Source organism: Streptomyces sp. NPDC054887 (genome assembly GCF_053610585.1).
Genome location: NZ_JBSGYQ010000032.1, coordinates 1 through 55,859, shown reverse-complemented (window position 1 = coordinate 55,859; position 55,859 = coordinate 1). Strand labels below are relative to the sequence as shown.

At 73.6% G+C, this 55,859-nt stretch carries 51 protein-coding genes and 2 pseudogenes (1 of these 53 running past the window's edge); 29 read left to right on the top strand and 24 right to left on the bottom strand.

Annotation, left to right across the window (positions count from 1 at the left end):
* Together ACWGH0_RS19345 and ACWGH0_RS19340 are read right to left on the bottom strand one after the other, a co-directional pair.
* Window positions 1-197 carry the 5' end (the start) of an HAD-IA family hydrolase gene (locus ACWGH0_RS19345; protein ID WP_453405378.1) on the bottom strand. It extends 469 nt beyond the left edge of the window, so 197 of the gene's 666 nt are visible here — the first part of the coding sequence; the start codon lies at window positions 195-197; its stop codon lies off the left edge, out of view.
* Between the two features lie 125 nt (window positions 198-322).
* The gene (locus ACWGH0_RS19340) at window positions 323-1,165 is read right to left on the bottom strand and encodes a peptidoglycan-binding domain-containing protein (protein ID WP_453405377.1); all 843 of its coding nucleotides are present in this window, start codon (window positions 1,163-1,165) and stop codon (window positions 323-325) included.
* Between the two features lie 269 nt (window positions 1,166-1,434).
* Here ACWGH0_RS19340 and ACWGH0_RS19335 point away from each other — a divergent pair, with 269 nt between their 5' ends.
* Complete coding sequence (locus ACWGH0_RS19335; RefSeq protein ID WP_453405376.1) at window positions 1,435-3,498, top strand: DHA2 family efflux MFS transporter permease subunit; 2,064 nt, start codon at window positions 1,435-1,437, stop codon at window positions 3,496-3,498.
* Between the two features lie 45 nt (window positions 3,499-3,543).
* Here ACWGH0_RS19335 and ACWGH0_RS19330 read toward each other — a convergent pair whose 3' ends face one another.
* Window positions 3,544-4,020, bottom strand: coding sequence for a GNAT family N-acetyltransferase (locus ACWGH0_RS19330; protein ID WP_453405375.1), 477 nt, complete (start codon window positions 4,018-4,020; stop codon window positions 3,544-3,546).
* Window positions 4,021-4,119: 99 nt separating this feature from the next.
* Between ACWGH0_RS19330 and ACWGH0_RS19325 the strand changes: the two genes are divergently transcribed.
* Together ACWGH0_RS19325 and ACWGH0_RS19320 are read left to right on the top strand one after the other, a co-directional pair.
* Window positions 4,120-4,761 carry a hypothetical protein gene (locus ACWGH0_RS19325; RefSeq protein WP_453405374.1) on the top strand — a complete coding sequence of 214 codons (642 nt, stop codon included), beginning with the start codon at window positions 4,120-4,122 and terminating at the stop codon, window positions 4,759-4,761.
* Window positions 4,758-5,333 carry a hypothetical protein gene (locus ACWGH0_RS19320; protein WP_453405373.1) on the top strand — a complete coding sequence of 192 codons (576 nt, stop codon included), beginning with the start codon at window positions 4,758-4,760 and terminating at the stop codon, window positions 5,331-5,333. The genes ACWGH0_RS19325 and ACWGH0_RS19320 overlap by 4 nt, the downstream gene beginning before the upstream one ends.
* 28 nt (window positions 5,334-5,361) lie before the next feature.
* Here the strand turns inward: ACWGH0_RS19320 and ACWGH0_RS19315 are convergent, their stop codons facing one another.
* Window positions 5,362-5,697 (bottom strand): antibiotic biosynthesis monooxygenase family protein, encoded by a 336-nt coding sequence (locus ACWGH0_RS19315; protein WP_452803643.1) that lies wholly within the window; start codon window positions 5,695-5,697, stop codon window positions 5,362-5,364.
* 244 nt (window positions 5,698-5,941) lie between these two features.
* Between ACWGH0_RS19315 and ACWGH0_RS19310 the strand changes: the two genes are divergently transcribed.
* The 6 genes from ACWGH0_RS19310 to ACWGH0_RS19285 all read left to right on the top strand — a co-directional run bounded on the left by ACWGH0_RS19310 (window position 5,942) and on the right by ACWGH0_RS19285 (window position 12,766).
* Window positions 5,942-7,966, top strand: coding sequence for a bifunctional glycosyltransferase 87/phosphatase PAP2 family protein (locus ACWGH0_RS19310; protein WP_453405372.1), 2,025 nt, complete (start codon window positions 5,942-5,944; stop codon window positions 7,964-7,966).
* A 240-nt stretch (window positions 7,967-8,206) separates the two neighbouring features.
* Window positions 8,207-9,994: an ATP-binding protein gene (locus ACWGH0_RS19305; RefSeq protein WP_453405371.1), complete on the top strand. Its 1,788-nt coding sequence runs from the start codon at window positions 8,207-8,209 to the stop codon at window positions 9,992-9,994.
* A 121-nt stretch (window positions 9,995-10,115) separates the two neighbouring features.
* Entirely contained in the window at window positions 10,116-10,535 is a 420-nt protein-coding gene (locus ACWGH0_RS19300) for a roadblock/LC7 domain-containing protein (RefSeq protein WP_453405407.1), read from the top strand.
* A complete protein-coding gene (locus tag ACWGH0_RS19295) occupies window positions 10,532-10,894 on the top strand; it encodes a DUF742 domain-containing protein (protein ID WP_453405370.1) in 363 nt (120 codons plus the stop codon). The genes ACWGH0_RS19300 and ACWGH0_RS19295 overlap by 4 nt, the downstream gene beginning before the upstream one ends.
* Window positions 10,875-11,501, top strand: a complete 627-nt coding sequence (locus tag ACWGH0_RS19290; protein ID WP_453405369.1) for a GTP-binding protein — start codon at window positions 10,875-10,877, stop codon at window positions 11,499-11,501. Before ACWGH0_RS19295 ends, ACWGH0_RS19290 begins: the two co-directional genes overlap by 20 nt.
* The gene (locus ACWGH0_RS19285; protein ID WP_453405368.1) at window positions 11,498-12,766 is read left to right on the top strand and encodes a cytochrome P450; all 1,269 of its coding nucleotides are present in this window, start codon (window positions 11,498-11,500) and stop codon (window positions 12,764-12,766) included. The genes ACWGH0_RS19290 and ACWGH0_RS19285 overlap by 4 nt, the downstream gene beginning before the upstream one ends.
* Window positions 12,767-12,834: 68 nt before the next feature.
* Here the strand turns inward: ACWGH0_RS19285 and ACWGH0_RS19280 are convergent, their stop codons facing one another.
* A complete protein-coding gene (locus ACWGH0_RS19280) occupies window positions 12,835-14,058 on the bottom strand; it encodes a cytochrome P450 (RefSeq protein WP_453405367.1) in 1,224 nt (407 codons plus the stop codon).
* A 174-nt stretch (window positions 14,059-14,232) separates the two neighbouring features.
* Window positions 14,233-15,477: a cytochrome P450 gene (locus tag ACWGH0_RS19275; RefSeq protein ID WP_453405406.1), complete on the bottom strand. Its 1,245-nt coding sequence runs from the start codon at window positions 15,475-15,477 to the stop codon at window positions 14,233-14,235.
* 235 nt (window positions 15,478-15,712) lie between these two features.
* On the opposite strand from ACWGH0_RS19275, the gene ACWGH0_RS19270 reads away from it, so the two are divergent.
* From ACWGH0_RS19270 to ACWGH0_RS19260, 3 genes are all read left to right on the top strand, one after another.
* The gene (locus tag ACWGH0_RS19270) at window positions 15,713-16,882 is read left to right on the top strand and encodes a steroid 3-ketoacyl-CoA thiolase (protein ID WP_453405366.1); all 1,170 of its coding nucleotides are present in this window, start codon (window positions 15,713-15,715) and stop codon (window positions 16,880-16,882) included.
* 131 nt (window positions 16,883-17,013) lie between these two features.
* Entirely contained in the window at window positions 17,014-18,330 is a 1,317-nt protein-coding gene (locus ACWGH0_RS19265) for a tyrosinase family protein (RefSeq protein ID WP_453405365.1), read from the top strand.
* A 1-nt stretch (window position 18,331) separates the two neighbouring features.
* Window positions 18,332-18,883 carry a hypothetical protein gene (locus ACWGH0_RS19260; protein ID WP_453405364.1) on the top strand — a complete coding sequence of 184 codons (552 nt, stop codon included), beginning with the start codon at window positions 18,332-18,334 and terminating at the stop codon, window positions 18,881-18,883.
* A 69-nt stretch (window positions 18,884-18,952) separates the two neighbouring features.
* Here ACWGH0_RS19260 and ACWGH0_RS19255 read toward each other — a convergent pair whose 3' ends face one another.
* The 7 genes from ACWGH0_RS19255 to ACWGH0_RS19225 all read right to left on the bottom strand — a co-directional run bounded on the left by ACWGH0_RS19255 (window position 18,953) and on the right by ACWGH0_RS19225 (window position 26,812).
* Window positions 18,953-19,360, bottom strand: coding sequence for an aggregation-promoting factor C-terminal-like domain-containing protein (locus ACWGH0_RS19255; RefSeq protein WP_453405363.1), 408 nt, complete (start codon window positions 19,358-19,360; stop codon window positions 18,953-18,955).
* Between the two features lie 274 nt (window positions 19,361-19,634).
* Window positions 19,635-20,462 (bottom strand): ECF transporter S component, encoded by an 828-nt coding sequence (locus ACWGH0_RS19250; RefSeq protein WP_453405362.1) that lies wholly within the window; start codon window positions 20,460-20,462, stop codon window positions 19,635-19,637.
* Window positions 20,459-22,420 carry an ABC transporter ATP-binding protein gene (locus ACWGH0_RS19245; protein ID WP_453405361.1) on the bottom strand — a complete coding sequence of 654 codons (1,962 nt, stop codon included), beginning with the start codon at window positions 22,418-22,420 and terminating at the stop codon, window positions 20,459-20,461. Before ACWGH0_RS19245 ends, ACWGH0_RS19250 begins: the two co-directional genes overlap by 4 nt.
* A complete protein-coding gene (locus ACWGH0_RS19240; protein WP_453405360.1) occupies window positions 22,417-23,541 on the bottom strand; it encodes an energy-coupling factor transporter transmembrane protein EcfT in 1,125 nt (374 codons plus the stop codon). Before ACWGH0_RS19240 ends, ACWGH0_RS19245 begins: the two co-directional genes overlap by 4 nt.
* Window positions 23,538-24,245, bottom strand: coding sequence for an SCO2322 family protein (locus ACWGH0_RS19235; RefSeq protein ID WP_453405359.1), 708 nt, complete (start codon window positions 24,243-24,245; stop codon window positions 23,538-23,540). Before ACWGH0_RS19235 ends, ACWGH0_RS19240 begins: the two co-directional genes overlap by 4 nt.
* Window positions 24,242-25,495 carry a prenyltransferase/squalene oxidase repeat-containing protein gene (locus ACWGH0_RS19230; RefSeq protein WP_453405358.1) on the bottom strand — a complete coding sequence of 418 codons (1,254 nt, stop codon included), beginning with the start codon at window positions 25,493-25,495 and terminating at the stop codon, window positions 24,242-24,244. The genes ACWGH0_RS19235 and ACWGH0_RS19230 overlap by 4 nt, the downstream gene beginning before the upstream one ends.
* A gap of 279 nt (window positions 25,496-25,774) precedes the next feature.
* Complete coding sequence (locus ACWGH0_RS19225; protein WP_453405357.1) at window positions 25,775-26,812, bottom strand: MBL fold metallo-hydrolase; 1,038 nt, start codon at window positions 26,810-26,812, stop codon at window positions 25,775-25,777.
* A 185-nt stretch (window positions 26,813-26,997) separates the two neighbouring features.
* On the opposite strand from ACWGH0_RS19225, the gene ACWGH0_RS19220 reads away from it, so the two are divergent.
* The 6 genes from ACWGH0_RS19220 to ACWGH0_RS19195 all read left to right on the top strand — a co-directional run bounded on the left by ACWGH0_RS19220 (window position 26,998) and on the right by ACWGH0_RS19195 (window position 35,382).
* On the top strand, window positions 26,998-28,464 hold the full coding sequence (locus ACWGH0_RS19220; protein ID WP_453405356.1) for an aldehyde dehydrogenase: 1,467 nt from the start codon (window positions 26,998-27,000) through the stop codon (window positions 28,462-28,464).
* Window positions 28,461-28,697, top strand: coding sequence for a ferredoxin (locus ACWGH0_RS19215; RefSeq protein ID WP_453405355.1), 237 nt, complete (start codon window positions 28,461-28,463; stop codon window positions 28,695-28,697). Before ACWGH0_RS19220 ends, ACWGH0_RS19215 begins: the two co-directional genes overlap by 4 nt.
* Before the next feature lie 168 nt (window positions 28,698-28,865).
* Complete coding sequence (gene lanKC, locus ACWGH0_RS19210) at window positions 28,866-31,484, top strand: class III lanthionine synthetase LanKC (protein ID WP_453405354.1); 2,619 nt, start codon at window positions 28,866-28,868, stop codon at window positions 31,482-31,484.
* A gap of 39 nt (window positions 31,485-31,523) precedes the next feature.
* The gene (locus tag ACWGH0_RS19205) at window positions 31,524-31,643 is read left to right on the top strand and encodes a SapB/AmfS family lanthipeptide (protein ID WP_107357889.1); all 120 of its coding nucleotides are present in this window, start codon (window positions 31,524-31,526) and stop codon (window positions 31,641-31,643) included.
* Window positions 31,644-31,781: 138 nt separating this feature from the next.
* Window positions 31,782-33,524, top strand: a complete 1,743-nt coding sequence (locus tag ACWGH0_RS19200; protein ID WP_453405353.1) for an ABC transporter ATP-binding protein — start codon at window positions 31,782-31,784, stop codon at window positions 33,522-33,524.
* Entirely contained in the window at window positions 33,514-35,382 is a 1,869-nt protein-coding gene (locus ACWGH0_RS19195) for an ATP-binding cassette domain-containing protein (RefSeq protein ID WP_453405352.1), read from the top strand. The genes ACWGH0_RS19200 and ACWGH0_RS19195 overlap by 11 nt, the downstream gene beginning before the upstream one ends.
* Here ACWGH0_RS19195 and ACWGH0_RS19190 read toward each other — a convergent pair.
* A pseudogene (locus ACWGH0_RS19190) lies at window positions 35,308-35,796 on the bottom strand (LuxR C-terminal-related transcriptional regulator); the annotation flags it as partial. The gene ACWGH0_RS19195 and the pseudogene ACWGH0_RS19190 sit on opposite strands and share 75 nt — an antisense overlap.
* A gap of 228 nt (window positions 35,797-36,024) precedes the next feature.
* A complete protein-coding gene (locus ACWGH0_RS19185; RefSeq protein WP_453405351.1) occupies window positions 36,025-36,639 on the bottom strand; it encodes a TetR family transcriptional regulator in 615 nt (204 codons plus the stop codon).
* 230 nt (window positions 36,640-36,869) lie between these two features.
* Between ACWGH0_RS19185 and ACWGH0_RS19180 the strand changes: the two genes are divergently transcribed.
* From ACWGH0_RS19180 to ACWGH0_RS19170, 3 genes are all read left to right on the top strand, one after another.
* Window positions 36,870-38,186 carry a glycosyltransferase family 4 protein gene (locus ACWGH0_RS19180; RefSeq protein WP_453405350.1) on the top strand — a complete coding sequence of 439 codons (1,317 nt, stop codon included), beginning with the start codon at window positions 36,870-36,872 and terminating at the stop codon, window positions 38,184-38,186.
* A gap of 114 nt (window positions 38,187-38,300) precedes the next feature.
* A complete protein-coding gene (locus tag ACWGH0_RS19175) occupies window positions 38,301-39,047 on the top strand; it encodes a class I SAM-dependent methyltransferase (protein WP_453405349.1) in 747 nt (248 codons plus the stop codon).
* Window positions 39,044-40,126, top strand: a complete 1,083-nt coding sequence (locus ACWGH0_RS19170; RefSeq protein ID WP_453405348.1) for a prenyltransferase/squalene oxidase repeat-containing protein — start codon at window positions 39,044-39,046, stop codon at window positions 40,124-40,126. Before ACWGH0_RS19175 ends, ACWGH0_RS19170 begins: the two co-directional genes overlap by 4 nt.
* A 76-nt stretch (window positions 40,127-40,202) precedes the next feature.
* On the opposite strand, the gene ACWGH0_RS19165 is transcribed toward ACWGH0_RS19170, so the two are convergent.
* Window positions 40,203-40,496, bottom strand: coding sequence for a hypothetical protein (locus ACWGH0_RS19165; protein ID WP_453405347.1), 294 nt, complete (start codon window positions 40,494-40,496; stop codon window positions 40,203-40,205).
* A gap of 71 nt (window positions 40,497-40,567) precedes the next feature.
* Here ACWGH0_RS19165 and ACWGH0_RS19160 point away from each other — a divergent pair, with 71 nt between their 5' ends.
* Complete coding sequence (locus tag ACWGH0_RS19160) at window positions 40,568-41,350, top strand: maleylpyruvate isomerase family mycothiol-dependent enzyme (protein WP_453405346.1); 783 nt, start codon at window positions 40,568-40,570, stop codon at window positions 41,348-41,350.
* 12 nt (window positions 41,351-41,362) lie between these two features.
* Here the strand turns inward: ACWGH0_RS19160 and ACWGH0_RS19155 are convergent, their stop codons facing one another.
* From ACWGH0_RS19155 to ACWGH0_RS19125, 7 genes are all read right to left on the bottom strand, one after another.
* Window positions 41,363-41,674 (bottom strand): helix-turn-helix domain-containing protein, encoded by a 312-nt coding sequence (locus ACWGH0_RS19155; RefSeq protein ID WP_453405345.1) that lies wholly within the window; start codon window positions 41,672-41,674, stop codon window positions 41,363-41,365.
* Complete coding sequence (locus tag ACWGH0_RS19150) at window positions 41,671-42,045, bottom strand: type II toxin-antitoxin system RelE/ParE family toxin (RefSeq protein ID WP_453405344.1); 375 nt, start codon at window positions 42,043-42,045, stop codon at window positions 41,671-41,673. The genes ACWGH0_RS19155 and ACWGH0_RS19150 overlap by 4 nt, the downstream gene beginning before the upstream one ends.
* A gap of 78 nt (window positions 42,046-42,123) precedes the next feature.
* A complete protein-coding gene (locus ACWGH0_RS19145; protein ID WP_453405343.1) occupies window positions 42,124-43,134 on the bottom strand; it encodes an LLM class F420-dependent oxidoreductase in 1,011 nt (336 codons plus the stop codon).
* Between the two features lie 120 nt (window positions 43,135-43,254).
* On the bottom strand, window positions 43,255-44,118 hold the full coding sequence (locus tag ACWGH0_RS19140; protein WP_453405342.1) for a DUF5336 domain-containing protein: 864 nt from the start codon (window positions 44,116-44,118) through the stop codon (window positions 43,255-43,257).
* Window positions 44,119-44,238: 120 nt separating this feature from the next.
* Window positions 44,239-45,222 carry an N-acetylmuramoyl-L-alanine amidase gene (locus ACWGH0_RS19135; protein ID WP_453405341.1) on the bottom strand — a complete coding sequence of 328 codons (984 nt, stop codon included), beginning with the start codon at window positions 45,220-45,222 and terminating at the stop codon, window positions 44,239-44,241.
* 22 nt (window positions 45,223-45,244) lie between these two features.
* Window positions 45,245-45,889 (bottom strand): class I SAM-dependent methyltransferase, encoded by a 645-nt coding sequence (locus ACWGH0_RS19130; RefSeq protein ID WP_453405340.1) that lies wholly within the window; start codon window positions 45,887-45,889, stop codon window positions 45,245-45,247.
* A gap of 122 nt (window positions 45,890-46,011) precedes the next feature.
* Window positions 46,012-46,341 (bottom strand): hypothetical protein, encoded by a 330-nt coding sequence (locus ACWGH0_RS19125; RefSeq protein ID WP_453405339.1) that lies wholly within the window; start codon window positions 46,339-46,341, stop codon window positions 46,012-46,014.
* A 165-nt stretch (window positions 46,342-46,506) separates the two neighbouring features.
* Between ACWGH0_RS19125 and ACWGH0_RS19120 the strand changes: the two genes are divergently transcribed.
* The 4 genes from ACWGH0_RS19120 (at window position 46,507) to ACWGH0_RS19105 (ending at window position 51,629) form a co-directional block, all read left to right on the top strand.
* Window positions 46,507-48,648, top strand: coding sequence for an acyl-CoA dehydrogenase (locus ACWGH0_RS19120; protein ID WP_453405338.1), 2,142 nt, complete (start codon window positions 46,507-46,509; stop codon window positions 48,646-48,648).
* 14 nt (window positions 48,649-48,662) lie between these two features.
* On the top strand, window positions 48,663-49,859 hold the full coding sequence (locus ACWGH0_RS19115; RefSeq protein WP_453405337.1) for a lipid-transfer protein: 1,197 nt from the start codon (window positions 48,663-48,665) through the stop codon (window positions 49,857-49,859).
* Between the two features lie 66 nt (window positions 49,860-49,925).
* Window positions 49,926-50,087 (top strand): carbohydrate-binding protein, encoded by a 162-nt coding sequence (locus ACWGH0_RS19110; RefSeq protein WP_453405336.1) that lies wholly within the window; start codon window positions 49,926-49,928, stop codon window positions 50,085-50,087.
* 108 nt (window positions 50,088-50,195) lie between these two features.
* On the top strand, window positions 50,196-51,629 hold the full coding sequence (locus ACWGH0_RS19105) for an MFS transporter (RefSeq protein ID WP_453405335.1): 1,434 nt from the start codon (window positions 50,196-50,198) through the stop codon (window positions 51,627-51,629).
* Window positions 51,630-51,798: 169 nt separating this feature from the next.
* Here ACWGH0_RS19105 and ACWGH0_RS19100 read toward each other — a convergent pair.
* A pseudogene (locus ACWGH0_RS19100) lies at window positions 51,799-52,376 on the bottom strand (response regulator).
* 413 nt (window positions 52,377-52,789) lie between these two features.
* Here ACWGH0_RS19100 and ACWGH0_RS19095 point away from each other — a divergent pair.
* The 3 genes from ACWGH0_RS19095 to ACWGH0_RS19085 are packed head-to-tail and all read left to right on the top strand — an operon-like array spanning window position 52,790 to window position 55,714.
* Window positions 52,790-53,644: a MaoC/PaaZ C-terminal domain-containing protein gene (locus tag ACWGH0_RS19095; protein ID WP_453405334.1), complete on the top strand. Its 855-nt coding sequence runs from the start codon at window positions 52,790-52,792 to the stop codon at window positions 53,642-53,644.
* A 22-nt stretch (window positions 53,645-53,666) separates the two neighbouring features.
* Window positions 53,667-54,746: a Zn-dependent alcohol dehydrogenase gene (locus ACWGH0_RS19090; protein WP_453405333.1), complete on the top strand. Its 1,080-nt coding sequence runs from the start codon at window positions 53,667-53,669 to the stop codon at window positions 54,744-54,746.
* An 11-nt stretch (window positions 54,747-54,757) separates the two neighbouring features.
* Window positions 54,758-55,714, top strand: a complete 957-nt coding sequence (locus ACWGH0_RS19085) for a 3-oxoacyl-ACP reductase (RefSeq protein ID WP_453405332.1) — start codon at window positions 54,758-54,760, stop codon at window positions 55,712-55,714.
* Window positions 55,715-55,859 lie beyond the last annotated feature (145 nt).

Here is a 55,859-nt window from a genome sequence, read left to right as displayed (position 1 = left end):
CGCTCCGGCAGGAGCACGGCCATGGTGGCGTAGCCCTGGCGGCCGTGCACGACCTTGAGGGCCGCTTCCGGGTCCAGGCCGTGCGCCAGCGCCCAGCGCCGCCAGACGCGCTCCACGACGGCGTCGGAGTCGACCAGCGTGCCGTCCATGTCCAGCAGGAGCGCGCGGGCGTTCAGAACAGTGGCGGGGGCCGGCATCGGCGTACTCCAGAGCGCGGGAGAAAAAGACAAGCGGCCCCGCCCGCCGGTCAGGGAAAACGGGCGGAGGCCACTTTGTTCCTCCACGATACAAAAAGTGGGGGCGGAACGCCACCCCGGCCGTCTCACGCCCCTCCGGTCTCCGCCTCCAGCGCGCTGCGGGTCCGCGGACCGTACGTGCCCGCCGCGTCGTCCTCGATGCCGCGGGACTCCTGGTACGCCCGTACGGCCTGCTCGACGCGGTCGTTGTACCGGCCGTGTCCCGGACCGCCGTAGAACCCGGCCCGCGTCAGCCGGTCCTGGAGATCCGCGACCTCGGAGCCCCGGTCGCCCCGGCTCAGGACGGGGGCGGAGTCCGGCGTCTGCTCCGCCGCGTCGGGCGCGGGCGCGGTGGGCGCCGCCTGGGGGGCGTCGGGCGCCGCACCGCGCAGGGGGTCCGCGGAGGCGTCGGCCGAGCGCGAGGCGGCTTCGGTGGCGGAGGCCGACGCAGAGGCCGAGGCGGACGCGGACGGAGACGCGGCGGCCGACTCCGGCGCCCGCGTGGGGGACGCGTCCGACGACGCCTCGGGCGCGTCCGTCGGCACCGGTGCGCCGGTCGGCCTGTCCGGCAGCGCGAACTCCCGCTCCTCGGGTCCGGAGAACACCCCGCCGGCGAACGCGGCGACCCCCACGACCGCCACGGCGGCCCCGGCCACCGCGAGCCACAGCCCCGGCCCCTTGCGCCGCTCCCTGCGACGTGCGGCGCGCCCCTGCCACTCACCGACTTCGTACAGGTCGCCCGCGTCGGAGTCGTCGGCCGGCCCGTCGGCGCCGTCGAGGTACGCGTACGCGGCCGTGTCCGCGGTGGCGTGCGGCTCCTGATCGCCCACCACCCCGAGCGGCATCGTCACCGCGGCGCCACCGCCACCCTCCGGGGCGTGGGGAGGAGCGGCGCGCTCGTGCGCCGACGGCTGCCCGTGGAGCGTCACGTACGGACGTATCCGGAGCGGATGGAAGTCCTCCGCCGCCCGCCCCGCACACCCGCAACCGGGTCTGCCGCCCTCGGACGCGGCACCCCCGTCCGTACCGCACTCAGGACATGTGTGTCCGTTCACCGTCGGTCCCTCCCTCGAACTGCCAGCGATTATGCAGACCGGCAGACGGGAAGCCCAGCGGCCACCGGGCTCGGCAGGCCATATCGGCCCACAACGATCAGGATGGGAGGGTCCGCGGCTCCCAGGGGATCGAGGAGTGATCCATGGCCCAGCAACCCGGCGGCGCCCCCGCCACCGCTCCGGCGGCCGGTCCCGGTGCGGAACCGGCCGCCGGCCGGCGGACCGTACTCGTGGCCGTCGGGGCACTGCTGCTCGGCATGCTGCTCGCCGCCCTCGACCAGACCATCGTGTCCACCGCCCTGCCGACGATCGTCAGCGAACTCGGCGGCATGGAGCACCTGTCCTGGGTCGTCACGGCCTACCTGCTCGCCGCGACCGCGGCGACCCCGCTGTGGGGCAAACTCGGTGACCAGTACGGCCGCAAGAAGCTCTTCCAGGCCGCCATCGTCATCTTCCTGATCGGCTCCGCGCTCTGCGGCGTCGCACAGGACATGGCGCAGCTCATCGGCTTCCGCGCGGTCCAGGGGCTGGGCGGCGGCGGCCTGATGGTGCTGTCCATGGCGATCGTCGGCGACCTCGTGCCGCCGCGCGAACGGGGCAGGTACCAGGGGCTCTTCGGTGCGGTGTTCGGTGCCACGAGCGTCCTCGGGCCGCTTCTGGGCGGCCTGTTCACCGAGCACCTCAGCTGGCGCTGGGTGTTCTACGTCAACCTCCCCATCGGTGTCGTCGCCCTCCTGGTGATCGCCGCCGTACTGCACATCCCGGTCGGCACCGCCCGCCACACCATCGACTACCTCGGCACCGCCCTGATCGCCTCGGTCGCCGCCTGCCTCGTCCTCGTCGCCTCGCTCGGCGGCACCACCTGGGCCTGGGGATCGGCGCGGATCATCGGGCTCGCGGTCCTCGGCGCCCTGCTGCTCGTGTGGTTCGTCCTCGTGGAGCGCAGGGCGGCCGAGCCCGTCCTGCCGCTGAAACTCTTCAGGCTCCGGACCTTCACCCTCGTCGCCGTCATCAGCTTCGTCGTCGGCTTCGCGATGTTCGGCGCGATGACCTACCTGCCGACGTTCCTCCAGGTGGTCCAGGGCGTCAGCCCCACCATGTCCGGCGTGCACATGCTGCCGATGGTGCTCGGGCTGCTGCTCACCTCGACCGCCTCCGGCCAGATCGTCAGCCGCACGGGCCGCTGGAAGGTCTTCCCGATCGCCGGTACGGGCATCACCGCCGTCGGGCTGCTCCTCCTGCACCAGCTGACCGGGACCACCGGCACCTGGGAGATGAGCGCGTACTTCTTCGTCTTCGGCGCCGGACTCGGCCTGGTCATGCAGGTGCTGGTGCTCGTCGCGCAGAACGCCGTCCGGTACGAGGACCTCGGCGTCGCCACCTCGGGCGTGACGTTCTTCCGCTCCATCGGCGCGTCCTTCGGCGTCGCGGTCTTCGGCACCGTCTTCACCAACCGGCTGCTCGGCAAACTCGACGGCGCACTCGCGGGGGAGCGGCTTCCGCCCGGCATCGGGCCCGACCAGGTGGCGGCCGACCCGAGGGACATCGCCCTGCTGCCGCCCGGCCTGCGCCCCCCGGTGCTGCACGCGTACTCCACCTCCATCACCGACGTCTTCCTCTACGCCTCGCCCGTCGTCCTCGTCGCCTTCGTGATCGCATGGTTCCTCAGGGAGGACAGGCTGCGCGGGTCCGTGACGGCACCGGACGCCGGCCAGACCCTGGCGTCCAACCCCGTGGAGCGCTCCTCGTACGACGAGTGCGTCCGCGCCCTCTCGGTGCTCGCCACCCGCGAGGGGCGGCGCAGGGTCTACGAGCGGATCACCGAGAAGGCGGGCTACGACCTGCTGCCGGCGGCCAGTTGGCTGCTGCTGCGCATCAAACGCGCGGGCGCCGTCGACCCCGCCGGGCTCGCCGAGGTCACGCCGGTGCCCCTGCGGGTCGTCAACGAGGCGTCCCGGCAGGTCGAGGAGCGCGGGCTGGCCCGGCGCGAGGGTCTGCGGCTGGTCCTGACGGACCGGGGGACGGCGGTCGCGGAGCGGCTCACCCAGGCCCGCGAGGAGTCGCTGGCCGAGCTGCTCGGCGACTGGTGGGGCCCCGACCGGCCGACCGATCTGATCAAGCTGGTGCAGGAGTTGAGCGCCGAGGTGGGCGGCTCCGACGAGGACCGCCCGTTCACCGGGGAGCCCGTGCCCGACCACCACCGGTGAGCGCGCCGCCGGGCCGGGGCGCGCGGCGGCACACGCCGCGAAGCCCTACAGCGACTTGGCGAACCAGTGCTCGGCGTACGGGCCCTGATTGAACGCCGGGACCTCCTCGTACCCGTGCCCGGCGTACAGGGCGCGGGCCTCCACCAGATCGGTGCGGGTGTCCAGGCGCACCCGCCCGACGCCCAGCTCGCGGGCCGCCGCCTCCGCCGCGGCCAGCAGCAGCGCGCCGCCGCCGGTGCCCCGGAAGGCGGGACGCACGTAGACCCGCGTCAGTTCGGCGGTGTCCGCGTCCACCACGCGCAGACCGGCGCAGGCCGCGGCCGCGCCGTCGTAACGGCCGACGACGAACTCGCCCGTGGGCCGCGCCAGGCGCTCGACACCGTCGCCGGCCAGCCCCTCGTCGATCTCCCGGGCCGTCGCGGGACGCCCCCAGTACCGGCCGGCGACCTCCCCGTAGTAGTCGCGCCGCAGGGCCGTCGACTCGGCGGTGTCGTAGGGCTCGGGGGCCACGGTCCAGGTCATGGTCATGTCTGTACCGGAGCCGCCGGCCGTTTGGCCAACGATTTACGGGCAACCCGCTGCGTGACAAGCCGTGACAGACCGACAACCGGGAAGGCAGCCATGTCCACAGTCTGGATCATCGCCCTGATAGCGGTGGTCGCCGTCCTCCTCGTCGCCGTGTTCCTCTTCGCCGGACCGGGCAGGGGCGGTGGCGGGCGCGGGCTGAAGAGGCGGTTCGGTCCCGAGTACGACAGGGTCGTCGCCCACCACGACGGCGACACGAAAGCGGCGGAGCGCGAACTCGAAGCACGCGTGAAGCGGCACGGGTCGATCGAACCGCGGCCGCTGAGCCCGGAGATCCGTGAGCAGTACGTGGCCCGCTGGGCCGCCGTGCAGGAGCAGTTCGTCGATTCCCCGCAGCGCGCCGTCGCGGAGGCCGACCGGCTGCTGGCGCGGCTCGCGGCGGACCGCGGCTTCCCGGCCGACAACCAGTACGACGAGCAGGTCTCGGCGCTGTCCGTGCACCACGCGGACAAGGTCCACGGCTACCGCAGGGTGCACCGCGCCGCGCACACCGACAGCAGCACGGAGCAGATGCGCGAGGCCATGCTGGAGGCTCGTGAGCTCTTCGAGACGCTGGTCACCGCCAAGCCGGCGGACAGCGGCCGGCACCGCCCGCAGCAGGCGGACGGCCACCGCGGCCGCTCGCAGGCCCCGTGGTCCCTGGGCAGGGGCCACCACCCGAAGGGGAGTGGTGCGTGATGACGTACGACGCCGGTACGAACACCGGGAACCCGCAGCAGCCGCCCGGGCCGCCGCAGCCGCCGCCCGCGGTGCCGGGGCAGGGCGCCGGGCGGCGGTCGGGACCCGGTCCGCTCACGGCGCCCGGGACGGCCGACGGGTCCGCCGGCCCTTCCGGTACCGGGCACACGGGCACTGCGGCCGTCCCCACGGGCGGGTCCGCGACCGGCCCGGAGAGCGCGGTTGGGTCCGCGACCGGCCTTGAGCGCCCGGCCGGTGCCGCCGGATCGCACGGTGCCGACGGGCACGGCCGGTCCGCCGAGGCCCCGCTGATCCCGCACGGTGAGCGGGACAAGCTGGCCCTGCGCCTCCAGCAGGCCGTCAACACCTTCGTGGACGGCCCCCGGCGCGCGGTCGAGGAGGCCGACGGCGTCTTCGAAGAGGCGGCCCGCCTGCTGACCGACGCCGTGGCCGAACGGCGCGGCTCCCTCCGCTCGGCCTGGTCGGGCAAGGACCACGAGGCCGAGACGGAGGAACTGCGGGTGGCGCTGCGCACCTACCGCGAGGCGACGGAGCGCCTGTTGCGGATGTGACGTACGAGCTGTGCGGGGTGACCTCGGGTCAGCCGTTCTTCGGACCGGCCTGCTGGACCACCTCGAACGACCACAGCGTGGAGCCGGAGGCGGCGGGCCTGGGACGCTCGCCGCCTTCACCCGCGCCCGGGCCGCCCTGGTGGGCGGCCTTCATCGGTCCCTCCATCCACGCCTGGAACGACGCCTCGTCGGCCCACCGGGTGTAGACGAGGTACTGGTCGGTGCCCTCGACGGGCCGCAGCAGCTCGAACCACTCGAAGCCGTCGGAGTTCTCGACGGAACCGGCCCGCGCCGAGAACCGCTTCTCCAGTACCTCGCGCTGCTCGGCCGGGACGGTCAGCACATTGATCTTCACGATGCTCATGCGCCCATCCTGCCGCACGGGCCGGCCGCGCCCCGCGCAACCCTCGGCGACCCCGCCCGCCCTCCCCGGTGATCCTCTCGCGCGCGGGCGCCGGGACGGGGATCGTGGAAAGGGGGGTCCGCCGGCCAAAACCGGGTGACGGACAGGCGAAGCGGGGGTTGCCCGCGTCTTCCGTACGGGGCGGTGCGAGGCTCTACGCACCGTGCACGCGGGTGCGGGGACAGGTGGGGAGGGTCAGCGCGACGTGGCGAATGCGGAGCGGGGCGGCGCCGTCGGGGCGGTGGGCGCCGGGAACAGGGTCGAAGCCGCACGGATAGCCCTCTGGGCCGTGGTGGCCGCACTGGGCGCGCGGCAGATCGCGATGCTGCTGCGGACGCCGCCGGGCGAGCGCCTCACCGACCTGGAGACCTGGATCGGCGAAGAGGGCGTACTGCATGTGGCGGGGTCGCTCTACGACGCCGACCGCTTCATCGGTACACCGTTCGCCGGGCTCGTCCTCAAACCACTGGCCCGCTCCGCGGAACAGAGCCTCGGCGTCGCCTGGACCTTCGGGACGCTGCTGCTCGTCGCCGTACTGGGCATGGTCGTCGCCCGCGCCCTGCCGGGCCCCGTGTCCCGGCGCACCGCGCTCCTGGCCGCCCCCGTCGCCGTCGGCCTGCTCATGCTGTCGCTGCCCGTCCGCAACACCCTGCATCTGGGCCAGACCAGCGTCATCCCCGTCCTGTTCGTCCTCCTCGGCTGCTTCCAGGCGCGCGGGCAGCGCGGCTGCGGAGTGCTCGTGGGCATCGCCGCCGCCCTCCAGCCCACCGTGCTGCTGTTCGCGCCGCTGCTGTGGCTGACGGGCCGCAGACGCGCCGCGCTCACCACCGGCGCCACCTTCGCCGCCTGCTCGGGGCTGGCGTGGGCCGCGCTGCCGCAGGACTCCTGGACGTACTGGGTGCACCACGTGGCCGGCGCCGGGCTCGGCGCGCGGCCCGACAGCCTCGCCAACCAGTCGCTGCACGGCGCCCTGCTGCGCCTCGGTCTCGAAGGGCCGGTGGAGACGGCGCTGTTCCTGCTGCTGGGCGCGGCCGTCGCCGTACTCGGACTGCGCCGCGCCGTCCGGTACGCGCGCGACGGCCAGTTGCTGCTCGCCGTCGCCGTGACCGGCTGCGTCGCCGTGGCCGTGTCGCCGACGGCCTGGCAGCACCAGCTGCTGTGGGTGCTCCTCGCCGTGGCCGGCCGGGTCGGCAGGCGGTCGGCGGACCGGACGGTGTGGCCCGCGGCCGTCGTCCTGGTGATGACGCTGCCGGGGACGATGCTGCTGCCGAACGTGGGGCCGCTCATCCCGGTCCGCGACAACGCGCTGCTGGTGGCGGCGCTCGCGGCGGCGTGCGCGGTGCCGTTCCTGCCGCGCAGTTCCCCGTACTGGCTCCGGCCCCTGCCCACCGACTGGGCGAGACCCGTCGCGGGCCGCTGGCGCCGGGTGCCGCTGCTGCCCTTCTGGCGCCGGGTGCTCAGCCGCCCGAACCTGCTCCTCGAACTGCTGCTCATCCGCGCCGCCTACTCCGCCTACTCGCAGGTGCGCACCGCGGCCACGGGCGGCCGCGCCGCCGCCGAGGACAACGCCCGGCAGATCGTCTCGGCCGAGCGGTTCCTGCACATCGACGTCGAGCACTGGATCAACCACGCGGTGGCGAAGGCGGACGGTCTGGAAGCTTTCTTCAACTTCTACTACTCCTCGTTCCACTTCCTCGTCCCGCTGGCGATCCTCGGCGTGCTCTACGCCCGCCGCCCCGCCGACTACCGCTGGGCCCGCACCTCCCTCGGCTTCGCGACCGTCCTCGCGCTGGCGGGCTTCTGGCTCTACCCGCTCGCCCCGCCGCGCCTGATGCCGGGGCTCGGCTACATCGACACGATCCACGGTCCGCAGGACCTCGCGAGCCCCGAGTACGGGGCGCTGACCGCGCTGACCAACCAGTACGCGGCGATGCCCTCACTCCACTTCGGCTGGTCGCTGTGGTGCGGACTGGTGGTCGTCCTGCTCGCGCCGAAGCCGTGGATGAAGCTGCTCGGCCTGCTGCACCCCTTCTTCACCGTGCTCGCGATCGTCGCCACCGCCAACCACTGGGTGCTGGACGCGGTGGGCGGGGCGGCGGTCGTCGGGGCGGGCTTCGCCCTGACGTACCTGCTGGCCGGTCCTCGCAGGCTCCTGCCGCCCGCGCCGGCGGGACCCGCGCGGGAGCTGCCGGACGCCGAAGCGGCGGAAGCTCCCGCGCGGAGCCGCTGACCTCCGCCGAGCCGGGGCCGGCTCCCCACGGGTCCCGTCAGGCCGTACCGCCGGTACGCGGAAATCGGGAGGTTCTGCGCAGGCGCCCGGGGCAAGGGTGATCCCCGCCCTGAGGTCTCACGGACGGTGGTTACCATGGCCAAGGATCAGCGGATCTTCGTCGTCAACTCACTGCCGTCCGCGACCAGATGACGGCCCGTCGCCGTCTGCCCCCCCACACACCGTCTGAGGGACCGTGCCATGACATTGCCCGTCGCCGCCCGCCCGCGCCGCGCACCGCAGGGGCGCCCGCCCTGGGCCGTGCCGGCGGCCGGCCTGGCCGTCGCCGCGGCGGCCGGCGGCACCGTGGTGGCCGTGGCCCCCGACCCGGCGTACGCCTGGGTGCTCGGCACCGTCGTCGTCGCCGGCCTGTGCGTCGCCGCGCTCGTCGTCACCGCCGCGGTGCTGGCCGGTCGTCTCGCCGCCGCCCGCCGCGCCGCCCACGAGGAACAGACCGCCCTGCGCGAGCGGATGTCCCGCGCCACCGGCGACACCGCGCACCTCGTGAACGTCACCCTGCCGCAGATGGTGCAGCGCGTGCGCGACGGTTCGGAGGCGTACGAGGCCCTGGCCTCCGCCCAGCGCCCCGCCGACCCGCAACTCGAAAGCCTCCTGCGCCTCTTCACCACCGAACTGGCCGAGGCGGCGCACCGCACGGCGGCGGCGGAGGCCGCCCGTGACGACGCCGTGCGGCAGCTCGGCCGGGGCGTGGACGACCTGGAGCGCCTGTCGGTCACCGCCCTGCCCGCCGCCGTCGCGTCGCTGCGCCGGGGCGCGTCCGCCGACACGGTCCTCGCCGCACTCGACATGCCGGGCGAGGGACGGCTGCGCGTGCTGCTGGAGCAGATGGTGCGCGAACTCGGCGTCAGCGAGCGGCGCGCCGCCGCCGCGCGGGCCGCCAGCGCCAAGGCGCTCGGCCGGGTGCAGGCCCGGGCCGTCAGCATGCTGGCCGACCTCCGCGAGATGCAGGACCGGCACGGCGCCGACGTGTTCAGCGACCTGCTGAGGCTCGACCACAGCACCTCGCAGCTCGGCCTGCTCACCGACCGCCTGGCCATCCTGATGGGCGGCCGGGCGAGCCGGGCGTGGAACAAGCCGATCGTCATGGAGAGCATCCTGCGGGGCGCGGTCGGGCGTATCGCCGACTTCCGCCGGGTGCGGCTGCACTCCGCGAGCACCGTCGCCATCGCCGGGTTCGCCGCCGAGGGCGTCATGCACCTGCTGGCCGAACTCATGGACAACGCGGCCAACTTCTCGCCGCCCATCGACGAGGTCCACGTGTACGTGGAGGAGCGCAGCGCGGGCATCGTCGTCACCATCGAGGACAGCGGTCTGCGGATGTCCGACGCCGCCATGCGCCGCGCCGTCGAAGCCGTCTCCGGCAAGTCCACCGACTTGGCGGCCCTTCAGGGCACCCGGCTCGGCCTCGCGGTCGTCGGGATCCTGGCCGCCAAGTACGGCATCTCCGTGAACTACCGGCCGTCCTCCCGGGGCGGCACCGGCGTCGTCGTCCTGCTCCCTCCGCAGCTGCTGGCCCAGCAGCGCGGTCCGGTGCCGGTCCCGGCGGCCGGCCGGGCGCCGGCGCAGCCTCGTACCGGCGAGCTGCCCGCGCGGACGCGCACGGCCGTGCTGGAGGCCCCCGCGCCCGCCCCGGCCGCACTCCCCGAACCCGGCGTCCCGTACGAACCGCCCGCCCCGGACGCCTCGCCCGCACTGCCGCCGCTGCCCTCCCGGGCCGCCGCCGCGAACGACCCCGGGGCCCCCGCGGGCCCCGACGACGCCCACGGGGCCGACGCTCCGGCGCAGGCCGCGACCCCGGGCGGGCTGCCCGTACGGCCGCCGGGGCGCACGATGGCCGCCGCCGACCGGGGCCGGCCCGCCTCCGAGGCGCCGGACGAGCCGACCGCCCCGCCGGCCCGCAACCCCGGGGCCAGTTTCGGCGCCTTCCACCAGTCCCAGCGCCGCAAGGACCCCCGCCCGCCCGCCTGAGCACCACCGTGCCCCGCACCCCGCGTGCCGCCGCCCCCGCCGGCGGCCGACCCTCTCACCTGACCACCGAGATTGGAGGCACGGGCCGACCGCGCCCCGCGACGACCGGCCCATGACCACCGTGCAGACCACCGACACCAGCCTCACCTGGCTCCTGGACAACCTCGTGGAGCACACCCCCGGCACCCGGCACGCCCTGGTGCTCTCCCGCGACGGCCTCAAGCTCTGCCGCAGCAGCAACCTGACCCTCGACCAGGCCGACCAACTGGCCGCCATCTCCTCCGGGATGCAGTCCCTGGCCCACGGCGCCTCGGTGGAGTTCGGCGACGGCACCGGAGGCGTCAACCACCTGATGGCCGAGTTCCGTGGCGGACAGCTGCTCATCGTCGAGGCCGGCGAGGGCGCCCACCTCGCCGTCGTCGCCGCCGACGGCGCCGACCCCGGTGTGGTCGGCCACAACATGAGCGAGATGGTCGAGCAGATCGGCGAGCACCTGCGGGCCGAACCGCGCAACCGTGCGCAGGACAGTCCGACGTCATGACCCGCCGCCCCGTCGACACCGGGTCCCCGGACCGCCTCTACACGGTGACCGGTGGCCGCAGCCACACCGCGGACACCAAGGTGTTCGATCTGGTGACCCTGGTGGTCAGCGAGTGCGAACCGACACCGGGCATGCAGTCGGAGCACGTACGGATCCTGGAGCTGTGCCGTCATCCGGCGGCGGTGGTGGAGATCGCCGCCGAACTGCGCATGCCCATCACCGTCGTACGGATCCTCCTGGAGGACCTGCTGGACGCCGGACGGATCACCGCCCGCCGTCCCAGGACCGCCGCGGCCGCCGCCGACCTGCCCGAATCCGCCCTGCTGAAGGAGGTGCTGCATGGACTCCGCAATCTCTGAGGCGCCGGCGCAGGCGCCGGAGCGCACCCCGCTCGGCGACGCCGCCGACACCGGACTCAAGATCGTCATCGTCGGCGGATTCGGCGTCGGCAAGACGACCCTGGTCAGGTCCGTCAGCGAGATCCGCCCGCTGAACACCGAGGAGTACATGACGCAGGCCGGTGTCGGCGTCGACGAGACCACCGGCCTCAAGCACAAGACCACCACGACGGTGGCCTTCGACTTCGGCCGGATCAGCCTCAACGAGACGAAGGTGCTCTACCTCTTCGGCGCCCCCGGGCAGGAACGTTTCTGGTTCCTGTGGGACCGGCTGTTCTCCGGCACCCTCGGCGCGGTCGTCCTGGTCGACACCCGCCGCATGAGCGACTCCTGGTACGCCATCGACCGCCTCGAACACCACCGGACGCCCTTCGTCGTCGCCGTCAACCGCTTCGACGACGACTCCGCGTACCACTCCCTCGACGAGATCCGCCAGGCACTGGCGCTGCCCGCGCACATCCCGCTGCTCGACTGCGACGCCCGGGTGCGCAGCGACGGCAAACGCGTCCTGATCACCCTCGTCGACCACCTCTACCAGCTGGCCCTGGCCCAGGAGACCACCACATGAGCGACCCCACCGCCACCGCCTCCGGGGCGACGCCTCCGCCGGGCTGCCCCGCGCACGCGGGCGCGATCCGGCTCAGCGGCCTCCAGTACCAGCAGACGCCCGCCGAGCTGTACCGGGCGATGCGCCGCGAACACGGCGCCGTCGCGCCGGTGCTGCTGGACGGCGACATCCCGGCCTGGCTGGTCCTCGGCTACTCCGAGGTCTCGTACGTCACCACCCACGACGAGCTGTTCGCCCGCGACTCCCGGCGCTGGAACCAGTGGGACGCGATCCCGGCCGACTGGCCGCTGCTGCCGTACGTCGGACACCAGCCCTCCGTCCTGTTCACCGAGGGCCTCGAACACCAGCGCCGCGCCGGGGTCATCAGCGAGGCGCTGGAGGCGGTCGACCAGTTCGAGTTCGGCTACAACTGCCGAAGGATCGCCGACGAGCTCATCGACGTCTTCGCGGGCAGCGGCGAGGCCGAGCTGATGGCGGCGTACGCCCACGCCCTGCCGATGCGCGCGGCGGTCCAGATGTGCGGGATGCCGGCCCACAGCACGGACACCGACGACCTCGTCGAGGACCTGCGGATGTCCCTGGACGCAGCCGAGGGCGACGACCCGGTGGCGGCGTACGGACGCGTGGGCAAGCGGCTCCAGGAGCTCGTCGCCCAGAAGCGGGCCACGCCGGGACCGGACGTCATCTCCCGGATGCTCACGCACCCGGCGGATCTGGCGGACGAGGAGATCGTCCAGGACCTGATCTCGATCATCGCCGCCGCGCAGCAGCCGACGGCGAACTGGATCGGCAACGCCCTGCGCCGGCTCCTGACCGACGACCGGTTCGCCCTGAACGTCTCCGGCGGGCGGCTCAGCGTCGGGCAGGCGCTCAACGAGGTCCTCTGGCTGGAGACCCCCACCCAGAACTTCATCGGCCGCTGGGCCGACCGCGACGTCCAGCTCGGCGGCCGCCACATCAAGGCCGGCGACTGCCTGGTCCTGGGCTTCGCGGCGGCCAACACCGATCCGCAGATCTGGCCGGAGGGCCACGTCGGCGCGGAGGGCAACTCCTCGCACCTCTCCTTCAGCAACGGCGAGCACCGCTGCCCCTACCCCGCGCCGCAGCTCGCCGACGTCATGGCCCGCACCGCCGTCGAAGCCCTCCTGGAGCGGCTCCCGGACGTGATGCTCGCGGTCGAGCCGGAGGAGCTGACCTGGCGGCCGTCCGTCTGGATGCGGGGCCTGACCACCCTGCCGGTGTCCTTCACCCCGTCCTCCCACTGACGGCCCGCCGCGCCGGTGACCGCTTCGGGCGTGCCCGGGTCACCGGCGCGGGACGGCGCCCGGGACGGTCAGCCGACGGGCGTGAACGTCACCGGCACGCTCTGCGGGCCCCGGGTGAAGACACCCTGCTCGACGATCTCGGCGCCGTCCGCGAGCCGTAGGCCGGGCATGGCGTCGAGCAGCTGGTTCACGCCGGTCTGCACCTCCGCCCGCGCGAGCAGCGCGCCGACGCAGAAGTGCCGTCCGAGGGCGAAGGCGAGGTGGTCGGCCGCGGCGGAGAAGGCGTTCGTCGCCGTGAGGTCCTCGCGGAAGATGTCGAACCTGTCCGGGTGCGCGTACCGGCTCTCGTCGCGGTTGGCGGACCCGATCAGGCACGTCACGGTCGCTCCGGCCGGGATGGTGCCGCCGCTGAGCGTGACGTCCGTGGCCGTCTGACGCATGATCATGTGCACCGGCGGAGTGAAGCGCAGGGTCTCGGCGAAGGCCCGGTCGATGAGGGTGCGGTCCTGCTGCACGGCGGCCAGCTGGTCCGGGTGGGCCAGGAGGTTGGCGAAGAGGGCCGCGATCGCCTTGTCGGTCGTCTCGCCGCCGGCCGCGAGCAGCAGGCTGCAGAACGCCTTGATGTCCTCGTCGCTCATGCGTACGCCGTCCACCTCGGCCTCGCACAGCGTGGACAGCAGGTCGTCGCCCGGGGCCTTCCGGCGCTCCTGGATGATCGGGATCATGTACTCGGCGAACTCGACGCGGGTGCGCTCACCGGCCGCCGCCACCTCGGGGTCGCCGGCCAGATTGCCGAGGAACGCGATCACGGTGGTGTACCAGTGGTGGAACTTCGCGTGGTCGCCCTTGTCGAGCCCGAGCATGTCCGCGATCACGTTCACCGGGAAGCGGGTCGCGAAGGCGTCCACGAGGTCGACCGCGCCCCGGTCGCGGAAGGTGTCGATCAGCTCGCGGGCGTTGCGCTCGATGACCGGCAGGAACAGCTCCTGGAGGTCCTTGCCGCGGAAGGCGGGCGCCACCAGGGCGCGGCGCACGGCGTGTTCTCGTCCACTGAGCTGGAGGATCGTCTTCCCGTGCACGGGCTCGATCTGCCAGTCGTAGTTGTCGGTGGTGAACACCGACTCCTTGTCCTTGAAGGCCCGCTCCACGTCCTCGTACCGGGAGATGACCCAGCTCTGCATCGCCTCGTGCCAGAACAGCGGGGCGGACGCGCGCATCACCTCGTAGGCGGCGTACGGGTTCTCGGCGAACTCGGGCGAAAGCAGGTCGGGGACGTGCTGGGCCGTGGTCATGGTCGGATGCTCCCTTGAACGATAAACAGGCGGACACCCGAACGTTATTGATCAATCGTCACTACGGATAGAGCAGGCCCGTGCACGCGGTGACATCGGAAGGCCGACAGCCGGGGAGAGGTGGGGGCGGGGCGCAGGGGATCGCCCCCACCTCCGGGTCCGGGGACCGCTGGGTCAGCGGTGGGTCACCCGGAGTTCCTTGATGCCGTTCAGCCACGCCGAGCGCAGCCGGCGGGGATCGCCCGCGAGCTCCAGGCCGGGCAGCGCGTCGGCGATCGCGTTGAAGATGAGGTTGATCTCCAGCACGGCGAGGGACTTGCCGAGGCAGAAGTGCGGGCCTCCGCCGCCGAATCCCAGGTGGGGATTGGGGTCGCGGGTGATGTCGAACGCCTGCGGATCGGTGAACACCTCGGGGTCGTTGTTGGCCGACGAGTAGAAGAGCCCGACCCGGTCGCCCTTCCTGATCCGCTGCCCGCCCAGTTCGACGTCCTGCGTCGCCGTCCGCTGGAACGCGACGACGGGCGTCGCCCAGCGCACGATCTCCTCGGCCGCCGTGTCCGGGCGCTCGCGCTTGTAGAGCTCCCACTGTCCGGGGTGTGTCAGGAAGGCGTGCATGCCGTGGCTGATCGCGTTGCGCGTCGTCTCGTTCCCGGCGACGGCCAGCAGGATGACGAAGAAGCCGAACTCGTCCGGGCCGAGGTTGCCCTCGCCCTCCGCCGCCACCAGCTGCGACACGATGTCCCTGGCCGGGCACTCCTTGCGGGCGGCCGCCAGGTTCATCGCGTACGAGACGATCTCCATGGCCGCCTCCATGCCGACCTCCTCGGTGATGGCGTACTCGGGATCGTCGTACGCGGCCATCTTGTTCGACCAGTCGAAGATCTTGGTCCGGTCCTCCTGGGGTACGCCGATGAGCTCGGCGATGGCCTGGAGGGGCAGTTCGACGGCGATGCGGGTGACGAAGTCGAAGGTGCCGTCGTCCGCCGCGCCGGCGGCGGCCGCCGCCACGATCGAGCGGGCGCGGTCGCGCAGGGCGTCCTCCAGCGAGCGGATCGCGCGCGGGGTGAAGCCGCGCTGGACGATCTGGCGTACCCGGGTGTGCTCGGGCGGGTCCATGTTGAGCATGATCAGCTTCTGGGCCTCGATCTGGTCGCGGCTGATCGTCTCGTTGAAGCGGATGACGGCGGTGTTGGTGTGCGAGGAGAAGAGCTCCGGATGCGTGGAGACGTACTTGACGTCGGCGTGCCGGGTGACGGCCCAGTACCCGTCGTCGTCGAAACCGGAGATGCCGGGGGCCTGCGCGCACCACCAGACCGGCGCGGTACGCCGCATCTGCGCGAACTCCGGATGCGGTACGCGGGCGAGGAGCAGGTCGGGGTCGGTGAAGTCGAACCCGTCGGGCAGCGCGGGGCAGTGCATCGGCAGCTCCAATGTCTGACGACCCATCAGGAGTTGCAGGGAATGTAGTAACCGGTTCTATAAGTGGCAAGGGCCCCGGCGCCTTCTGTTGCGTGTGGAGAGCGTGCACGAGGCGTGCAAGACCCTTGCGCTGCCGGGGTGGCACTCATAAGACTGCTCAGAGAACTAGAACGCGTACTAGTTGGCAGCCGCCGTGGGCGCCGGGGGAGGCCCGCGGGTGAGGAGAGGACGGCTCATGGCCGCGGAACCCGTCATCGTCGAAGCCGTACGCACCCCCATCGGCAAGCGCGGAGGCGCGCTCGCCAACCTGCACCCCGCCTACCTGCTCGGCGAGACGTACCGCGAGCTCCTCGGTCGTACGGCCATCCACGCCGACTGCGTCGAACAGATCGTCGGCGGGACGGTCACGCACGCCGGTGAGCAGTCCATGAACCCCGCCCGCAACGCCTGGCTGGCGGTCGGCCTGCCGTACGAGACGGCCGCGACGACCGTCGACTGCCAGTGCGGCTCCTCCCAGCAGGCCGCCCACATGGTCGCCAACATGATCGCCGCCGGGGTCGTCGACGTCGGCATCAGCTGCGGGGTGGAGGCCATGTCGAGGGTCCCGCTGGGGTCGGGGTCCAAGCACGGGCCGGGGAAGCCGTGGCCGGACGAGTGGAACGTCGACCTGCCCAACCAGTTCGAGGCGGCCGAGCGGATCGCCCGCAAGCGCGGTCTGACGCGCGAACGGGTCGACTCGCTCGGGCTGTTGTCGCAGGAGCGCGCGGCGACCGCCTGGGCGGAGGAGCGCTTCAAACGCGAGACGTTCGCCGTGCAGGTGCCGACGACCGAGGAGGAGCAGGCGGCGGGGCAGGGCATGTGGCGGCTCGTCGACCGCGACGAGGGGCTGCGGGACACGTCGATGGAGGCGCTGGCCCGGCTCAAGCCGGTGATGCCGACCGCCGTCCACACGGCGGGGAACTCCTCGCAGATATCCGACGGCGCGAGCGCGATCATGTGGGCGTCCAAGCGGATGGCCCGCGCCCTCAAGCTCAAACCGCGCGCCCGGATCGTCGCCCAGGCCCTCGTCGGATCCGACCCGCACTTCCATCTCGACGGGCCGATCGACGCCACCCGCGCGGTGCTCGGCAGGGCGGGCATGTCGCTCAAGGACATCGACGTCGTCGAGATCAACGAAGCCTTTGCCTCGGTGGTGCTCAGCTGGGCGCAGGTCTTCGAACAGGACCTGGAGAAGGTGAACGTGAACGGCGGCGCGATCGCGCTCGGCCATCCGGTGGGCGCGACGGGGGCCCGCCTGATCACGACGGCCCTGCACGAACTGGAGCGCCGCGACAAGGAGTTCGCCCTCGTCACGATGTGCGCGGGCGGCGCGCTCGCCACCGGCACGATCCTCCAGCGGCTTTAGCGCGAGGGGCGGGCGCGCCCGCCCCGGTGTGCCGGAGCCGGGCCCGGAGTGTCCCTGGCGCGCCCACGTTCGGTCCCCTTTCTGGCATATGACAGTATCTATCCTATTTTGGCCCCGAAACGGAGGCCAAAATGACCAAGGAACGCCAGGACATCAACGCCCTGAGCGCCGCTCGGCTCAGCGACTACGTCCACGCCCTCGACATCCTGCGCGCGCGCTCGGCGGCGAATCCCGACGACCCCACCGGCTACGACTTCCAGGCCGCCCTGCACAACGACTTCTTCGTCGGCGGGTGCGAACACGGGAGCGACCTGTTCCTGCCGTGGCACCGCGCCCACCTGCACTACTTCGAGAAACTTCTGCAGGAGGCGGATCCGCCCAGAACGGCGGACGTCACCATCCCGTACTGGGACTGGATCCACCCGCAGGCGAGCGGCCTCTTCCCGGCGGCCTTCGACGAGACCGGGCTGTTCTCCCCGGGCCGCAACACGGACGCGTCGACCTCTCTGCCGACCAACACCCTGGAGATCGTCACCACGGTCACCGATCCGGAGCAGTTCGGCGGCTACCCGCAGGGAGACCCGAACGGCGACTACGGCGATCTCGAACTCGGCCCGCACAACGACATGCACGGCCGGTTCATCGGCGGTCTCATGTCCGACCCGTCCCAGGCCGCCCACGACCCCATCTACTTCAGCTTCCACTGCTTCATCGACCTCATGTGGGCGGAGTGGCAGCGCCGCAACGGGTTCCCGGCCGTCACCTCGCCGGACGAAGTGCTCCGCGGGTTCCAGGACCGGCCCCGTAACAAGGTGGCGGAGTTCGAGAAGACGGAGGAGCTGGACTACACCTACGCGTACTCGGCGCAGCTCGAATCGGCGTTCGGAGTACCGGTGCCGCCGCCGTCGCCGTTCCGGAACCTGATGGTCGCGCAGCCGATGGCGGCGGCGTCCGGGGCCGACATCGCGACGGAGCTGCGCGAGAGCGAGCGGGTGCAGTTCCGGCTCCCGCCGCCGCCCGAGGAGGGCAGAAGGGTGGTCGTGCGGCTGGACGAGCTCAAGGTGCCGATGACCGGGAGCTACCTGCTGCGCGGCTTCGTCCACCCCGACGCGGTGGAGTTCCGGCGCGACGACGAGGAGTTCACGAAGCAGTACGGCGTCGGATACGTGTCCATGTGGCGTGCCCACGTCCACCCCGAAGGGGGCCACGGCGGCCACGACGGTCACGGCGGTCACGGCGGTCATGGCGCACGGCCGCTCCACCCGACTTCGTGCATCGTCCGCTTCGACGTGACGTCGGTCCTGGAGTCGACGCCCGGCGCGGTCGAGGACCATGTGCTGACGCTTCAGTACATCCCTTCGCCGTTCAACCCGGGCGGGGGCGGGCAGCAGGAGGGCCTCATCGAGGAGGTCAAGCTGAAGGACGTGCTGATGGAGGTGTACCGCTAGCGTGCGTACACCTGTCTTCGAACTCCACATCCAGCCCATGTTCCGCACCACCGACCGCGAGCACATGAGAAGCGAGTTCGATCTCTGGGACTACGACGACGTCGTGGCTCGGGCCGATGACATTCTCACCCGCCTGCAGAACGACATGCCGCCGGTCAGCCACGGCGGACGGTGGCCGCAGGAGTGGATCGAACTCTTCCGGCGCTGGAACGACGGCGCCCGCAAGAGGCTCGAACTCGGCACGGCGGCCTACACCTTCGCCCAGACCGGCAATGTGGTGACCGTCACGGCGACCGGCACCTTCCCCGTCGCGGGCTGCCGGGGGTGGCTGCAGTTCGACAGTGAGCCGCAGAAGGCGCTGCCGGACGCGGAACCCGGGGCGCAGCCGTCGCCGGAACCGCTCGCGCCGAGGAGGTACGTGCTGTACGTCGAGCCCCCGGACGCCCCCGCGCCGGGGACACCGGCGCCGTTCGTCCTCAAGGAGCGCTACCGCACCACGGAACCCCACACCGTCTTCGTCCGGGACGCGACCGGGGTGCACCAGGTGCACTGAACGACGACGAGGCCCCGGCCCCCGCTGCGAGCGGGGTGGCCGGGACCTTGAGGCGCGGTGCGGGGCCGGTCAGTACCAGCCGTTGGACTGCCAGAAGTCCCAGGCGCCGCACGGGCTGCCGTAGCGGTCGTTCATGTAGTCCAGGCCCCACTCGATCTGGGTGGCCGGGTTCGTCTTCCAGTCCGCGCCCGCGGAGGACATCTTGGTGGCGGGCAGGGCCTGGACCAGGCCGTACGCGCCGGACGAGGCATTGCTGGCCTGCGGGTTCCAGCCGCTCTCGTGCTCGACGATCCTGTCGAAGCAGGAGAACTGCGCGGCGTCCGGGATCATCTGCCGGGCGACGGCCTGCGGGCTCGCGGCAGCGGCCTCGGAGACGCCGCCGCCCATGACCACACCCACCGACCCGAGCAGCACGGCGGCGCCGGCGGCGAAGGACTTGGGGCGGGCGACGAGACGGTTGACGACCGGAAACGACACGTGGGGACCTAACGTCGGGTACGGGGGATGTCGCGGGCGGGCCGGTGATGACCGGCGTACCGCTCCCGGCGACTGCTCCAATGAAGCAGGGCCCCCGTCCCGGCGCAATCACCCCTCTTACTAGCAGAACCGGTGGAGCGGGCCCATCGGCCCGCCGTACGGCTTCCGGTATCCGTGCAGGTCACAGACGTGTTGAGGGCCCGCGGGCGCTCCCGTCGGCCTACTAACCGCCGTAGTCGAGGACCAAGGTCCTGTGGGCCCTCTCACCGGTGGATCAGTGCCGCGGCGCCTCGAATGTGACCTGGGCCTCGAAGGCGGCCCGGCGCGTCGCCCGGCGCAGCGCCCTCAGCAGCGTGGCGCCGGTGGTGAGGACCAGCACGACGGTGAGCGCCGCGCGGCCCAGGTCCCACCCGAGGGAGGTGGTAACGCAGTAGGCGAGGAAGCGGACCAGGTTCTCGTGCACCGGATCGCCCGGCCGGAAGGACACGCCGGACGCCATGCCGCCGATGTACGTCCAGCCCTGGAGGTTCATGACGGCCCCGTAGAGGAAGGCCGCGACGAAGCCGTACGCCGCCAGCATCGCCAGCTCCGCCCGGCCGCGCAGGCGCTCCGCGCCCGGCAGCAGGCCCGCGCCCATCGTGAACCAGCCCATGGACAGCATCTGGAACGGCATCCACGGCCCGACCCCGCCGGTGAGCAGCGCGGACGCGAACATCGTCACCGAGCCGAGTACGAAGCCGAAGCCCGGGCCGAGGACACGGCCGCTCAGCACCATCAGGAAGAACATCGGCTCCAGGCCGGCCGTCCCCGCCCCGAGCGGGCGCAGCGCCGCCCCGACGGCGGCCAGTACGCCCAGCATCGCGACGGCCTTCGCGTCGAGTCCGGCGTCCGCGATGGTCGCGACGACCACGGCGACGAGGAGCGGGAGGAGTACCGCGAGCAGCCAGGGGGCGTCCTGGGAGTGGTTCTCGGCGAGCCCCGAGCCGGGGTCGGCGAGCAGCGGCCAGCCGAAGGCGACCACTCCTGTCGCGGTGATGAGGAGCAGCGCGCCGACCGAGCGGGGACCGAGGCGAACGGCGCGTACCGGCTTCGGGGGCCTCATGAGGCCGCCCCGCCCAGTGCGTCGCGCACCTGCGCCACGGTCAGCCACTGCTGCGGGGCGAGGACCTTCGCCACCTGCGGCGCGAAGGCGGGCGAGGACACGACGACCTCGGCCGTCGGGCCGTCCGCGACGACCTCGCCGTCGGCCAGGATCAGCACGCGGTGCGCCAGTTCCGCCGCGAGTTCCACGTCGTGCGTCGCCAGTACGATCGCGTGCCCCCGGGCGGCCAGGTCGCGCAGCAGGCCGGTCAGGCGGGCCTTCGCGGCGTAGTCGAGGCCGCGGGTGGGCTCGTCGAGGAGGAGGAGCGGGGGGCGTCCGGTGAGCACGACCGCCAGGGCCAGGGCGAGGCGCTGGCCCTCGGACAGGTCGCGGGGGTGCGTGCCGTCCTCGATGCCGGGGAGCAGCCCGGCGACCAGGTCCCGGCAGGTGCCCGGCGGTGCGCCCGCGTCGCCGTCGGCCGCCGCGCACTCGGCGGCGACGGTGTCGGCGTACAGCAGATCGCGCGGCTCCTGCGGCACCAGGCCCACCTCGCGGACCATCTCGCGGGGGCTGGTGCGGTGGGGGGTGCGGCCGCCGACGGAGACCGAGCCGGAGGTGGGCTCGATCATGCCGACGAGGGCGGACAGGAGGGTGGACTTGCCCGCGCCGTTGCGCCCCATGAGGGCGACGGTCTCGCCCCGGGAGACGGCGAACGTGACGCGGCGCAGAGCCTCTACGCGGGCGCGGCGGACCCCGAGATTCGTGACGGCCGCCACGATTTCCGTCTCGGTGCCGGTGCCGGTGCCGGTGCCGGTCTCGGCCCTGGCGGCGCGGGCTCCTGCCGGTGCGGCGGGGGCCCGGCGGCCCAGCAGCCGGCCGAGCGCCTCCGCCACCCGCCCCTTGCCGGCTGCGACCGGCCCGACCGGCGCGGATGCTGCCGCCGGCTCATGACCGGTGCCGGCGTCCGTGCCAGTGCCTATGCCGATCCCGGTGTCCGTGTCCGTGCCGGTCCCGGTGTCCGTCCCGGTGTCCGTCCCGGTGTCCGTCCCGGTGTCCGTCCCCGTGTCCGTGCCGGTCCCGGTGCCGGAGCCCGACCCGAGCCCGCCCACCCCTTCCCCCGGCGTCCCCCCGGCAGGGCGCGCCGGGAATCGCTCCGGGTCCTCGGCGGCCAGGCGGGTGCGCAGGGTGGTGGCGCGGCGGCGGGCGTCGCGTACCGAGAGGGGGAGCGGGGACCAGCCCGCGAGGCGGCCGAGCCCCACCACCGGCGGGTACACGGGCGAGGCCGCCATGATGTCGGCGGGCGCACCCGTGCGCGGCGCCTCCCCCCGCCCGGGCAGCAGGACGACCCGGTCCGCGTACTGCACGACCCGCTCCAGGCGGTGTTCGGCCAGCAGCACGGTCGTCCCCAGGTCGTGCACCAGGCGCTGGAGCACCGCGAGGACCTCCTCCGCCGCCGCCGGATCCAGCGCCGAGGTCGGCTCGTCCAGCACCAGGACCCTGGGGTGCGGCGTGAGCACCGAGCCGATCGCCACACGCTGCTGCTGGCCGCCGGAGAGGGTGGCGATGGGCCGGTCGCGCAGCTCGGCGAGGCCGAGCAGGTCCAGGGTCTCCTCGACCCGGCGGCGCATCACGTCCGGCGCGAGGCCGAGGGACTCCATGCCGTACGCCAGCTCGTCCTCCACGGTGTCGGTGACGAAGTGGGCGAGCGGGTCCTGGCCCACCGTGCCGACGACGTCGGCCAGTTCGCGCGGCCTGTGCGTGCGGGTGTCGCGGCCGTCGACCGTCACGCGTCCGTGCAGCGTGCCGCCCGTGAAGTGGGGGACGAGACCGGAGACCGTGCCCAGCAGGGTCGACTTGCCGACTCCTGAAGGACCGACCAGGAGGACCAACTCGCCCTCCGGCACCGTCAGATCCACCCCCCGGAGCACGGGCGAAGCGGCGTCGGCGTAACGCACCGACACGTTCTCGAACCGGATCACTTCGAAGTCGCTTTCCTCGCAGGAGACGTCTGCGGCACCGGAGCCACGAACGCCGGCAGCAGGCCGATCAGCACGGACGCCGCCGGCCACAACGGGAACACGGGCGCGACCTGGGGCACCACCCCGGGATGCAGGGCCGCCGGATCGTACGCGGCGGCCCGGATCATCAGCGCCGCGACGGCGACGCCCGACCCCGCCACCAGCCACGCCCGTACGCCCCACGCGTCCGGCCGGTAGCGGGTACGGACGCTGCGCCGGCCGCCGAGACGCAGCCCCGCCAGCGCGGCGGCCAGCCCCCCGGCCATGGCCGGCAGGCCGTACGCCTCGCCGTCGGCGGTCAGCAGCCCGTACGCCCCGGCGCACACCCCCAGCAGCCCGCCGAGCGTCAGCACGGCCGTGGTGCGCCGGACGGCGGGCGGCACTTCGGCGGTGCGCCCGTAGCCGCGCGCGTCCATCGAAGCGGCCACCGCCACCGAGCGTTCCAGCGCGCCCTCCAGGACCGGCAGCCCGATCTGGACGACGGCCCGCACGCCCCCGGCGGGCCGGCCGCGCAGGCGGCGCGCGGTGCGCAGCCGTGCCACGTCCGCCACCATGTTGGGCGCGAACGTCATCGCCACCACGACGGCGACCCCCGCCTCGTACAGCGCCGCCGGCAGCGACTTGAGCAGCCGGGCCGGATTGGCGAGCGCGTTCGCGGCGCCCACGCAGATCAGGAGCGTGGCCAGCTTCGCCCCGTCGTACAGGGCGAACACCAGTTGCTCGGCCGTCACCCGCCCACCGATCCGCACCCCCTGCGCCCAGTCGGGCAGCGGCACTTCGGGGAGCGTGAGCAGGGTGTGACTGCCCGGGATCGACGAGCCGAAGAACGCCGAGAACACCAGGCGGACGCCGATGACGAACAGACCGAGCTTCACGAAGGCGCCGTACGAACGGGCCCACGGGGCATCCGTCCGCCGCGCCGCCACCACGTACCCCGCCACTGCCACCAGCATCCCGAGGAGCAGCGGATTGGTGGTCCGGGACGCGGCGGCGGCCAGTCCGAGCGCCCACAGCCACCACGCCCCGGCGTGCAGGGCGTTGCTGCGGCTCGCCAGCGGCGCGCGCAGGGTCACGGGGCTCATCCGCGGCGGCGGCGCGCCTGCCACACGCCCGCGACGCCGAGCGTCAGCACGGCGGCGAGGCCCGCGAGCACACCGGCGGAGGGCCCGCCGTCCACGTCGTCACCGGCGGTCCCGGCGGTCGAGGACGCCGGCGCGGGCGCGGACGCGTCGCCGGACGGTTCGGCGTCGCGGTCCTGCACCTGCTCCCCGCAGCCCGTCCTCGGGTAGCCGGAGATGGCGCACAGCAGCGCCGAGCTGTCGTAGCGCAGCGGCTTCGCCACCGAGGCGAGCGCGTCCGCCGCCGTGGCGTCCGTGCCGGTCCGCGCGCACGCGGTGCGCTGCGCGGGCGGCCGTTCGCCGGCCGGGGCGTCGGCCGCCGTGCCGGGGTCGATGACGACGGCGATCCGCTTGGTGCCCTTGCGGGCCGGCGTGCCCTCGCACACGGCGTCGAAGGAGCCGGCGGCGCGGCGCGGCCTGGCCGAGTCCCGCGAGTCCTCGCTCACCGAGAACCGGAAGCCGATCACGTCGCCGTCGGCGGGCCGAGCCATGGCGGGGCCCTGGGTGGCGTACGTCCACTCGCCGCCGTCGTTCTCCCAGAACGACCAGTAGCGGTAGCCGGTGGCCGCCTGCGCGGTCCCCGCGCCCAGCACCGCGCCCGCCAGCGCGAGGAGCGCGGCGCCGAGCACGAGGAGCAGGGCGGCCGGCCGCGTCCGTACCGCCGTCACCGCTGCTGGTTCTTCTTGCGGCCGCTGAACAGGATGCCGACGCCGACGCTCGCGACGAACAGGACGGCGACGATCCACCAGTCGCCGAAGGGGCTGCCGGAGTCGTCCTTCTCGTCCTCGGTCTTCTTCTCGGCCGCTTCCGGGGCCGGCCCGGTCGCGTTGAGCGCCTTCACCAGGTCGGTGCCGCCGAACTTCCTCGGGTCGGCGCCGGTCGCGTGCGCGGCGAGGACGAGCTGCGCGTACGCGGCGGGGCCGTTCTCCTTCGCCCAGGACGCCGAGTTCTTCTCCAGCCACTCCAGGGGCTCGCGGGCCTCCTGGGCCCCGCCCTGCGCGGCCAGCGCGACGACCGCGTCGGCGGTGTTGCCGAAGTCCGGCTGCGGCTCGGTCTTCTTGGCGCCCGGCATGGGGGGCGTGTCCAGGTGGCCCTTTCCGGCGAGTGCGCCGCGAAGGTACGCGGCGCCGTACGCGGCCGCCCGCTCCGGGGCCGGCCTGCCCTTCTCGCACGGGACGGGCGCGCTGCTGGGCCGGTCGCCGGACTGCTCGTCCCTGGCGTTCAGCCCCAGGCCGAGTCCGCCCAGCACGCCCGCAGCCGTCGCGTCGTCGTTGGGCGCGAGTTCGCCCGACTTGTCCGGCTGGTACGCGAACGCGCCGCCGCCCTTCTTCGCGTCGCACGGCACGGAGAAGGCGACCAGGGCGTCGTACGGCGACCTGCCCTGCTGGGACTTCACCCCGGCCGGCTTCTCGCCCGCCGCGGCCAGCGCGCCGATCGCGATCGAGGTGGAGTTGGCGTCGCTCGGGCTGCCGGGGTTGTAGCCCCAGCCGCCGTCCTGGTTCTGCGACGCCTTCAGCCAGCCGACGCCCTTCTTCACGGCGGCGTCCTGCCCGCCGAGCGCGCTCAGCGCCTGCACGGCGGCGGCGGTGGCGTTGCTGTCCATCACCGTCTTGGACGTGCACGGCTCGGCGGCGTCGGCGCGGAAGGACGGGAAGCCGCCGCTGTCGCACTGCTGCCCGACGAGCCAGTTCACGGCCTTCGCGGCGGGCTTCACGCCCACGGCGTCCTGCGCGAGGAAGGCCAGCGACTGCCGCCAGACGCCGTCGTACGTCGGGTCCTTCTCCCCGTAGAGGCCCGAGGGGACCACGGGCGTGGGGGAGGGGGAGGGGGCGGCGACGGCGGTCGTGGCGGTGGCCGCGGACGCGCAGAGTACGGCGGAAGCGGCGAGCACGGCGGCTGCGCTGCGGCGAAGGGTCATGACGGGCGGGGGCCTCTCCTGCTGAGGAGCCGGGCCCGGGCGCGCGCACACCACGCACCAGGCTCCGGCTCCGTATACCTCGACGGTGCCGAGCCAGTAGTCATGCCGGACCGGGCGTTCCGACTGACCGTCGCGGGGACGGATAACGGCTGCGGGTCAGTGCCGGATTCGCACCGGCTTCTCCCAGAACGGCATGATGACGACTCGCACACTCTACCGGCCCGTACGGGACGGCCCCCGGGCGGTCGGGGCGCCGCCCCCGCGCAGCCGCCCCCGCCGTCACACAGCGGCGTACCTGACCGGGTCGCCGCCCGGCAGCGCCTCCGCGTGGCCCAGCTTCACCAGGCGGCGCAGGTGGGCCTCGGCCTCCGACACGGCGATGTTCCTGGACCCGTACGGGATCTCCGCCCAGGGCCGGTTCCATTCCATCCGCTCGGCGAGCTGCCAGGCGGTGAGGGGGGTGGCGAGCAGGGCGCGCAGGCCCGCGAGGCGGTCCTCGTGGTGGGCGAGGAGCTCCGCGACGCGGGCGGGGGCGCCGGTGAACGCGTGCTGGTGGGCCGGGAGCACCTCGGCGGGGGCCAGGCGGGCGACGCGTTCGAGGGAGTCGAGGTAGTCGCCCAGGGGGTCGGTGACCGCCGTGTCGTCGGGGTCCTCGTACAGGCCGATGTGCGGGGTGATGCCGGGGAGCAGGTGGTCGCCGGAGAAGAGGCGGCCGTTGCCGGGGAGGTTCGCCGGGTGCGCCTCCTCCAGGTGCAGACAGACGTGGCCCGGGGTGTGGCCGGGGGTCCAGACGGCCCGCAGGCGGCGGCCGGTGAGGGGGAGGAGGTCGCCGGGGACGATCTCGCGGTCCGGGAGCGCGGCCCGCAGGCCCGGCAGGGTGCTCGCCCGTCCCGAGTCGCGGGCGGCGCGGAGCGGGGCGAGGTGCCCCTCGGGCGCTCCGGCGGCCGTCAGCTTGGCGGTGATGTAGTCGAGCCAGGCGCCGGGCTCCGCGCCGCGGGTCCTGCGGACGACCTCGGTGTCGGCGGCGTGCATGGCGATCCACGCGCCGGACGCCTCGCGCACCTGGCCGGACAGGCCGTGGTGGTCGGGGTGGTGGTGGGTGACGAGCACGCCGTGGATCTCCGCGACGGACGTGCCGAGCGCGGTGAGCCCGGCGGCCAGCGCGTCCCAGGACGCGGGGTCGTCCCAGCCCGTGTCGATCAGCACCGGGCCGTCGTCGGTGTCGAGCAGGTGGACCAGGGTGTGGCCGAGCGGATTGTCCGGGATGGGGACCGCGAGGGACCAGACGCCGCCGCCGTGCTCGGTCACCTGCGTCATGGGGCCCCGATTCCTCGCCGATTACTAGAACTGGTTCCAATGGTCGCCCAAGTCGACTTCCTTGCAAAGGGGCGGGCGGTGACGCCCGTGGACTGTCCGGACTGGAACTGGTATCAGTTCTGATGCGTCGTCAGAATGCTCGGGCGAGCGTCGCCGGGCCGTGAGCCGTGGGAGGCAGACCAGTCATGACCGAGCTTGTGGAGCACCGGAAGCTGTACATCGGCGGCCAGTTGACCGACCCGCTGGGCAGCGAGGTCATCGAAGTCGTCTCGCCGCACACCGAGCAGGTCATCGGCCGCGTGCCGCACGCCTCGCGCGCCGACGTCGACCGCGCGGTGGCGGCGGCGCGCGAGGCGTTCGACCACGGGCCCTGGCCCCGGACGACGCTGGACGAGCGGATCGCCGTCGTCACCCGGATCAAGGACGCGATCGCCGTACGGCACGAGGAGATCGCCCGCAGCATCACCACGCAGAACGGGTCTCCGTACACCGCGAGCGTCATGATGCAGGCGCTGGCCGCCATGATGGTCTGGGACGCCACCATCGCCGTCGCGCGCGACTTCCCGTTCGAGGAGCGGCGGACCGGCGTCCTCGGGCCGATCCTCGTGCGCCGGGAGCCGGCCGGCGTGGTCGCGGCCGTCGTGCCGTGGAACGTCCCGCAGTTCACGGCGGCGGCCAAGCTCGCGCCCGCGCTGCTGGCGGGCTGCACGGCCGTGCTCAAGGTGTCGCCGGAGACGCCCCTCGACGCGTACATCCTGGCCGAGATAGCCACCGAGGCCGGGCTGCCCGAGGGCGTCCTGTCGATCATCCCGGCCGACCGCGAGGTCAGTGAGTACCTCGTCGGGCATCCGGGCGTCGACAAGGTGTCGTTCACCGGCTCGGTCGCGGCCGGGAAGCGCGTGATGGAGGTCGCCGCGCGCAACCTCACCCGGGTGACGCTGGAGCTCGGCGGCAAGTCGGCGGCCGTGATCCTGCCGGACGCCGACCCGGAGACGGCCGTGGCGGGGATCGTCCCCTTCGCCTGGATGCTCAACGGCCAGGCGTGCGTGGCCCAGACCCGCATCCTCACCCCGCGCTCGCGCTACGACGAGTACGCCGAGGCGTTCGCCGCCGCGGCCGGGGCCCTCCGGGTGGGCGACCCGCTCGACCCGGCCACCGAGGTCGGCCCGCTCGTCGCCGAACGCCAGCAGCGGCGCTCCCTGGACTACATCAGGATCGGCCAGGAGGAGGGCGCGAAGGTCCTGGCCGGCGGCGGACGCCCGGCGGGCACGGAACGCGGCTGGTACGTCGAGCCGACACTGTTCGGCGGGGTCGACAACTCGATGCGGATCGCCCGCGAGGAGATCTTCGGCCCGGTCATCTGCCTGCTGCCGTACGACGGCGAGAGCGACGCCGTCCGCATCGCCAACGACTCGGAGTACGGGCTCAGCGGCAGTGTGTGGACCGCCGACACCGAGCACGGCATCGACATCGCGCGGCAGGTCAGGACCGGCACGTACTCCGTCAACACCTTCAGCATCGACATGCTCGGACCCTTCGGCGGCTACAAGAACTCCGGCCTCGGCAGGGAGTTCGGGCCCGAGGGGTTCGGCGAGTACCTGGAGCACAAGATGATCCACCTGCCCGCGGGTCACGGACAGGGGGACGCGTGACGGGGGACCGCTGGCACGTCGAGGTCGACCGGGGCGTGTGCATCGGCTCCGGCACCTGTCTGCACCACGCGCCGGGAGCCTTCGCCCTGGACTCCGCCCGCCAGTCGCGCCCGGCCGGCCCGGACCTCGACGCCAACGAGAAGGTGCTGGCCGCGGCGGAGGGCTGCCCGGTCGAGGCGATCACGATCACGCTGCTCGGGAGCGGGGAGGCGGTCTTCCCGCCCGACGAGTGAACCGCCCACCGCCCCAATCCCGTTCAGCGCTCCACACCCGCCGTCGAACACGTGCGAACGCTTCTTTACCTATGAGTACCGCACACCCATGACGTGACAGGTGTGACTGTTCCCGCCCTGCGGCCCCATGGAAATCTCGGTGTCACCACAGCCGCCGAGGGGGGACGCATGGACAACCGGTACGAGGTCTTCTGCCTCGCCGACAGGCAGTTCTACGAGACCCCGGACCGTCTCTCGGCGGGGCGGCCCGGCGCGTCCTCGCCGGCGCCGCTCTTCGAGGCGGCCCAGCGCGAAGTCCCGCCCGGCTGGCGCAGATTCGTCTCCGGCGACTGGATGCACATCAACCCGGTCGGCGACGACGGCGCGCCGCTGCCGGGCCGGCCGCTCCAGGGCTGGAAGATCCACGTCTCGGCCTGTCTGGACAACGCGGAGAAGACCGCCGCGAAGGTGTGGGACTACTGCGTCCCGCGCGGCCTGCCGTTCAAGTTCGTACCGGGACCGCAGCCGCTGCACCTGCGCAACTCCAAGTACGCCGGGCGCGGCTCCAGCGGCAAGTTCGCGACGCTCTACCCGGCCGACGAGAACGAACTGCACGTCGTGCTCCGGGAGCTCGGCGAACTGCTGGAGGGCGAGCCAGGCCCGTACATCCTCACCGACCTGCGCTGGGGCGACGGCCCGCTGTACGTCCGCTACGGCGGCTTCGCGCACCGGTACTGCGTCGACGCCAAGGGCGCGCTCGTACCGGCGATCGAGAACGCCGGGGGGACCCTCGTCCCGGACCTGCGCGAGCCGTCCTTCCACGTCCCGGACTGGGTGGAGCTGCCCGCGTTCCTCGCACCGCACCTCGCGGCCCGCAACGCCACCACCACCAACGACCTGCCGTACCGCATCGACAGCGCCCTGCACTTCTCGAACGGCGGCGGGGTCTACCTCGGCGAGGACCTGCGCACCGGCGAGAAGGTCGTCCTCAAGGAGGCGCGCCCGTACGCCGGACTCGCGGCCGACCGGGCCGACGCCGTCACCCGCCTGGAGCGGGAGCGGACCGCCCTGGAACGGCTGTCGGGACTCGGCGTCGCCCCCGAGGTCCGCGACTGGTTCCTGCTCGGCGACCACCGCTTCCTGGTGATGGACCACCTGCCGGGCCGCACCCTCAACTCCTTCTTCGCCCAGCGCCACCCGCTGCTGGAACCCGAGCCGGACCCGGCCGCCGTCGCGGACTACTCCCGCTGGGCCCTGCGCATCCACCGCGCGGTCGAGGAGGCGGTCGCCGCCGTGCACGGCCGGGGCGTCGTCTTCAACGACCTGCACATGTTCAACATCATGGTGGACCCGGACGAGGAGTCCGTACGCCTCCTGGACTTCGAGGCCGCCGCCGGCGCCGACGAGAACCACCGGCAGGCCATCGCCCACCCCGGCTTCATCGCGCCCCGCGAGCGCACCGGGTTCGACGTCGACCGCTACGCCCTGGCCTGCCTGCGGCTGGCGCTCTTCCTGCCCATGACCACGCTTCTGGTCGTCGACCGCGACAAGGCGCGCCACCTCGCGGAGGTCGCCGCGCGGCAGTTCCCGGACGTGCCGCGCGCGTTCTTCGACGAGGCGGTCGAGGTGATCCGGGAGACGGACCCGGCCGGCGACGGGCGGCCGTACCTGCCGGTGGAGCCCGCCGACTGGCCGGGCGGCCGGGACTCGGTCGCCGCGGGCATCCGGGCCTCCGCCACGCCCGGCCGCGACGACCGGCTCTTCCCCGGCGACATCGCCCAGTTCTCCGACGGCGGCGGACTCGGCATCGCGCACGGCGCCGCCGGTGTCCTGTACGCGCTCGGCCAGGCCGGCGCCGGACGGTACGAGGAGGGCGAGGAGTGGCTGCTGCGGCAGACCGCCCCGCCGCCGCTCGGCACGCCGCTCGGACTCTACGACGGGCTGACGGGCGTCGCCCACGTCCTCGACGGGCTCGGACACCGCGAGCGGGCCCTGGAACTCGTCCAGCGGGTGCTGGAGGAGAAGTGGCAGCGGCTCGTCCCCGGGCTGTACGGAGGGCTGTCCGGGGTCGGGCTCGTACTCGCCGCACTCTCCCGCACGACCGGGGAGGCGGGCCTCCGCCAGAGCGCCCTCGAAGCCGCGCAGATCCTCGCCGACCGGCTCGGCCCCGGCGGTGCCCCGGGCAAGCGCACCGGACTGCTGCACGGAGCCACCGGCCCCGCCCTGCTCTTCCTGCGCCTGTACGAGGACACGGGCGCCCCGCAGCTCCTCGACCTGGCGGCCGACGCCCTGCGCGCCGATCTCGCGCGCTGCGTCCGCAACAGCGCCGGCACCCTGCTCGTCGACGAGGGGACACGGACCATGCCGTACCTCGGCGCCGGGTCCGCGGGCATCGGCATGGTGCTCGACGACTTCCTCTCCCACCGCGAGGACGAGGAGTTCCAGCAGGCGCGGGAGGGCATCGTACGAGCGGCCCGCTCGCGGTACTACGCCCAGCCCGGACTGTTCAACGGGCGCGCGGGCATGGTCCTCCACCTGTCCAGGACCACCGCCCCGCAGGCGCGGCCCGAGCACCTCGCCGCGCAGCTCGAAGGACTCGGCTGGTACGCCCTGCCGTACGAGGGCCACCTGGCCTTCCCCGGCGACCAGATGATGCGCCTGTCCATGGACCTGGGCACCGGTGGCGCCGGCGTACTCCTCGCACTGGCAGCGGCGCGCGGCACCGGCGCGCACCTGCCCTTCCTCCCGCCGCCGACGCGGCCCCAGAACCGGTACGGCTCCGACCCGGAGACGTACCGCACCAAATAACCCCGTCCCCACGGGAACGGACAACCGAAGGGAACCACCATGGCACTCCTCGACCTCCAGAGCCTGGACACCCCCGAGACCGACGGCGGCGACCAGAGCAGCCTCAGCCTGCTGGCGTGCGACAAGCACAGCTCCAACAGCTTCCTGCTGTGTCTGTGACGTCGTCCCTGTGACGTCCTGTCCGTGACGTCGGGAGACATCTTCGAGACGACGTTCTGACAGGGATGCGGCCCCGGTGGCTCACTGCACCCGGGGCCGCACATCCGTCCGCACCAGGAAGACCGGCGGTGACGCGCAGTGGACCGACAGCCCGATCAACACCGCACGGCCGACCGGCTGTTGCTCGACTCCGTCCGGCACACCGCGGTCCCCGGCGCGGCCGTCCTGGTCCTCAGCACCGCCGGAGCGCTCATCGGCCTGGCGCTGCCCGCCGTACTCGGCCGCACCCTGGACCTGCTCCTCTCCGGACGCCCCGCCGCCCCCTGGCTCGCCGCCTGCGCGGCGCTCACCTGCCTGCTCGTCGTCGTCGACGCGCTCGACGGGGTACTGACGGGAACCACCAACGCCCGCTCCACCGCCTGGTTCCGCCGACGCCTGCTGCGGCACGTCCTGGCGGCCGGGCCGCGCACCACCGACCACACACCGCCCGGTGACGTCGTCGCCCGCCTGGTCGGCAACGCGGCCCACGCCGGCGCGGCCCCCGCCGCGCTGGCGGGCACCGTGGCCGCCGTCGTGACACCCGTCGGCGGACTCGTCGCCCTCGCGGTCGTCGACCTGTGGACGGCCGGGGCGTTCCTCGTCGGTGTGCCGGTGCTCGCCCTGCTGCTGAAAGCCTTCGTCCGCGCGTCGGGCGACAGCGTCGCGCGCTACCAGGAGAGCCAGGGCGAGATCGCCGCCCGCCTCGTGGAGGCGGTGGGCGGCGCCCGTACGATCGCCGCCGCCGGCACCGCCCGGCGCGAACAGGCCCGCGTCCTGGAACCGCTGGCCGCCCTCAGCGCCCAGGGCTACCGCATGTGGCGGGTCCAGGGGCGCTCCACGGCCCAGGCCGCCGTGACCGTGCCGCTGCTCCAGATCGCCGTCCTGGCGGTGGCCGGAGCCCGCCTCGCCGCCGGCGAGCTGTCGATCGGCGGGCTGCTCGCCGCCGCGCGGTACGCCGCGCTCGCCACCGGAATCGGCGTGCTGGTCGGCCGCCTGAACGGCCTGGTACGCAGCCGGGGCGCGGCCCGCCGCCTCGCCGGGCTGCTCGCCGTGCCGGCCACCCCCCACGGCGAGGCGCGCCTGCCGGCCGGCGACGGGACGCTGGAGCTGCGCGGCGTCACGGTGGTCCGCGGCGACCGTACGATCCTCGCCGGCCTCGACCTCACCGTCCCCGGCGGCACCTCGCTGGCCCTCGTCGGGCGCTCCGGCTCCGGCAAGTCCACCGTGGCCGCGGTCGCGGGCCGCCTCGCCGACCCCGACCGGGGGACGGTCACGCTCGACGGCGTACCGCTGCCCGAACTGCCCCGCGAGGTGCTGCGCCGCGCCGTCGGCCAGGCGTTCGAGCGGCCCGCTCTCCTCGGCGGCACGATCGGCGGCACGATCGCCTTCGGCGTGGACGAACCGGACGCGGCGGCCGTGCGGGAGGCGGCCCGCGCCGCCTGCGCGGACGACTTCGTACGCCGTCTCCCCGACGGCTACGACACCCCGTGCGCCGAGGCGCCGCTCTCCGGCGGCGAGGTGCAGCGCCTCGGGCTGGCGCGGGCGTTCGCGCATCCCGGGCGGCTGCTGATCCTCGACGACGCGACCTCCAGCCTCGACACGGTCACCGAACTGCGGGTCGGCGAGGCCCTGACCCGTGAGGCCGGCGTCCGCACCCGCCTGATCATCGCGCACCGGGCCGCCACGGCGGCCCGCGCCGACCGGGTCGCCTGGCTCCACGAGGGCCGGGTCCGCGCGGTCGGGCCGCACGCCCGGCTCTGGCGCGAACACGGCGACTACCGCGCGGTGTTCGCGCAGGCGCACGCCGAGGAAGGATCGGACCGGCCGCCCCATGACGACTGACCCGTACCCCCGCGCACCCCGGCTGCGCACCCGTGGCCTGCGCTTCCTGAACCGGCGGCGGCCCGTGCTGGCCCGGCTCGCCGCCTGGTCCCTGCTGGAGGCCGTGCAGACGTTCCTCTTCGGCCACGCCCTCGCCCGCGCCCTCGACGACGGCTTCCTGGCCGGCGGCACGCGCGCCGGGCTCGGCTGGCTGGCGGTCGCGGCGGTCGCCGTGGCCGCCGGGGCGTACGGCACCGGGCGCGTCTTCCGGGCCGTGTCCGAGCTGGTGGAGCCGCTGCGGGACGGCCTCGTGCGCCGGGTCGTCGACCGCGCGCTGGCCCGTGCCGACCACGGGGCGGTGTCCCGCCTCACCCACCAGGTGGAGATCGCGCGCGACACCTTCGCCGGTCTCGTCATGGTCGCCCGGTCGTTCGTCTTCACGGCGGCCGGGGCGCTGGCCGGACTCGCCTCGCTGGCGCCCGCCCTGCTGCTCGTCGTGGTGCCGCCGCTGGTGCTGGGACTCGGCCTGTTCCTCGTCACGCTGCGCCCGACGGCCCGCCGCCAGGAGACGTTCCTCGTCGCCGACGAGGCGGTCGCCGACGTACTGGACGCGACCGCCGGCGGGCTGCGCGACATCACCGCCGCGGGCGCGGAGTGCCGCACGGCCGCCGCGGCCGACGCCCGGTTCGACGCCGAGTTCCGCGCCGCCCGCACCCTCGCCCGGTGGGGAGTGCTGCGGGTGCTGGCGGTGGCGGTGGCCGGCCGGGCGCCGGTGGTCCTGCTGCTCGTCACCGCCCCCTGGCTGCTGCGGCGCGGGGTGACGCCCGGCGACCTGGTGGGGGCGCTCACGTACCTCATGTACGCCCTGCTCCCGGCGCTCCAGAGCCTGATGCAGGCGCTCGGCACGGCGGGCTCCCGCCTGACGGTGGTGCTGCGCCGCCTGACGGAGGGCGACGGCGGGCCGGCGCACGACCCGGCCCCCCGGCCGCCGGTCAGGGCGGTGGCGGCGGTGGCGGGCGGCCGGGAGCCGCCGGCGGTGGAGCTGCGGGGGGTCACCTTCGCCTACGGGCCGCACGCCGAGCCGGTGTTCCGGGGGCTCGATCTCGCCGTACCGGCCGGCGGCAGTCTCGCCGTCGTCGGGCCCAGCGGCATCGGCAAGTCCACCCTGACCGCCCTGGCCGCCGGGCTGCTGGCGCCGGACAGCGGCGAGGTCCTACTCTGCGGCGAGTCGGTGCGCGAGGCCGCGCACCGGCGGACCCTGGTGCCGCAGGAGGCGTACGTCTTCTCGGGCGCCCTGCGGGACAACCTCACCTACCTGTGCCCCGACCCGCCGCCCGACTCCGCCGTGCTCGCCGCCGCCCGGGCCGTCGGGGCGTACGAACTCCTCCTGCGGCTCGGCGGACTCGACGCCGACGTGGTGCCGGGGCGGCTGTCGGCGGGCGAGCGGCAGCTCGTCGCGCTCGCCCGCTCCCACCTGGCCCCCGTGCCGGTCGTCCTGCTCGACGAGGCGACCTGCCACCTCGATCCCGCCGCCGAGGCCCGCGCGGAGCGCGCCTTCGCCGAGCGGCCCGGCACCACCCTGATCGTCGTCGCCCACCGGATGAGCTCGGCCCGGCGCGCCGACCGGATCCTGGTGATGGACGGTACGCGCGCCGTCTGCGGCACCCACGAGGAGCTGCTCCGGCGCTCCGCGCTCTACCGCGACCTGGCCGGCGGCTGGTCAGAGCCAGCCGGCTCCCTGGGAGATGCGGATGGCGTCCACGCGGTTGCGGGCCCCGGTCTTGCGGGTGATCGCGGCCATGTAGTTGCGCACCGTCCCGTTGGTCAGGTGCAGGCTGTGGGCGATCTCGGTGACGTCCGCGCCCTCGGCGGCGAGTGACAGCACGCTCAGCTCACGTGTGGTGAGGGGGCTGTGCGCGGCCTCCAGGAACTCGCAGGCGAGCAGGTCGTCGACGAAGCGCCCGCCCGTCGCGACCCGCCGTATCCCCTCCAGCAGCCGCTCGGCGGGGGCGTTCTTGCTGACGTACCCGTGGGCGTCGGCCTCGTGCGCCCGGCGCAGGAGGCCGGGTTTGCCGGACGGGGCGAGGACGAGCAGCGAGCAGTCGGGGTACGCGCCGCGCGGGCCCGCGACCTCCGCCGCGGCGGCCAGGGCCGGTGACCCGGCCCCCTCCGTGTCGGCCACGCACACCTGCGGGGGTAACGACCGGGCGCGGCCCAGCGCTCCCGCCGACGCGCTGGCGGATATCTCGATATCGGGCTCCTTTTCGAGCAGTGCGGCCAGCCCGGACCGCATAAGACTGATGTCGTGCACGAGAAGAACTCGGATCACGCCGCTCACTGCCTGCTCCCCCTGGGGTTACACCGCTGCGCAACGCTGCATGGACATGGCACGTCGCTCATTAGTACCCGGGACTGCCGATGTCACGGGTGCGGAATCAGGCCAAGGGGGAGCGCGGGAGGGGCGCGGCGGGCGCACTCGCGCCTCCCATGCGCCTGTTACCGGCGGTAACAGGCGTTCGCCTCACTGTGATCGTTCGGGCCCGGTCAGGTCGATCAGCCGGCACACCGTCTCGATGTCTATCTTCACCTGGGCGATGGAGGCCCGCCCAGACAGCCAGGTGATCAGCGCCGAGTGCCAGGTGTGCTCGATGACCCGGACCGCCGAAAGCTGCTCGGGACCCGGCGGCCCCGACAGGTTCATCGCGTCCAGGATGATCGCCGTGGTCTGGCGCGAGACCGTGTCGACCTCGGGGCTGACGCTGCGGTCGGCGAACGTCAGCGCCCGCACCATCGCGTCCGCGAGCTGCGGCTCCCGCTGGAGCGCCCGGAAGGCGCGCATCAGCGTCTCGGCGACCCGCTCGGCCGCCGTCTCGCCGCCCGGCGGACGCTTGCGCAGCGTCGTGTGCATGTGCTGGAGCTGGTCCTGCATGGTGGCCACCAGCAGGTGGACCTTGGACGGGAAGTAGCGGTACAGCGTGCCCAGCGCGACGCCCGCGGCCTCGGCGACCTCGCGCATCTGCACCGCCTCGAAGCCGCCCCGGCTCGCGAGCTGGGCACTGGCGTGCAGGATCCGGCGGCGGCGCGCCTCCTGGCGTTCCGTCAGTGGCGGCGACGAGGGCTTGACTTCCGCTGTCATGCGTCCCATTCCATGGCATTTGTCCGTACGCCGGGCGTGGGGGGCCGGAGTCCCCGGGTGGCACAGCATGGCAGGGCGCCGGTCGTGGCGCGAATCACCTGATCCGGCGCTCACGGCGGCTCTACCTGCCGGTAGATTCAAAGCTCGTCGGACGTTCGATACTGAAACTTGTTCTAGGTTACCGCCAGCGGCTACGCTCCGGCCAAAGAGCAGTGAGAAGGGGGCCGGGAGTGACCGCTGAGGCCATAGAGGCGGGCCCCCACGCGGGGGGCCCCGTCCTGGGCGACCGACCGCTGCGCATCGCGCTCCTGACGTACAAGGGCAACCCCTTCTGCGGGGGCCAGGGCGTCTACGTGCGCCACCTCTCCCGCGAGCTCGCGCGCCTCGGCCACAGCGTCGAGGTCCTCGGTGCCCAGCCCTACCCCGTGCTGGACGAGGGCGTGCCGCTCACCGAGTTGTCCAGCCTCGACCTGTACCGCAGCCCCGACCCCTTCCGCACGCCGAAGCGCGACGAGTACCGCGACTGGATCGACGCCCTCGAAGTCGCGACGATGTGGACCGGCGGCTTCCCCGAGCCCCTCACCTTCTCGCTGCGCGCCAAGCGCCACCTGACGGCCCGCCGCGGCGAGTTCGACGTCATCCACGACAATCAGACGCTCGGCTACGGACTGCTCGGCGACCTCGGCGCGCCCCTGGTCACCACCGTCCACCACCCCATCACCGTCGACCGGCAGCTGGACCTCGACGCCGCCGACAGCCGCCGCAGGCGGGCATCCGTACGCCGCTGGTATGGCTTCACACGCATGCAGAAGCGCGTCGCCCGCCGCCTGCCCTCGGTGCTCACCGTCTCCGGCTCCTCGCGGGAGGAGATAGCCGAGCACCTCGGCGTACGCCGCGACCGCATCCGCGTCGTGCACATCGGCGCGGACACCGGCCTCTGGTCGCCCGACCCGTCCGTCGCCGAGATCCCCGGCCGGATCGTCACCACCTCCAGCGCCGACGTCCCCCTCAAGGGACTCGTCCACCTCGTCGAGGCGCTCGCCAAGCTCCGCACCGAGCGGCCCGACGCCCACCTCGTCGTCGTCGGCAAGCGCGCCGAGGACGGCCCGGTGGCCCAGGCCATCGAGCGCTACGGCCTCAACGGCGCGGTCGAGTTCGTCAAGGGCATCAGCGACCAGGAACTCGTCGACCTCGTGCGCGGCGCCCAGGTCTCCTGCGTCCCGTCCCTGTACGAGGGCTTCTCGCTGCCCGCCGCCGAGGCCATGGCCACCGGCACCCCCCTGGTCGCCACCACGGGCGGCGCGATCCCCGAGGTCGCCGGAGCCGACGGCGAGACCTGCCTGGCCGTGCCGCCCGGCGACGCGGGCGCGCTGGCCGCCGCACTCGGCCGGCTCCTCGGCGACGCCGACCTGCGCCGCCGCCTCGGCGCCGCGGGCCGCGCCCGGGTGCTGGAGCGGTTCACCTGGGCCAGGGCCGCCCAGGGCACCGCGGAGCTCTACCGGGAGCGGATCGCCGCCCAGGGCGCGGTCCGCGGGGGAGCCCGGTGAGACCCCGCTGACGCGGACTCCGCCCACGCGGACGCCGCCGACCCCCCGCCACTCCAGCCATGCGCGCCCGGTGACCCGGCGCCGCGACCATCCCCATCCGGAAGGGCAGACCCCGTGCTGACCGTGGACTTCTCCCGCTTCCCGCTCGCCCCGGGCGATCGCGTGCTCGACCTGGGCTGCGGCGCGGGCCGGCACGCCTTCGAGTGCTACCGGCGAGGCGCCCAGGTGGTCGCCCTCGACCAGAACGGCGAGGAGATCCGCGAGGTCGCCAAGTGGTTCGCCGCCATGAAGGAGGCCGGTGAGGCCCCGGCGGGCGCCACCGCCACCGCCATGGAGGGCGACGCGCTCAACCTCCCCTTCCCCGACGCCTCCTTCGACGTCGTCATCATCTCCGAGGTCATGGAGCACATCCCCGACGACAAGGGGGTGCTGGCCGAGATGGTCCGCGTCCTGAAGCCGGGAGGGCGCATCGCCGTCACCGTGCCGCGCTACGGGCCGGAGAAGATCTGCTGGGCGCTGAGCGACGCGTACCACGAGGTCGAGGGCGGCCACATCCGCATCTACAAGGCCGACGAACTGCTCGGCAAGATGCGCGAAGCCGGCCTCAAGCCGTACGGCACCCACCACGCGCACGCGCTGCACTCGCCCTACTGGTGGCTCAAGTGCGCCTTCGGGGTCGACAACGACAAGGCGCTGCCGGTCCGGGCGTACCACAAGCTGCTGGTCTGGGACATCATGAAGAAGCCCCTGGCCACGCGCCTCGCGGAGCAGGCGCTGAACCCCCTGGTGGGCAAGAGTTTCGTGGCGTACGCGACCAAGCCGCACCTGCCGGCCGCGTACGTCGCGGCGGACGCCAAGTGACCGGGCTCTGGCGCGGCCCCGAGCGTACGGAACACCTCGTCCTGCCCGGAGTCCTCACCGCCGAGGAGGCCGCCGAGACCGTGGCGGGCATCCTCGCCGCCCAGCGCGAGGACGGCGCGATCCCGTGGTTCCGCGGCCACCACCTCGACCCGTGGGACCACACCGAGGCGGCCATGGCGCTCGACGCGGCCGGGGAGCACGACGCGGCCGAGCGCGCCTACGCGTGGCTGGCCCGCCACCAGAACGCCGACGGTTCCTGGTACGCGGCGTACGAGGACGGGGACCCGGAGCGGGTCACCGACCGGGGCCGCGAGACCAACTTCTGCGCGTACATCGCCGTCGGCGTCTGGCACCACTACCTCGCCACCGGCGACGACGCGTTCGTCGACCGCATGTGGCCGGCCGTCTACGCGGCGGTCGAGTTCGTCCTCGGGCTCCAGCAGCCGGGCGGCCAGATCGGCTGGAAGCGCGAGGACGACGGCACCCCCGTCAACGACGCCCTGCTGACCGGAAGTTCCTCCATCCACCAGGCGCTGCGCTGCGCGCTGGCCCTCGCCGAGCAGCGCGAGGAGCCGCAGCCCGACTGGGAGCTGGCGGTCGGCGCGCTGCGGCACGCCATCCAGCGGCACCCGGAGCGGTTCCTCGACAAGAGCCAGTACTCGATGGACTGGTACTACCCGATCCTGGCCGGCGCGGTCACGGGCCCCGAGGCCAAAACCCGCGTCGAGGCCGACTGGGACCGCTTCGTCGTGCCGGACCTGGGCGTGCGCTGCATCGTCCCGAACCCCTGGGTCACCGGCGGCGAGAGCTGCGAACTCGCCCTCGCGCTCTGGGTGATGGGCGAGTCGGACCGCGCGCTGGAGATCCTCCAGTCGATCCAGCACCTGCGAGGGCCGGACGGCATGTACTGGACGGGATACGTCTTCGAGGGCCACAAGGCGGTGTGGCCCGAGGAGCTCACCACCTGGACGGCGGGCTCCCTGCTGCTGGCCGTGGCCGCCCTCGGGGGCGACGAGGCGACCACCGCGGTCTTCGGCGGCGAACGCCTGCCGCTGGGCCTGGACCCGGACTGCTGCTAGCCCTTCGCCCGGCCCCGCAACGGCGGGCCCGGGCGACCGGGATCGGTGACGGGCGGGTTGTCGGGGGCGACCGGAGTCAGTGGCGGCGGACGACGTTCGCCAGGGCGTGTCCGACGAAGAGGTAGACGACCGCGGCGAGCCCGTACCCGGCCACGACACGCGCCCATGCCTCGTCGAAGGTGAACAGGTCGTGGGACCAGCCGGCCAGCCAGCGGGCGGCGTCCTGGATCCAGTTCACCAGGTCGTTCGCGCGGTTGGCGTCCAGCAGGTACATCAGGATCCACAGGCCGAGGATGAAGGCCATGATGTCGGCGAGGACGATGATGACCGTCGCCGCCTGGTTGCTTCCACTGCGATGGCGTGGGGACATGTCGAACGTGTTGCCGTTTTGCGGGCGGTGAAACCGGGCGGCGCAGCGCGGCGGTTCACTACAGTGCCCCTATGACCGACCTGGGCCACGCACGCTACTGCGACGAGATCGTCCGCCAGACCGACCTGTTGAGGGCCGTGCTGATCGACGCCGACCTGAGCGCGAAGGTGCCGTCCTGCCCCGAGTGGACCCTCGGCCACCTCGCCCGGCACGTCGGCGGGGCGCACCGCTGGGCCGAGGCGATCGTACGCACCAAGGCGTCCGAGGCCCTTCCCGAGGACCGGGTGCCCGGCATCACAGGACCGGGCGACCGCGAACCCGCCGCGCTGGACGCCTGGTTGGAGGAGGGCGCGCGCAAGACGGCCGACACGCTGCGGGCGGCCGGACCTGAGGCCAAGGCGTGGTCCTGGAACGGGGACCACCGGGCGGCGTTCTGGGCGCGCCGCATGACCCACGAGACGGTGGTCCACCGCGCGGACGCGGCACTCGCGGCCCCCGTCGTCTTCGAGGCCGATGCCGAGGTGGCGGCCGACACACTCGACGAGTGGCTGGAGATCGTCGCCTGGTCGCAGTCCACCGGCGCCGACGAGCAGGCGAACGAACTGCGCGGGGGAGGGCGCTCGCTGCACCTGCACGCGACGGACGTGCCCGACGCGGAATGGCTGATCGAGTTCGGCGAGGACGGCTTCACCTGGCGCCGCGCCCACGAGAAGGCCACGGTCGCCCTGCGCGGCCCGCTCACCGACGTGCTCCAGGTCTTCTACCGCCGCCTGCCGGCCGACAGCGACCGGGTGCAGGTGCTGGGCGACGCGGCACTGCTGGACTTCTGGCTGGAGCGCGCGTCGTTCGGCTGAGGCCGACGACGACTAGGCGGCGTGGGGCACGAAGGCCAGGGACATGGCGTCGGAGCCGATGGACACGTCGAGCTGGGCGTCCAGGGCGGAGGCGAGCTGCCGCAGCAGAGGCAGCGTCGGCACAGTGCCACCGCCCTCGATCTGCTCGACCTCGGCCTCGGTGAGACCGGCCCTTTGGGCCAGCTCCATTTCCGAGAGGCCGAGCGCGACGCGGATGTCGTACACCGCCTGGCCGAGGGCGATCGAGGCGCCCGCTTCGATGTACGCGGGGTCGACGCGATGCTCGTCCGGGATCTTCCACTCGGTGTGGTAGCCGCCGCTCATCCTTGCTCCTCGAATGTCCGGTGGTATTCGGCCTCAGCCGGGAAGTGCGCGGCCTCGCATTCCTTCTGCGCGCGCGCAGCCCGCTCGACCTGTGCGTCTTCACGCATCCGAGTCTTGCGGAAGACCGTGAGCAACACGATACGGCGGTTCGGCGCCAGCCAGTAGGTGACGCGGAACGCGGCCGTGTCCAGGTGGAAACGCAGCTCGCGCAACGGCCCCCCGAGGTGCCGTGAGTACGGCTCGCCAAGCAGGGCCGGATTCGCCGCCAAACGGTCCGCGTGCCGTTCCACGAAACGGTAGTGCTCTCTCGGAAGCGACCGGAGCCAATCCCGTACCTCGGGCTCGATCTCGATGTCGTACCGCGGTTCCATGGGGGTGAACCTAAGCGGGGCGGCCGATGTGGCGGGGCGGAAGTCGTCCGGCTCACTCGATCGTGAGAACTCGGTCCGTCAGGTGTTCAGCTCGGCCAGTACGCGCAGGGTGTGCGGGTCCGGGGCCGTCACCAGCAGGTCGGTCACCGGGCCCGCCCGCCACAGCTCCAGGCGCTCCGCGATCCGCTCGCGCGGGCCGACGAGCGAGATCTCGTCGGCGAACGCGTCGGGGACGGCCAGCACCGCCTCCTCCCTGCGCCCCGCGAGGAACAGCTCCTGGACGCGGCGGGCCTCCTCGGCGAAGCCCATGCGGGCCATCAGGTCCGCGTGGAAGTTGCGGGCCGCGTGGCCCATGCCGCCGATGTAGAACCCCAGCATCGCCTTGACCGGCAGCAGGCCCTCCGCGACGTCGTCGCAGACCTTCGCCCGGGCCATCGGCGCGACCATGAAGCCGGCACGGAGTTCGGTCAGCGACGCCGCGTACACGTCGGTGCGCATCGGCGACCAGTAGAGGGGGAGCCAGCCGTCGGCGACGCGGGTCGTCTGGGCGATGTTCCTGGGGCCCTCCGCGCCGAGCAGGACGGGGAGGTCGGACCGCAGCGGATGCGTGATCGGCCTGAGGGCCCTGCCGACGCCGGTCGCGTCCGGGCCCCGGTACGGGAGCGGGTGGAACCTCCCGTCCACCTCCACCGGGGCCTCGCGCCGCAGCACCTGGCGGATCGTGTCGACGTACTCGCGCGTCGCGGTGAGCGGGCTCGCGGGGAAGGGCCGCCCGTACCAGCCCTCGACGACCTGCGGCCCCGAGAGCCCGAGGCCGAGCATCATCCGCCCCCCGGAGAGGTGGTCCAGGGTCAGGGCGTGCATGGCCGTGGCGGTCGGCGTGCGGGCGGCCATCTGCGCGACGGCGGTGCCGAGCCGGATGCGGGAGGTGTGCGCCGCGATCCAGGTGAGCGGGGTGAACGCGTCGGACCCCCACGCCTCGGCGGTCCACACGGAGTCGTAACCGAGGCGCTCCGCCTCGCGGGCCAGGGCGAGATGGCCGGGGTCCGGGCCGCGGCCCCAGTAGCCGAGAGCGAGTCCGAGGCGCATCGCCGAGTCCCTCCGGGCGGCAACCGAACTGACGGTACGTCAGATCGCTGACCGGGCGACTGTACGGCAACGGCCCCCCGCCCGGAAGGGCGAGGGGCCGTCCTGCGGCGCCGCGAGCGGTCAGCCGCGCTGAATGCCGGTGGTGTCCTGGAGGACGCCGCGACGGCCGTCCTGCGTCTGGGCGACCAGACCGGGACCGCGCTGCTCCACCGCCAGGTACCAGGTGCCGGGCGCGAGTTCGGCGATCGGCGTCGGCGAACCGTCCTCCGCGTACAGCGGGCGGGCGACCGGGACGGCGAACCAGAACGGGGCGAAGTCCCCGCCCGCGGCGGGCGCACCGCCCTGCTCCGCCTGCGCGGCCGGGGCCTGCTGCTGGGCCTGCGGCTGCTGGCCCTGCTGCGGCTGGCCGCCGTACGGCTGCTGCTGGCCGGGCTGACCGGGCTGACCGCCGTACGAGGGCTGCTGCGCGCCGGGGTAGCCGTAGCCGCCGGGGCCGGGCTGGCCGGGCTGGCCACCGTACGGCTGCGCGACCTGCGGCCGGGGGGCCGGCATGAGCGGGGCCTTGAGCGCCGGCACGAGCGGCGCGGCGACGGCGCCGGCGGCGAGGACCAGCGCCGCGAGCAGGCCGATGATCTGGCCCGGGCCGGAGTCGCTGCCGTCGACGATCGTCCAGAACGCCGTCCACGCCGCGAAGACGGCGAACGCGACACCGAACTGGCCGAGGTCGATGCCGGCGATCTTGCGCTGCTGCGGCAGGGCGCGGGCCACCACGATGAGCGCCGCCGCGATGACGCCCGCGAGGTAGATGCTCATCAGCAGGCCCAGGCTGTCCCAGGCGTTGAAGGAGCCGAGGGACGGAGGGCAGAACTGCCCCGAGCACGCCGGCTTGTCGTACGACTTGAAATCGAGGAACGAGGCGATGAACAGCACCACCGCTGCTCCGATCACCACGCCGTCGCCTCGAGTGAGGGAGCGGATGTTCACTTTGAAAGTCCTTAGTGGGTCGACTCGTCGGGGCGGCACAGTGTGAAGCTCGGGGGCAGCTCCCCATCGTACGGATGAATGTATCGTCCCTCCGGCAGAGTCGGCCGCCGGGTGTCACACCTACCCGCCCAAGTAGCTTCCGATGCCGTCGGCGATCCCCTGCGCCGCTTTCTGGCGCCAGCCTTCATCGGTCAGCAGCGCGGCGTCCTTCGGATCGCGCATATTGCCGCATTCGATGAACACCTTGGGCACAGTCGACAGATTGAGCCCGCCGAGGTCCTTGCGGACGTCCAACCCCGTGCCGTCGCCCACGTAGTTGGAGGGGGCGCTGCCGGTCGCCTGGACGAACTTGCCCGCGATCCGCGTCCCGAGTTCGCGGGAGGGACCGACGATCTTCGAGGTGTCCGAGGCCCCGCCCTTCACCAGCGCGGGCAGGATCACGTGGAAGCCGCGGTTGCCCACGGCCGAGCCGTCGGCGTGGACCGAGACGACCGCGTTGGCCTTCGCCTCGTTGCCGATACGGGCCCGCTCGTCCACGCACGGCCCGTACGGCCGGTCCTCGTTCTGCACGAGCTTGACCGTCGCGCCCTCCTTCTCCAGGAGCGCGCGCAGCCGGCGCGAGACGTCGAGGGTGAAGGACGCCTCGGTGTAGCCGCCGTTGGTGGTGGTGCCGGTGGTGTCGCACTCCTTACGGTGTGTACCGACATCGACCAATTTGTTGATTTCGCGAGTGTGACGGAAATTGCCCGGGTTGTGGCCCGGGTCGACCACCACGACCTTGCCGGCGAGGGGGCCGGTCGCGTCCGGCTTCTCGGCCTTGCCCGTTTCGGAGGGGGAGGGAGAGCCGGTCGCCGCGGGCGGCGTGGTGGGCGCCGACGGCTTGGCGTCGTCGGGCGACGCGGACCCGGTGCGGCTCTGGTCCGGCAGCGGCGCCACCGTCGGCGGACCGCCGTCGCCCGGACCGCTCATGGCCTGCCACACCAGCCAGCCCGCGAAGGCGGCGGGCGCGAGCACGGCGACCGCGACGGCGGCGCTGCGCCGGCCGGGGCGGCGGGGGGACGCGGAAGGGGCGGGGGAAGTGGGGGGCTCGCTGTCGTACGACACCCGGCGATGCTAACCGCGCGGGTCAGATCCCCGGCGAAACACGGCGCAGGACGCGCAGCGAGTCGGTCACCGAGATCTCGGTGAAGGCGCCGGACGCGAGGGCGCGCAGGTACACCCGGTACGGGGCCTGGCCGCCGTCCGCCGGGTCGGGGAAGACGTCGTGGATGACGAGCAGTCCGCCGACGGCGACGTGCGGGGCCCAGCCCTCGTAGTCGCCGTTCGCGTGCTCGTCGGTGTGCCCGCCGTCGATGAACACGAGACCCACCTCGCCGCCCCACACGGCCGCGACCTGCGGCGACCGCCCGACGACCGCGATCACGTGCTCTTCGAGGCCCGCCCGGTGCAGCGTGCGGCGGAAAGTGGGGAGCGTGTCCATGAGGCCGACCTCCGGGTCCACGACCGTCGGGTCGTGGTACTCCCAGCCGGGCTGCTGCTCCTCGCTGCCCCGGTGGTGGTCGACGGTCACGGCGACCGTGCCGGCCTCCCGGGCGGCGTCGGCCAGCAGGATCGTGGAACGTCCGCAGTACGTGCCGACCTCGACCAGCGGCAGCCCGAGCGCCCCGGCCTCGGCGGCGGCGGCGTACAGCGCCAGCCCCTCGCGCACCGGCATGAAGCCCTTGGCTGCCTCGAAGGCGGCGAGGATCTCGGGCTTGGGCGCGGCGGCCATGGGGTCCTCCGGACAGGCGGATGCGGTTACTGGGCGGTCACATCCTAGGCGGGTCCGAGCGGGGCTTCGCGCCGGTCCCCGCGCGGGCGCACAGCGCGCGGGGACGGGGCTGAGTCGTGGGATCAGTGGAAGAGGACCGAGCGCACCTTGAGCCGCTCGGAGCCGTGACCGGTGTGGGGCCGGAGGTCGAACTGCGGGCCCGTGCAGTCGGGCCCGGCGTACACGGTGGCGACCGCGTCCGTCGCGTTGCCGGGTGTATGCGCCGGCGCGACCTGCTCGTCGGCGACCTCGGCGAGCGTGATGCACTCCCCGCTCGGGGGGTCGGTCAGTACACCGGCCCCTTCGGCGTACTGGTACGTGAAGGTCCCTACGGCCGCACCGGCCGAGGTGGGCAGCGTCAGTACGAGGGCGAAGGCGCCGACAGTGGCGGCCAGGGTGCTGCGGAGTCGCATGAGGTTCCGTCCGTTGACATGAGCGTTGATGGTTTGGTGCCTTCTGTCCGTTGCCCACGTGGATGCCCCGTGATGTCCCCGTCACTCGCACGGGTGTGGCCGTATCGATTCTTCGGCCCGTATCTGACCTTCCGTCAGATTGGAACGTGTTCTAGTCTGCCGCGCATGGGTATCGGAATCACGCAAGAGCATCGCGACCTGGCGGACTCCGTACGCCGCTGGCTCGCGCGGGCCGTGCCGCGCGAGGCCGTGCGCAAGGTGCTCGACGGGGCGCGGGAGGGGCGGCCCGCCTACTGGGACGGGGCCGCGGAGCAGGGGCTGCACGGCATTCACCTGCACGAGGAGCACGGCGGCGGGGGCGGCACGCTGCTCGACCTCGCCGTCGTACTGGAGGAGACCGGCCGGGCCGCGCTGCCCGGCCCGTACCTGCCCGGCGTGCTCGCCTCCGAGGTGCTGCGGCGCGGCGGCCGGAGCGACCTCGCGGCCTCTCTCGCCTCGGGCGCGCGCATCGGCGCCGTGGCGCTCGGCCCGGGGACGCTCACCGCGACGCCGGCCGACGGCGGCCACCGGCTCGACGGGACCGCGCCGCCCGTGCTCGGCGGCGCGCAGGCGGACGTCCTCGTGCTCGCCGCCGGAAACGCGTGGTTCGCCGTCGACGCCGGGGACCTGGCGGTCCGGCCGCACGAGAGCGCCGACCCGACCCGGGCCACCGCCGAGGTCACCGCGCACGCCGTCACCGTCCCCGCCGACCGCCTGCTCGCCCTGGACGGCCGCGACACCGTCCACGACCTCGCCGCGGTGCTGTACGCCGCCGAGGCCTGCGGCACGGCGGGCTGGGCGCTGGACACCGCGACCGAACACGCCAGGACCCGCGAGCAGTTCGGGCGGCCCATCGGGCGGTTCCAGGCGGTCAAGCACCTGTGCGCCGACATGCTCGTACGCCTGGAACAGGCCAGGGCCCTCACCTGGGACGCGGCCCGCGCCGCCGGCACCGACGCCGGGGGACTGGTCGCCGCGCTGGCGGCGTCGGCCGCGCTCGACGCCGCGTACTCCTGCGCCAAGGACTGCGTGCAGATCCTCGGCGGCATCGGCTTCACCTGGGAACACGACGCCCACCTCCACCTGCGCCGGGCGCTCGTCGCCCGCCAGCTGCTCGGACCCGGCGACGCGCACCGGCTGCGGGCCGCGCGCCTGGCGGCGGCCGGTGCCCGGCGCGAACTGCGCCTGGAACTGCCACCCGATGCGGAAGCCCACCGGGAGCGGGCGCGGGAGGCGATCGGGGCCGCGCGCGGCCTCGACCCGGCCGCCGCGCGCCGCGTCCTCGCCCCGACCGGGTACGCCGCCCCGCACCTGCCGCCGCCGTACGGGCTGGGCGCGGGCCCGGTCCAGCAGCTCGCCGTGCAGCGCGAGATGCGGGAGGCGGGGGTGCGGACGAGTGATCTGGGCATCGCGACCTGGGTGGTGCCCTCGCTGATCGCGTACGGGACACCGGAGCAGCGGGAGCGGTACCTGGGGCCGACGCTGCGCGGCGAGATGCTGTGGTGCCAGCTGTTCTCGGAGCCCGGCGCGGGGTCGGACCTGGCGTCGCTGCGCACCCGGGCGCACCGGACACCGGACGGCTGGCGCGTCACCGGGCAGAAGGTGTGGACGAGCGCCGCGCGGCAGGCCGATTACGGCATCCTGCTCGCCCGTACGGACCCCGACGCCCCGAAGCACGAGGGGCTCACGTACTTCGTCGTCGACATGAAGGCGGCCGACGGCATCGACATCCGGCCGCTGAAGGAGATCACGGGCGACTCCCTCTTCAACGAGGTGTACTTCGACGACGTACCTCTGCCGCCGGACGCGGTGGTCGGGGAGGTGAACGGCGGCTGGCGGGTCGCCCGCAACACCCTGGGCAACGAGCGGGTCCACATGGCCGACCAGGTCGCCTTCGACACCGGGCTCGAATCCCTGATCGCGCGGTGCGCCGGACTCGACGACGCGTGCCGCGCCCGGGTCGGGGCGCTCCTGGCCGAGGCGCACGCCCTCGCCTGCATCGGGCTGCGCACGACGACGCGGCAGGTGTCGGGGCTGGACCCGGGCGCGGGCGCGAGCGTACGCAAACTCGTCCAGACGTCGCACCAGCAGAAGGTCGCCGAACTCGCCCTCGAACTGCTCGGGCCCGCGGGCGCGGTGTGTGAAGGGGCCGGGGAGCGGGCCGTGCACGGGTTCCTGATGTCGCGCTGCCTGACGATCGCCGGCGGCACGACCCAGGTCCAGCTCAATGTCGTCGCCGAGCGCCTGCTCGGCCTGCCGCGTGACTGAGGGGAGCTCAACCCATGACGGGGAAGGCGTACGTCGTCGGTGTCGGGACCACGAAGTTCGAGAAGCCCGAGAGCCGTGACTGGCAGTACTGGGACATGGCGGAGGAGGCCGGGACCGAGGCGCTGTCCGACGCCGGGATCGCGTACGGGCACGTACAGCAGGTGGTCGCCGGCCACTGCTTCCAGGCGTCGACCGCCGGTCAGCGGGCGGCGTACGAACTCGGCCTGACCGGTGTGCCGGTCTACAACGTCAACAACAACTGCGCCACGGGGTCCACGGCCCTGATGGCGGCCCGGCAGTTCGTCGAGGGCGGCATCAGCGACTGCGTGCTGGCGCTCGGCTTCGAGAAGATGAAGCGGGGCTCGCTGGGCGGCGGTGCGGACGGGGGCGACTTCGCCACCTCACCCGTCGCGCGGCACTACGGCGTCATGGCCGCCGCCCACGGCTTCGAGGCGACCCCGCCCACCGCGCAGATCTTCGGCAACGCGGCCCGCGAGCACATGGAGCGGTACGGCACGACCGAGGCGCAGCTCGCGGCGGTCGCGGCCAAGAACCACCGGCACTCCGCGGACAACCCGAGGGCGCAGTTCCAGGACGTGTGGACGGTCGAGGAGGTACTGGCGGCCAAGAGCGTCCACCGGCCGCTCACCAGGCTCCAGTGCTCGCCGACCTCCGACGGGGCGGCGGCCGTCGTGGTGGTCTCCGAACGCTTCCTGGTCCAGCACGGCCTGCACGGCAGGGCCGTCGAGATCGTCGCCCAGGCGATGACGACGGACACGGAGGAGTCGTTCGCGTCGGGTTCCTGCATCGACGTCGTCGGCCGGCCGATGTCGCGGGCCGCCGCGCTCCAGGTGTACGAGGCGTCCGGCCTCGGCATCGAGGACGTCGACGTGGTCGAGCTGCACGACTGCTTCTCCGTCAACGAGCTGCTGACGTACGAGGCGCTGGGCATGTGCGGGGAGGGCGGGTCCGGCAAGCTCGTGGAGAGCGGCGCGACCACGTACGGGGGCCGCTGGGTCGTGAATCCGTCCGGCGGCCTCATCTCCAAGGGCCACCCGCTGGGCGCGACCGGACTCGCCCAGGCGGCGGAACTGACCTGGCAACTGCGGGACGAGGCCGGCGCGCGTCAGGTGGCGGGCGCACGGGTGGGCCTCGCGCACAACATCGGGCTCGGCGGTGCGGCGGTGGTGACCCTGCTGCGGCGGGGCTGAGCCGCCGGGCGTGGGAGGATGCGCGCGGGCCGGCAACCGGTGGGCCCGTGGAAAGGGCGTCGGCACATGGCAGCGGGATTCTCGGCATGGAAAGTGAACCGGCGGTATGCGGTGGGCGACCGTGTCGCCCACCTGGGCAAGCAGTACCGCTGCATGGTCGCCCACACGTCGAATTCGGCGAGCAATCCGAAGACGACCGTGAAGATGTGGCAGAAGGACACCGACTAGGCCGGTGAGGGCCGTGCCCCGGGGGAGCGCGGCGCGGGAGCGAGGAGGCGGGCCGGCACGTCGATGTCAGGGGCACGCCGATGTCCGGGCCGCACCGATGCTGCGAGCATGACAGGCATGGTCCACACCTCCTCCTCCGCGACCCGGATCCCCGCCGCCCGCAGGCCGTCCCGCACGTGGGTGGTCGTACTCGCCGCCTGCGCGGGCCAGTTCCTCGTCGTCCTCGACGTGTCGGTGGTCAACGTGGCGCTGCCCTCCATGCGCGCCGACCTCGGCCTGAGCGCGACCGGCCTCCAGTGGGTGGTCAACGCCTACTCGATCGCCTTCGCCGGATTCATGCTCCTCGGCGGGCGCGCGGCCGATCTCTTCGGCCGCAAGCGGACCTTCCTCACCGGCCTCGGCCTGTTCACCGCGGCCTCCCTGGCCGGCGGGCTCGCCCAGGAGGACTGGCACCTGCTGGCCGCCCGCGCCGTACAGGGCCTCGGTGCGGCGGTGCTGGCCCCGGCGACGCTCACCATCCTCACCTCCGCCGTCCCCGAAGGCCCCGCCCGCACGCGCGCCATAGGCACGTGGTCGGCGGTCGGCGCGGGCGGCGGGGCGGCGGGCGGCCTCGTCGGCGGCCTGCTGACGGACGCGCTGTCGTGGCGCTGGGTCCTGCTGATCAACGTGCCCGTCGGCGCGCTGGTCCTGGCCGGCGCGGCGATCTGGCTGGTCGAGAGCCAGGCCGGCAACGCCCGGCGACTCGACCTGCCCGGCGCGGTGCTGGTCACCGCGGGGCTCGCGACCCTCGCGTACGGCATCGTGCAGACGGAGGCGCGGGGCTGGGCGGCGGCCGAGACCGTGGTGCCACTGGTGGCCGGACTCGCGCTGCTCGCGGCCTTCGTGGCGGTGGAGGCGCGGACGAGGGCGCCGCTGATGCCACTGCGGTTCTTCCGCGTACGCGCGGTGTCGGCGGCGAACGCCGCGATGTTCGTGAACGGCTCCGCCATGTTCTGCATGTGGTTCTTCATGACGCTGTACGCCCAGAACGTCCTGGGCTACAGCCCTCTCGGCGCCGGGCTCGCCCTGGTCCCCAGCTCGCTGAGCATCGTCATCGGCTCGAAGCTCGCCCCGCGCCTCATGGCCAGGGTCGGCGCCCGCCGGGTCGCGATCGGCGGCACGCTGCTCGCGGCCTGCGGCATGGCGTGGCAGTCGACGATGGGCGCGGACGGGACGTACCTCACCGCCGTCCTCGGTCCCGGCATCGTGATGATGGCCGGCGGGGGCCTCGCGTCGACCCCACTGGCCTCCCTGGCCACGTCGAGCGGCGAGCCGGGCGACGCCGGCCTGCTGTCCGGCCTCATCAACACCTCGCGCACCATGGGCGGCGCGCTGGGCCTCGCGGTGCTGTCGACGGTCGCGGCGTCGCGGACGGGCGGCGCCACCACGGCGGAGGCCCTGACCGCCGGGTACGCGCTGGCCTTCCGGGCCGGGTCGGCCGCGCTGCTCGGCGGAGTGCTGCTGATGCTGCTCTGGCTGCCGCGCGGGGAGAAGCGGGTGTGACGCGGGAGCTGCGGGGCTGGGAGGGCGCCTGCGCGCGGGGTGGTGCGGCGGGCGTGACGTGGGAGTTGCGGGGGATGAGAGGTCGCCTGTGCGCGGGGTGGTGCGGCGGGCGTGACGCGGGAGTGCGCGGGTCGGGGATCGGAAGCGCGCGGGGGCGTAGGCCGGGGCGTCATGCGGCAGGTCGGCGTACGGGGCCGTAGCGGGGCAGGCGAGGGCGAGCGCGGGACGTAGCGGGCCGAGGGCGAGCGCGGGGGCGTGTGCGTGGGGGGCCGTGGAGCCGGTGGCCGGCGCTCCCGCCACCACCGCGCGCGTACCCCTCGCGCGCGGTCAGCGGTCGCGGCCCGTGTCGTCCGCCGCCGCGAGCACGGGGTCGACGACGGTCTCGCCGGTCAGCACCCGGCGGATCGTCGCGGCCAGTTCCTCCACCGGGCCGTCCTTGACCAGGAACCCCGCCGCCCCCGCGTCCAGCGCGCGCCGCAGCCGGCCCGGCCCCGCGGACGTGGTGAGGACGACCACCCGGCAGTCCGGCGTCTCGTCCCGCAGCAGCGCGGCGGCGTCGAGGCCGCTGAGGCCGGGCAGGTCGGCGTCCAGGAGCGCGACGTCCGGCCGGGAGAGCAGGGCGGCGGCCACGATCTCGTCGCCCGCCTCGACCTGGGAGACGACCTGCATGTCCGCCTCCATGCCGAGCCGCAGGGCGAGGGCGCCGCGCGTCGTGGCCGGGTCCTCGGCGAGGAGCACTCTGATCACGGAAGGGGCTCCAGTTCGGGTCGGTGCCGGCGGACGGTTCGGCGCCCACCGGGGGAACGGGCCGGCCGGGGCCTGCGCGCCGACCGTCGTCCCGATCCTCACACGCACGCGGTCCGATGCGGCGCAGCCGTGCCCGCGCCGCGCCCGTGGGGCCGCCGGACGCGGGCCGCACACGGCGCGGGCGGCCCGTACGACCGCGCCGGGGCAACGTGCCCGCGACCACCGGACGACACCTGACGCGGCGTCAGCCAACTCCCTTCACAACTGCCGGGGGGTGCGTTATACATAGGCCCCACCGGCCTAGAACGCGTTCTAGAAGCGGCGGTCCGCGGCCGGTCCCCTACGACCTCGGTGCGGCCGACGGTGCGGACGGCCGCACCGAGGTCTTCCCTCCCTCAAGGAGCAGCATCCCCATGCCCATCGATGCCGCAAAGGCCGTCGCAGCCGAACCCCGCAGCGCCGAGATCGCCTGGGACCACAAGGACGTCCAGCTCTACCACCTCGGCCTCGGCGCGGGCACCCCCGCCACCGACCCCCGCGAACTGCGCTACACCCTCGAATCCCGGCTGCACGTCCTGCCCAGCTTCGCCACCGTCGCCGTGGCCGGAACAGCCATGGCCGGCGGCCTCTGCGCGCCGGGCATCGACGTCGACCTCGCCCACGTCCTGCACGGCGGCCAGAGCATCGAGCTGCACCGCCCGATCCCCGTCAAGGGCGAGGCGGTACAGACCTCCCGGGTCCGGGCGGTGTACGACAAGGGCAAGGCGGCGGTCGTCGTGCTGCGTACCGAGACCGCCGACGCCGACGGGCCGCTGTGGACCAGCGACGCCCAGATCTTCGTACGCGGCGAAGGCGGCTTCGGCGGCGACCGGGGCCCCTCGGCCCGCACCGAGCGGCCCGCCCGCGCGCCGGACGCGGAGACCGAGCGGCACGTGCGCGAGGACCAGGCCCTCCTCTACCGGCTCTCCGGCGACTGGAACCCCCTGCACGCCGACCCCGAGTTCGCCGCGCTCGCCGGCTTCGACCGGCCGATCCTGCACGGCCTGTGCTCGTACGGCATGACGCTCAAGGCGGTGGTCGACACCCTGCTCGGCGGCGACGTCACCCGCGTCAGCGCGTACAGCACCCGCTTCGCCGGGGTCGTCTTCCCCGGCGAGACTCTGCGCCTGCGGATGTGGAAGTCGCCGGGGCGCGTCCAGGTGTCGGTCACCGCCGTCGAGAGGGACGACGCGCCGGTCCTGTCCGACACCACCGTCGTACACACCTGACCTCAGTGAAGGGAGTCGTACCGTGCGCGCAGCCGTACTGCACGAGATAGGGCAGGACAAGCTGGAAGTCCTCGACGACGTCGAGGCGGCGGGCTTCGGCCCCGGCAAGGTCAAGATCCGCGTCCGGGCCACCGGACTGTGCCACTCCGACCTCTCCGCGATGAGCGGCGTGCTGCCCCAGCCCGGCCCCTTCGTCCCGGGGCACGAGGGCTCCGGCGAGGTCGTCGACGTCGGCGACGGCGTCACCGGGGTCGGCCCCGGCGACCGGGTCCTCGTCTGCTGGCTGCCCGCGTGCGGCGCCTGCCCGTCGTGCCGGCGCGGTCAGACGCACCTGTGCCTCGCCGGGCTCATGAACGCGGGCACGCCCAACTTCCGGCGCGCCGACGGAAGCGACGTGTTCGGCTTCGCCGGGACCGGCACCTTCGCCGAGGAGGTCGTGGTCGACGCGGGCTGCGCCGTCCCCATCCCCGACGACCTGCCGTACGAGATCGCCGCGCTCATCGGCTGCGGCGTGACGACGGGCCTGGGCGCGGCCGTCAACACCGCACGGGTGGAGGCCGGTTCCTCGGTCGCCGTCATCGGCTGCGGCGGCGTCGGCATCTCCGCGATCCAGGGCGCCCGCGTGCAGGGCGCGGCCCAGATCGTCGCCGTCGACCCGGTCGCCTCCCGGCGCGAGGCGGCGCTGCGGTTCGGCGCCACCGAAGCGGTGGCGCCGGACGAACTCGCCGACGCCAAACAGCGCGTCACGGCGGGGGAGGGCTTCGACTACGTCTTCGAGGTCGTCGGCAGGGCCGCCACCGCCCGGACCGCGTACGAGACCACACGGCGCGGCGGCACCCTGTGCGTCGTCGGCGCCGGCGCGATGGACGACCACCTCCAGCTCAACATGTTCGAGCTGTTCTTCGACGAGAAGCGGATCCTGCCGTCCATGTACGGAGGCGGCGACGTGCTGCGTTCGTACGAGCGGGCCATCGCCCTGTGGCGCGCCGGCCGCATCGACCTGGAGGGCCTGATCACCCACCGGGTGCGGCTCGACGGGATCAACGACGCCCTCGACCAGATGCGCTCGGGCGAGGCCCTGCGCACCTGCATCGAGATCTGAGGGGGCGGCGGATGACACGGTCGACGCAACCGCTGCCGCTCGACGGCCTGTCCGCGATCGTCACCGGCGCGGGTCGCGGCCTCGGCCGGGCGGAGGCCCTGGAACTGGCCCGGCTCGGCGCGAGCGTCGTCGTCAACGACTACGGGCAGCCCGGGCGCGACGGCTCGGGCGAGGCGTCGGCGGCCCCCGCCGAGGAGGTCGCCGCCGAGATCCGGGCGGCCGGCGGGCGGGCCGTGGCCCACCTCGGCGACGTGGCGGACCACGCCCAGGCCGGGGCGCTGGTCCGGCTGGCCGTCGACACGTACGGGAAGCTGGACATCCTCGTCAACAACGCGGGCATTCTCCGCGACCGGATGATCTTCTCGATGACCGAGGACGAATGGGACACGGTGATCCGCGTCCACCTCAAAGGCCACTTCAACACCACCCATTTCGCCGCGGCGCACTGGCGGGAGCGGTCCAAGGAGGCCGGCGCCCCGGTCTACGGCCGGATCGTCAACACCTCGTCGGAGGCGTACCTGGCGGGGTCGGCCGGGCAGCCCAACTACGCGGCGGCCAAGGGCGGCATCGTCGGCCTGACGACGTCGACGGCCCTCGCGCTGGGGAAGTACGGCGTGACGGCCAACGCGATCTGCCCGCGCGCGCGGACCCGGATGACGCAGGACGTGTTCGACGGCTTCGCAGAACCGGTGGAGGGCGAACTGGACGCGCTGGCCCCCGAGCACGTCTCCCCGCTCGTCGGCTACCTCGCGTCACCCGCCGCCGGGAGGGTCAACGGGCAGTTGCTCGTGGTCCACGGCGGCATGGTCGCGGTCATGGAACGGCCCAGGGTCGCGGCGAAGTTCGACACGGCGAAGGAGGCGTTCTCGTACGAGGAGCTGACCGAGCGGCTGTCGCCCTACTTCGGGGACCGCCCGCCGAACGAGACGTTCGCGGCGGCGGAGGTGCTGGGCCTGAAGCGCGGCTGAGGCGCGGGGGCCGACGGCCGGGTGGGCGACCTCCGCGAGGTACGGCCCGTCCGTCCGGTGGTCCGACGGGCGACCCCGCGCGGTACGGCCCGTCCGGCGGCGGGAAGCGGCGCGGGGGCGCCCGCCGGCCGGGGGCGCCCCCCCG

Coding starts and splice junctions, on each gene's coding strand:
- ACWGH0_RS19335 (WP_453405376.1), top strand. CDS start 1,435: ATGGCCCAGCAACCCGGCGGCGCCCCCGCCACCGCTCCGGCGGCCGGT.
- ACWGH0_RS19330 (WP_453405375.1), bottom strand. CDS start 4,020: ATGACCTGGACCGTGGCCCCCGAGCCCTACGACACCGCCGAGTCGACG.
- ACWGH0_RS19325 (WP_453405374.1), top strand. CDS start 4,120: ATGTCCACAGTCTGGATCATCGCCCTGATAGCGGTGGTCGCCGTCCTC.
- ACWGH0_RS19315 (WP_452803643.1), bottom strand. CDS start 5,697: ATGAGCATCGTGAAGATCAATGTGCTGACCGTCCCGGCCGAGCAGCGC.
- ACWGH0_RS19305 (WP_453405371.1), top strand. CDS start 8,207: ATGACATTGCCCGTCGCCGCCCGCCCGCGCCGCGCACCGCAGGGGCGC.
- ACWGH0_RS19295 (WP_453405370.1), top strand. CDS start 10,532: ATGACCCGCCGCCCCGTCGACACCGGGTCCCCGGACCGCCTCTACACG.
- ACWGH0_RS19290 (WP_453405369.1), top strand. CDS start 10,875: ATGGACTCCGCAATCTCTGAGGCGCCGGCGCAGGCGCCGGAGCGCACC.
- ACWGH0_RS19285 (WP_453405368.1), top strand. CDS start 11,498: ATGAGCGACCCCACCGCCACCGCCTCCGGGGCGACGCCTCCGCCGGGC.
- ACWGH0_RS19280 (WP_453405367.1), bottom strand. CDS start 14,058: ATGACCACGGCCCAGCACGTCCCCGACCTGCTTTCGCCCGAGTTCGCC.
- ACWGH0_RS19275 (WP_453405406.1), bottom strand. CDS start 15,477: ATGCACTGCCCCGCGCTGCCCGACGGGTTCGACTTCACCGACCCCGAC.
- ACWGH0_RS19270 (WP_453405366.1), top strand. CDS start 15,713: ATGGCCGCGGAACCCGTCATCGTCGAAGCCGTACGCACCCCCATCGGC.
- ACWGH0_RS19265 (WP_453405365.1), top strand. CDS start 17,014: ATGACCAAGGAACGCCAGGACATCAACGCCCTGAGCGCCGCTCGGCTC.
- ACWGH0_RS19250 (WP_453405362.1), bottom strand. CDS start 20,462: ATGAGGCCCCCGAAGCCGGTACGCGCCGTTCGCCTCGGTCCCCGCTCG.
- ACWGH0_RS19240 (WP_453405360.1), bottom strand. CDS start 23,541: ATGAGCCCCGTGACCCTGCGCGCGCCGCTGGCGAGCCGCAGCAACGCC.
- ACWGH0_RS19230 (WP_453405358.1), bottom strand. CDS start 25,495: ATGACCCTTCGCCGCAGCGCAGCCGCCGTGCTCGCCGCTTCCGCCGTA.
- ACWGH0_RS19225 (WP_453405357.1), bottom strand. CDS start 26,812: ATGACGCAGGTGACCGAGCACGGCGGCGGCGTCTGGTCCCTCGCGGTC.
- ACWGH0_RS19220 (WP_453405356.1), top strand. CDS start 26,998: ATGACCGAGCTTGTGGAGCACCGGAAGCTGTACATCGGCGGCCAGTTG.
- lanKC (WP_453405354.1), top strand. CDS start 28,866: ATGGACAACCGGTACGAGGTCTTCTGCCTCGCCGACAGGCAGTTCTAC.
- ACWGH0_RS19205 (WP_107357889.1), top strand. CDS start 31,524: ATGGCACTCCTCGACCTCCAGAGCCTGGACACCCCCGAGACCGACGGC.
- ACWGH0_RS19195 (WP_453405352.1), top strand. CDS start 33,514: ATGACGACTGACCCGTACCCCCGCGCACCCCGGCTGCGCACCCGTGGC.
- ACWGH0_RS19185 (WP_453405351.1), bottom strand. CDS start 36,639: ATGACAGCGGAAGTCAAGCCCTCGTCGCCGCCACTGACGGAACGCCAG.
- ACWGH0_RS19165 (WP_453405347.1), bottom strand. CDS start 40,496: ATGTCCCCACGCCATCGCAGTGGAAGCAACCAGGCGGCGACGGTCATC.
- ACWGH0_RS19160 (WP_453405346.1), top strand. CDS start 40,568: ATGACCGACCTGGGCCACGCACGCTACTGCGACGAGATCGTCCGCCAG.
- ACWGH0_RS19155 (WP_453405345.1), bottom strand. CDS start 41,674: ATGAGCGGCGGCTACCACACCGAGTGGAAGATCCCGGACGAGCATCGC.
- ACWGH0_RS19150 (WP_453405344.1), bottom strand. CDS start 42,045: ATGGAACCGCGGTACGACATCGAGATCGAGCCCGAGGTACGGGATTGG.
- ACWGH0_RS19145 (WP_453405343.1), bottom strand. CDS start 43,134: ATGCGCCTCGGACTCGCTCTCGGCTACTGGGGCCGCGGCCCGGACCCC.
- ACWGH0_RS19130 (WP_453405340.1), bottom strand. CDS start 45,889: ATGGCCGCCGCGCCCAAGCCCGAGATCCTCGCCGCCTTCGAGGCAGCC.
- ACWGH0_RS19125 (WP_453405339.1), bottom strand. CDS start 46,341: ATGCGACTCCGCAGCACCCTGGCCGCCACTGTCGGCGCCTTCGCCCTC.
- ACWGH0_RS19120 (WP_453405338.1), top strand. CDS start 46,507: ATGGGTATCGGAATCACGCAAGAGCATCGCGACCTGGCGGACTCCGTA.
- ACWGH0_RS19115 (WP_453405337.1), top strand. CDS start 48,663: ATGACGGGGAAGGCGTACGTCGTCGGTGTCGGGACCACGAAGTTCGAG.
- ACWGH0_RS19110 (WP_453405336.1), top strand. CDS start 49,926: ATGGCAGCGGGATTCTCGGCATGGAAAGTGAACCGGCGGTATGCGGTG.
- ACWGH0_RS19105 (WP_453405335.1), top strand. CDS start 50,196: ATGACAGGCATGGTCCACACCTCCTCCTCCGCGACCCGGATCCCCGCC.
- ACWGH0_RS19095 (WP_453405334.1), top strand. CDS start 52,790: ATGCCCATCGATGCCGCAAAGGCCGTCGCAGCCGAACCCCGCAGCGCC.
- ACWGH0_RS19085 (WP_453405332.1), top strand. CDS start 54,758: ATGACACGGTCGACGCAACCGCTGCCGCTCGACGGCCTGTCCGCGATC.